The 57,671-nt window shown below is 31.3% G+C and carries 48 protein-coding genes, 1 riboswitch and 3 other annotated features; of the genes, 14 read left to right on the top strand and 34 right to left on the bottom strand.

The annotated features are described in order from the left end of the window. Positions 1-89: 89 nt before the first annotated feature. Complete coding sequence (gene asnS / locus OCU47_RS20075; RefSeq protein ID WP_261830349.1) at positions 90-1,484, top strand: asparagine--tRNA ligase; 1,395 nt, start codon at positions 90-92, stop codon at positions 1,482-1,484. Between the two features lie 103 nt (positions 1,485-1,587). On the opposite strand, the gene OCU47_RS20070 is transcribed toward asnS, so the two are convergent. Beyond that, positions 1,588-1,785: a hypothetical protein gene (locus OCU47_RS20070; RefSeq protein WP_261830348.1), complete on the bottom strand. Its 198-nt coding sequence runs from the start codon at positions 1,783-1,785 to the stop codon at positions 1,588-1,590. 118 nt (positions 1,786-1,903) lie between these two features. Here OCU47_RS20070 and OCU47_RS20065 point away from each other — a divergent pair, with 118 nt between their 5' ends. Next, the gene (locus tag OCU47_RS20065; RefSeq protein WP_261830347.1) at positions 1,904-3,220 is read left to right on the top strand and encodes a helix-turn-helix domain-containing protein; all 1,317 of its coding nucleotides are present in this window, start codon (positions 1,904-1,906) and stop codon (positions 3,218-3,220) included. Between the two features lie 27 nt (positions 3,221-3,247). Continuing rightward, a complete protein-coding gene (locus OCU47_RS20060; RefSeq protein ID WP_261830346.1) occupies positions 3,248-4,123 on the top strand; it encodes an alpha/beta hydrolase in 876 nt (291 codons plus the stop codon). Positions 4,124-4,157: 34 nt separating this feature from the next. Here OCU47_RS20060 and argS read toward each other — a convergent pair whose 3' ends face one another. From argS to OCU47_RS20045, 3 genes are all read right to left on the bottom strand, one after another. Then, positions 4,158-5,921: an arginine--tRNA ligase gene (gene argS / locus OCU47_RS20055; protein ID WP_261830345.1), complete on the bottom strand. Its 1,764-nt coding sequence runs from the start codon at positions 5,919-5,921 to the stop codon at positions 4,158-4,160. 47 nt (positions 5,922-5,968) lie between these two features. Continuing rightward, positions 5,969-6,185, bottom strand: a binding site (T-box leader). A gap of 138 nt (positions 6,186-6,323) precedes the next feature. Next, entirely contained in the window at positions 6,324-6,839 is a 516-nt protein-coding gene (nrdG, locus tag OCU47_RS20050; RefSeq protein ID WP_261830344.1) for an anaerobic ribonucleoside-triphosphate reductase activating protein, read from the bottom strand. A gap of 88 nt (positions 6,840-6,927) precedes the next feature. After that, positions 6,928-9,039: an anaerobic ribonucleoside triphosphate reductase gene (locus OCU47_RS20045; RefSeq protein WP_261830343.1), complete on the bottom strand. Its 2,112-nt coding sequence runs from the start codon at positions 9,037-9,039 to the stop codon at positions 6,928-6,930. A gap of 403 nt (positions 9,040-9,442) precedes the next feature. On the opposite strand from OCU47_RS20045, the gene OCU47_RS20040 reads away from it, so the two are divergent. From OCU47_RS20040 to OCU47_RS20020, 5 genes are all read left to right on the top strand, one after another. Further along, a complete protein-coding gene (locus OCU47_RS20040) occupies positions 9,443-10,306 on the top strand; it encodes a DegV family protein (protein WP_261830342.1) in 864 nt (287 codons plus the stop codon). Continuing rightward, positions 10,293-10,748, top strand: a complete 456-nt coding sequence (locus tag OCU47_RS20035; protein WP_261830341.1) for a PadR family transcriptional regulator — start codon at positions 10,293-10,295, stop codon at positions 10,746-10,748. Before OCU47_RS20040 ends, OCU47_RS20035 begins: the two co-directional genes overlap by 14 nt. Positions 10,749-10,801: 53 nt before the next feature. After that, positions 10,802-11,011: a hypothetical protein gene (locus OCU47_RS20030; RefSeq protein ID WP_261830340.1), complete on the top strand. Its 210-nt coding sequence runs from the start codon at positions 10,802-10,804 to the stop codon at positions 11,009-11,011. A 33-nt stretch (positions 11,012-11,044) separates the two neighbouring features. After that, a riboswitch (TPP riboswitch) is annotated at positions 11,045-11,147 on the top strand. Positions 11,148-11,246: 99 nt separating this feature from the next. Beyond that, positions 11,247-11,984: an energy-coupled thiamine transporter ThiT gene (thiT, locus tag OCU47_RS20025; protein WP_261830339.1), complete on the top strand. Its 738-nt coding sequence runs from the start codon at positions 11,247-11,249 to the stop codon at positions 11,982-11,984. Positions 11,985-12,028: 44 nt separating this feature from the next. Beyond that, positions 12,029-12,319: an MTH1187 family thiamine-binding protein gene (locus OCU47_RS20020; protein ID WP_261830338.1), complete on the top strand. Its 291-nt coding sequence runs from the start codon at positions 12,029-12,031 to the stop codon at positions 12,317-12,319. 73 nt (positions 12,320-12,392) lie between these two features. Here the strand turns inward: OCU47_RS20020 and OCU47_RS20015 are convergent, their stop codons facing one another. The 11 genes from OCU47_RS20015 to OCU47_RS19965 all read right to left on the bottom strand — a co-directional run bounded on the left by OCU47_RS20015 (position 12,393) and on the right by OCU47_RS19965 (position 23,520). After that, positions 12,393-13,484: a glycoside hydrolase family 53 protein gene (locus OCU47_RS20015; RefSeq protein WP_261830337.1), complete on the bottom strand. Its 1,092-nt coding sequence runs from the start codon at positions 13,482-13,484 to the stop codon at positions 12,393-12,395. A gap of 22 nt (positions 13,485-13,506) precedes the next feature. After that, entirely contained in the window at positions 13,507-14,535 is a 1,029-nt protein-coding gene (locus OCU47_RS20010) for a TRM11 family SAM-dependent methyltransferase (RefSeq protein ID WP_261830336.1), read from the bottom strand. A 316-nt stretch (positions 14,536-14,851) separates the two neighbouring features. Continuing rightward, complete coding sequence (locus tag OCU47_RS20005; protein ID WP_261830335.1) at positions 14,852-15,703, bottom strand: Mrp/NBP35 family ATP-binding protein; 852 nt, start codon at positions 15,701-15,703, stop codon at positions 14,852-14,854. 33 nt (positions 15,704-15,736) lie between these two features. After that, a complete protein-coding gene (locus tag OCU47_RS20000) occupies positions 15,737-16,570 on the bottom strand; it encodes a YhfM domain-containing protein (protein WP_261830334.1) in 834 nt (277 codons plus the stop codon). Beyond that, positions 16,554-17,330 carry a prolipoprotein diacylglyceryl transferase gene (locus OCU47_RS19995; RefSeq protein ID WP_261830333.1) on the bottom strand — a complete coding sequence of 259 codons (777 nt, stop codon included), beginning with the start codon at positions 17,328-17,330 and terminating at the stop codon, positions 16,554-16,556. The genes OCU47_RS20000 and OCU47_RS19995 overlap by 17 nt, the downstream gene beginning before the upstream one ends. Before the next feature lie 109 nt (positions 17,331-17,439). Then, positions 17,440-18,015, bottom strand: coding sequence for a hypothetical protein (locus OCU47_RS19990; protein ID WP_261830332.1), 576 nt, complete (start codon positions 18,013-18,015; stop codon positions 17,440-17,442). 161 nt (positions 18,016-18,176) lie between these two features. Then, the gene (locus tag OCU47_RS19985) at positions 18,177-19,682 is read right to left on the bottom strand and encodes a DUF7922 domain-containing protein (protein ID WP_261830331.1); all 1,506 of its coding nucleotides are present in this window, start codon (positions 19,680-19,682) and stop codon (positions 18,177-18,179) included. 105 nt (positions 19,683-19,787) lie between these two features. Next, positions 19,788-20,645: a 16S rRNA (adenine(1518)-N(6)/adenine(1519)-N(6))-dimethyltransferase RsmA gene (gene rsmA / locus OCU47_RS19980; RefSeq protein ID WP_261830330.1), complete on the bottom strand. Its 858-nt coding sequence runs from the start codon at positions 20,643-20,645 to the stop codon at positions 19,788-19,790. 4 nt (positions 20,646-20,649) lie between these two features. Continuing rightward, on the bottom strand, positions 20,650-21,207 hold the full coding sequence (rnmV, locus tag OCU47_RS19975; protein ID WP_261830329.1) for a ribonuclease M5: 558 nt from the start codon (positions 21,205-21,207) through the stop codon (positions 20,650-20,652). 221 nt (positions 21,208-21,428) lie between these two features. Then, positions 21,429-22,442: a ubiquitin-like domain-containing protein gene (locus tag OCU47_RS19970; RefSeq protein ID WP_261830328.1), complete on the bottom strand. Its 1,014-nt coding sequence runs from the start codon at positions 22,440-22,442 to the stop codon at positions 21,429-21,431. A gap of 295 nt (positions 22,443-22,737) precedes the next feature. Then, positions 22,738-23,520: a TatD family hydrolase gene (locus OCU47_RS19965; protein WP_261830327.1), complete on the bottom strand. Its 783-nt coding sequence runs from the start codon at positions 23,518-23,520 to the stop codon at positions 22,738-22,740. A gap of 367 nt (positions 23,521-23,887) precedes the next feature. Here OCU47_RS19965 and OCU47_RS19960 point away from each other — a divergent pair, with 367 nt between their 5' ends. Then, the gene (locus OCU47_RS19960) at positions 23,888-24,571 is read left to right on the top strand and encodes a Crp/Fnr family transcriptional regulator (RefSeq protein ID WP_261830326.1); all 684 of its coding nucleotides are present in this window, start codon (positions 23,888-23,890) and stop codon (positions 24,569-24,571) included. 175 nt (positions 24,572-24,746) lie between these two features. Here OCU47_RS19960 and metG (OCU47_RS19955) read toward each other — a convergent pair whose 3' ends face one another. From metG (OCU47_RS19955) to OCU47_RS19920, 8 genes are all read right to left on the bottom strand, one after another. Continuing rightward, the gene (metG, locus tag OCU47_RS19955; RefSeq protein WP_261830325.1) at positions 24,747-26,378 is read right to left on the bottom strand and encodes a methionine--tRNA ligase; all 1,632 of its coding nucleotides are present in this window, start codon (positions 26,376-26,378) and stop codon (positions 24,747-24,749) included. A gap of 51 nt (positions 26,379-26,429) precedes the next feature. Continuing rightward, positions 26,430-28,364 carry a methionine--tRNA ligase gene (metG, locus tag OCU47_RS19950; protein ID WP_261830324.1) on the bottom strand — a complete coding sequence of 645 codons (1,935 nt, stop codon included), beginning with the start codon at positions 28,362-28,364 and terminating at the stop codon, positions 26,430-26,432. 59 nt (positions 28,365-28,423) lie between these two features. Next, positions 28,424-28,670, bottom strand: a binding site (T-box leader). Positions 28,671-28,719: 49 nt separating this feature from the next. Then, complete coding sequence (locus OCU47_RS19945) at positions 28,720-29,511, bottom strand: DUF1189 domain-containing protein (RefSeq protein ID WP_261830323.1); 792 nt, start codon at positions 29,509-29,511, stop codon at positions 28,720-28,722. 55 nt (positions 29,512-29,566) lie between these two features. Continuing rightward, a complete protein-coding gene (locus OCU47_RS19940) occupies positions 29,567-30,910 on the bottom strand; it encodes an HAD-IIB family hydrolase (RefSeq protein WP_261830322.1) in 1,344 nt (447 codons plus the stop codon). A 31-nt stretch (positions 30,911-30,941) separates the two neighbouring features. After that, complete coding sequence (locus OCU47_RS19935; protein ID WP_261830321.1) at positions 30,942-32,549, bottom strand: ABC1 kinase family protein; 1,608 nt, start codon at positions 32,547-32,549, stop codon at positions 30,942-30,944. 92 nt (positions 32,550-32,641) lie between these two features. Continuing rightward, positions 32,642-32,998 (bottom strand): phasin family protein, encoded by a 357-nt coding sequence (locus OCU47_RS19930; RefSeq protein ID WP_261830320.1) that lies wholly within the window; start codon positions 32,996-32,998, stop codon positions 32,642-32,644. Between the two features lie 83 nt (positions 32,999-33,081). Beyond that, a complete protein-coding gene (locus OCU47_RS19925) occupies positions 33,082-33,495 on the bottom strand; it encodes a hypothetical protein (RefSeq protein WP_261830319.1) in 414 nt (137 codons plus the stop codon). Between the two features lie 77 nt (positions 33,496-33,572). Further along, complete coding sequence (locus tag OCU47_RS19920; RefSeq protein WP_261830318.1) at positions 33,573-34,814, bottom strand: aminopeptidase P family protein; 1,242 nt, start codon at positions 34,812-34,814, stop codon at positions 33,573-33,575. Positions 34,815-35,106: 292 nt separating this feature from the next. Between OCU47_RS19920 and OCU47_RS19915 the strand changes: the two genes are divergently transcribed. Beyond that, entirely contained in the window at positions 35,107-36,636 is a 1,530-nt protein-coding gene (locus OCU47_RS19915) for a glycosyltransferase (RefSeq protein ID WP_261830317.1), read from the top strand. A gap of 5 nt (positions 36,637-36,641) precedes the next feature. After that, complete coding sequence (locus OCU47_RS19910; protein ID WP_261830316.1) at positions 36,642-38,282, top strand: glycosyltransferase; 1,641 nt, start codon at positions 36,642-36,644, stop codon at positions 38,280-38,282. A gap of 152 nt (positions 38,283-38,434) precedes the next feature. On the opposite strand, the gene OCU47_RS21800 is transcribed toward OCU47_RS19910, so the two are convergent. Continuing rightward, positions 38,435-40,849, bottom strand: coding sequence for a beta strand repeat-containing protein (locus OCU47_RS21800; protein ID WP_309297458.1), 2,415 nt, complete (start codon positions 40,847-40,849; stop codon positions 38,435-38,437). 93 nt (positions 40,850-40,942) lie between these two features. Further along, on the bottom strand, positions 40,943-42,013 hold the full coding sequence (locus OCU47_RS19895; RefSeq protein ID WP_261830315.1) for a glycosyltransferase: 1,071 nt from the start codon (positions 42,011-42,013) through the stop codon (positions 40,943-40,945). A gap of 484 nt (positions 42,014-42,497) precedes the next feature. Here OCU47_RS19895 and OCU47_RS19890 point away from each other — a divergent pair, with 484 nt between their 5' ends. After that, positions 42,498-43,868: an MATE family efflux transporter gene (locus OCU47_RS19890; RefSeq protein ID WP_261830314.1), complete on the top strand. Its 1,371-nt coding sequence runs from the start codon at positions 42,498-42,500 to the stop codon at positions 43,866-43,868. Positions 43,869-44,028: 160 nt separating this feature from the next. Here OCU47_RS19890 and OCU47_RS19885 read toward each other — a convergent pair whose 3' ends face one another. The 4 genes from OCU47_RS19885 to OCU47_RS19870 all read right to left on the bottom strand — a co-directional run bounded on the left by OCU47_RS19885 (position 44,029) and on the right by OCU47_RS19870 (position 47,652). Next, positions 44,029-45,714 carry a putative ABC transporter permease subunit gene (locus OCU47_RS19885; protein WP_261830313.1) on the bottom strand — a complete coding sequence of 562 codons (1,686 nt, stop codon included), beginning with the start codon at positions 45,712-45,714 and terminating at the stop codon, positions 44,029-44,031. Beyond that, the gene (locus OCU47_RS19880; RefSeq protein WP_261830312.1) at positions 45,707-46,432 is read right to left on the bottom strand and encodes an ABC transporter ATP-binding protein; all 726 of its coding nucleotides are present in this window, start codon (positions 46,430-46,432) and stop codon (positions 45,707-45,709) included. The genes OCU47_RS19885 and OCU47_RS19880 overlap by 8 nt, the downstream gene beginning before the upstream one ends. A gap of 102 nt (positions 46,433-46,534) precedes the next feature. Next, on the bottom strand, positions 46,535-47,059 hold the full coding sequence (locus tag OCU47_RS19875; RefSeq protein ID WP_261830311.1) for a spore maturation protein: 525 nt from the start codon (positions 47,057-47,059) through the stop codon (positions 46,535-46,537). A 17-nt stretch (positions 47,060-47,076) separates the two neighbouring features. Next, entirely contained in the window at positions 47,077-47,652 is a 576-nt protein-coding gene (locus OCU47_RS19870) for a nucleoside recognition domain-containing protein (protein ID WP_261830310.1), read from the bottom strand. A gap of 115 nt (positions 47,653-47,767) precedes the next feature. On the opposite strand from OCU47_RS19870, the gene OCU47_RS19865 reads away from it, so the two are divergent. Further along, positions 47,768-47,953, top strand: coding sequence for a hypothetical protein (locus OCU47_RS19865; protein WP_261830309.1), 186 nt, complete (start codon positions 47,768-47,770; stop codon positions 47,951-47,953). Positions 47,954-48,159: 206 nt separating this feature from the next. On the opposite strand, the gene OCU47_RS19860 is transcribed toward OCU47_RS19865, so the two are convergent. The 4 genes from OCU47_RS19860 to ileS form a co-directional block, all read right to left on the bottom strand. Then, positions 48,160-49,542, bottom strand: coding sequence for an MATE family efflux transporter (locus OCU47_RS19860; protein ID WP_261830308.1), 1,383 nt, complete (start codon positions 49,540-49,542; stop codon positions 48,160-48,162). An 8-nt stretch (positions 49,543-49,550) separates the two neighbouring features. Continuing rightward, a complete protein-coding gene (locus OCU47_RS19855) occupies positions 49,551-49,985 on the bottom strand; it encodes a MarR family winged helix-turn-helix transcriptional regulator (protein ID WP_261830307.1) in 435 nt (144 codons plus the stop codon). Positions 49,986-50,100: 115 nt separating this feature from the next. Next, positions 50,101-51,099, bottom strand: coding sequence for a LacI family DNA-binding transcriptional regulator (locus tag OCU47_RS19850; protein ID WP_261830306.1), 999 nt, complete (start codon positions 51,097-51,099; stop codon positions 50,101-50,103). 338 nt (positions 51,100-51,437) lie between these two features. Continuing rightward, positions 51,438-54,551: an isoleucine--tRNA ligase gene (gene ileS, locus OCU47_RS19845; RefSeq protein WP_261830305.1), complete on the bottom strand. Its 3,114-nt coding sequence runs from the start codon at positions 54,549-54,551 to the stop codon at positions 51,438-51,440. 72 nt (positions 54,552-54,623) lie between these two features. Next, positions 54,624-54,885 (bottom strand) — a binding site (T-box leader). A gap of 196 nt (positions 54,886-55,081) precedes the next feature. Here ileS and OCU47_RS19840 point away from each other — a divergent pair. Next, complete coding sequence (locus OCU47_RS19840) at positions 55,082-55,306, top strand: (2Fe-2S)-binding protein (protein WP_261830304.1); 225 nt, start codon at positions 55,082-55,084, stop codon at positions 55,304-55,306. Positions 55,307-55,715: 409 nt separating this feature from the next. On the opposite strand, the gene OCU47_RS19835 is transcribed toward OCU47_RS19840, so the two are convergent. Beyond that, positions 55,716-57,548 (bottom strand): methyl-accepting chemotaxis protein, encoded by a 1,833-nt coding sequence (locus tag OCU47_RS19835; RefSeq protein ID WP_261830303.1) that lies wholly within the window; start codon positions 57,546-57,548, stop codon positions 55,716-55,718. Between the last annotated feature and the right edge of the window lie 123 nt (positions 57,549-57,671).

Below are 57,671 nucleotides of genomic sequence, written 5' to 3'. Positions count from 1 at the left end.
TTTATACCTTTCGTCCCAGTGTGGATGTTAGGTTTTTTGTTTTAATTTCATAAATTCATTACAAATACAAATTAAGGAGAAGTATAAAAATGAATAAATCAATTTTTATCAAAACACTTTATAGAAACGAGCAAGATTACTTAAATAAAGAAGTACAAATTTCAGGCTGGATAAGAACATTAAGAGCCTCTAATGCTTTTGGCTTCATTGAAGTTAATGATGGTACTTTCTTTAAAAACATTCAAGTGGTTTTTGAGCAAAACCTTGAAAACTTCAAAGAAATATCTAAACTTCCAATAAGCTCATCAATAACTGTTGTAGGAAAACTTGTAGCTACTCCTGAAGCAAAACAACCTTTCGAAATTCAAGCAAAACAAATTATATTAGAAGGTATGTCAGATTCAGATTTTCCACTACAAAAGAAAAGACATACATTTGAATATTTAAGAACGATATCTCATTTAAGACCAAGAAGTAATGCATTCTCTGCAGTATTTAGAGTTCGTTCAGTAGCTGCGTATGCTATACATAAGTTCTTCCAAGAAAGAAACTTTGTTTATGTAAATACACCATTAATAACAGGTTCAGATACTGAAGGTGCTGGCGAAATGTTCAGAGTAACAACTTTAGACATGACAAATCCTCCAAAAACTGAAAATGGAAATATAGATTACAGTCAAGATTTCTTTGGTAAAGAATCTAATTTAACAGTTTCAGGCCAATTGAATGGTGAAGCTTTTGCTTTGGCTTTTAGAAATATTTACACATTTGGACCTACTTTCAGAGCTGAAAATTCAAATACCACAAGACATGCTGCTGAATTCTGGATGGTTGAACCAGAACTTGCTTTTGCAGATTTATCAGATTATATGGATTGTGCAGAAGATATGCTTAAATATGTAATTCAATATGTTATGGATGAATGTCCAGAAGAAATGGAATTCTTCAATAGCTTCATAGATAAGGGATTATTAGAAAGATTAAATCATGTTGTAAACTCAGAATTTAAGAGAATCAGCTACACTGAAGCAGTAGAATTACTACAAAAATGTGATAAACCATTTGAATATAAAGTTGAATGGGGTGCCGATTTACAAACAGAACATGAAAGATATTTAACAGAAGAAATCTTTAAAAAGCCTGTTTTTGTAACTGATTATCCAAAGGATATAAAAGCATTCTACATGAGAATGAATGAAGATAATAAAACTGTTGCAGCTGCTGACTGTCTAGTACCTGGAATAGGAGAAATCATTGGTGGAAGTCAAAGAGAAGAAAGACTAGCTAACCTTGAAGCAAGAATAGCTGAACTTGGCTTAAAGAAGGAAGATTACTGGTGGTATCTTGAATTAAGAAAGTACGGAGAAACTAAACATGCAGGATATGGACTTGGTTTTGAAAGACTTATCATGTACATTACTGGAATGTCAAACATAAGAGACGTAATTCCGTTCCCAAGAACTACAGGATTATGTGACTTCTAAATCCTAAAAGGGGCAATATCTACTATAAGATGTTGTCCCTTTTTTTACTTATTTAGCATGATTTATTCTCTTAAATTACGTTTTCATCTGTTATTCTATTAATTCATGACTCATTTGGATATATCTTTATTGCAGGTTTTATTGGAGTTATATCAATTAAAGTTTCCATCCTAGTCATTTCAAATGTTTGTATCGCCTTAGATCTCCCAAATTCAATATTCTTAGCTACATTTTTAAATTCTGGGACAGATAAACTTCCTAACATTAAGATTATTAAAACTATTTTCTTCTTGCTACTCACTCTATCCCTCCCACTTTATTACTTATACCCCTATAATACCCGTATATTCTCAAATTGTAAAACTTTTTTTGTACTTTATTATTGTTTTATATATAATATACCTATGGAGGCGATTACTATGGAAAATTTTAACCTCATTACTCCAGGTGAAAAGATTAAAAACATTAGGAAAACCTATAATTTTAGACAGCATGAAATTTCAGGCAATGATATTACTAGAAATTTAATCTCCATGATTGAAAGAGGAGAATCTAATCTAACAAAGACTACAGCTACTATAATTGCTAATAATATTAATAATCTTTGCATGACAAAAAATATCAATTATTCTGTAACTCCAGAATATCTTCTAGAAAGTGTTGAAGATCAACTTAATTCAGTAATAAATAAATTCATTGATTGCACAAAAAGTGATCCATCAAAAATATATAGTGGAACTTATGATGATATACTTCTGAATATAGAAAAAAACATAAATATCTATTCTTCTGCAAAAGATAAATTCAATTTTTATATGTATTTAGGAAATGTTTTTGATGAAGCTAACAATCCTTCTAAATCTTATTTTTATTATCTTAGAGCTTATGAAAATAGTGGTACAAGTTCTCCTGATGAAATTTCATCAATATGTTCATTAATAGGTTATTCTTGTATTAGACTGCAAAACTATTCTGCTGCTATCAATTATAATAAAATAGCTTTATATGAGAATGAAAAACGAGATCTTGCTTCAATTTTTGCTATTAGATTTAATTCAATAATTGCATTAATTAGTCTTGAAAATTATGATGATGCATTGAATGAAATAACTTATGTTGAAGAAAATCTATCGAATATATTAAAATCCAACCCGCAAAAACACTTTTATTTTTGTTGTCTAAAATCTAATTGCTATAAAGGCATGAAAAAGTATGATCTTGCTAATACTTTAAACAAAAATATGTTAAAAAATAATTCTACTACTCCACTATGTAAAACAATACTATTCACTAACATTATTGAAATCTATATAGAAACAAAAGATATAAAAAACCTTAAAATTTATTTAAATAAGTTTTATAATTATTTAGAATCTATTAAGACGTTGGAATCAAACTCTCATCTTGCCTCTACTTATTATAGTATTGGATTAGGATATTTAACTATTAACGAAAGAGATATCGCAAGAACATTCTTTAATAAATCTTTACAATCTGCTAAAGAATTTAAAAATGAAAAGTATATCCTTCAATCTTTAAATCAGCTAGTTAATCTATCAGATGACTCCGAAAAGGTAATTGCTAGCATAACCAAACAATTTATGGATATGGTACAATTAAAGTTTATCCCTAAATATAATTATGTATTAATGAATATACTAAACTTATATTCTAAAAGAAATGATTGTACTAATATAAGTAAACTCATAAACTTTATTAACAGTATTGAAGCTTAATTTAAGCTAATTCTTGAGGAGTACGCCATGAAAAAAATCAAAACTAAAATTAATAATATCCTTATTATGACCTTAGTATTTTTCAGTTTTATAACTATACTAAGCTATGTAGGTGTAAATATATTCATTACATCTCCAGAAAAATCTTTTAAAAAGCTTGATAATTTAAGCATTGCTTATATAAAAAAAGGAAGTGGAAGTCCACTATTACTTGTTCACGATCTTAATAGTTCCTCAGCTGATTTTAATTCCGTCATTGGTGAACTTTCTAAAAGGTATACAGTAATAGCAATAGATTTACCTGGTTTTGGTGAATCCACTAAACCTGAGAATTTAGATTATTCAATTAATAATTTATCTTATACCTGTAATAAATTCATGAATTCTCTAGGATATAAACAGTATTCAGTAATTGGTCATGGTTTTGGTGCTAATATTTCTCTTGAATTAGCAACTTATGATAATGTAACTAGTTCACTGTTACTTGCACCTCATCAATTAACTAATACTACTACTTCAATACCTTCATCAATTGCAGATATAATTAAAAATAATTACTTTTATTCTCTATATAAATATAAGTTAAATTTCTTTAATTCTTCCAATATTGATTATAATATATTTGAAGAGAATTTGAAGGTTAACAACACTACTTCTACAGTTATCTTGAACAAGTTATATTTAGATAATAAATCCTATGATCCCGTAAAGAATGTTAAAAAAACAAAAGCAAAGCTTCTTATTATATATGGTACAGACAATAAATCAGATGTAACTACCTACAACTATAATCTGTTTACCCTTTATCCAAACTCTTCTTTTATTAAAATAAATAACTGTAAGCAAAATCCTCACATAGAGGCTAAATCCATATTTTTAAAGGAAGCATTCAGCTTTATCTAAAAACTGAATACTTCCTTTATTTTTTTTAAATGTCTTACATCTTATCTGGTGCTTCAATACCTAATAAATCTAATCCTAATTCAAGTACCTTTTGAACCAATGATATTAACGCAACCCATGAAGTTTTCTTATTTATATCTTCTTCAGCAACAATTTTTGTGCTACTGTAGAATCTACTAAATGTATTTGATAAATCATAAATGTACTCACATATCTTATGAGGAGCTTTATCTTTAAAACTTACATTTATATATTCGTTAAACTTAACCAATTGCAGCATAAGATCTCTTTCAGCATCACTATATGGTCCAGTAATTGAAATACCTTCTTTAGAACTTATCTCTACACACTTAGATAGTATAGATTTTATTCTAACTACAGTATATAAAATATATGGACCTGTGTTTCCTTCAAAAGAAGAGAATCTCTCTATATCAAAAATATAGTCTTTAGTTGCTTGATTTGATAAGTCACCATATTTAAGCGCAGCTGCACCTATCTTTCTAGCTGTTTCTTCTACTTGATCTTCAGAAACTGAATCACTTTGAACAACCTTTTCTCTTACAGCAGATTTAATTATTTCAATTAAATCCTGAAGTCTCATAACACCGCCCTCACGAGTCTTAAATGGCTTTCCATCCTTACCATTCATTGTCCCAAAACCTATAAAGTCTAGCTCTGTATTCTCTGGTAATATATTTGATTTCTTTGCACATCTAAACAACTGTTCAAAGTGTAGAGATTGCCTTTTATCTGCTAAATAGATTATTTCATTTGGAGAAAAATCTTGAGTTCTTTGGATTATAGTGGCTAAGTCTGTAGTTCCATATAATGAAGAACCATCAGATTTTAATACTAAGAATGGTGGCACTTCAAATTTATCATCTTCCTTAGATACATCAACCACTAATGCTCCTTCACTCTCGTAAGCATAGTTGTTGTCTTTAAGATACTTAACCATATCAGGAATATATGGTTGAGCATCACTTTCACCCTTCCATAAATCGAAATCTACATTTAAAGCTGCATAATTTCTCTTTAAGTCAGTAACAGAAACATTTAAAATATGCTTCCATAATGCTACATAACCTCTTCTTCCATTTTGAAGCTCTAGAGTTGCTTGCTTTGCTTCTTCCATTATGGCTTCATCACTCTTAGCTAACTTACTTGCATGAGGATAAATTTGTTCAAGAGCATCTATTGTAAATGGTGCTTCTTTAGGGTATTCTCCTGTAAAATTGTCATCAAAGTAAGGTAACTCTGGGTTACGTCTCTTTACCTCAGTTATTACCATACCCATTTGTAAGCCCCAATCTCCAAGATGAACATCACCAATAACATTGTGTCCTAAGAACTTAGCAGTTCTCTTTATACTCTCTCCTATTATTGCAGAACGTAAATGTCCTACATGCAGTGGTTTAGCAACATTAGCTCCACCATAATCTACAACTATGGTTTTAGGTGCTTCTTCTGTTGACCCTCCACATTTTTCATCTTCCTTCATGCTGTTGATATATTGAACTAAGAAACTATCCTTAACAGTAATGTTTATAAATCCAGGTCCTGCTATTGATAAGCTTTCAAATATATCTACAGACTTAAGGCTCTCTACAATTTCTGTAGCAATAGCAACTGGAGCCTTTTTATATTTCTTTGCAGCCGCTAAAGCACCATTACATTGAAACTGGCACAAATCCGGTCTGTTAGATACATTAACTTTTCCATATTCACTATCATAGCCATTTTCTTCAAACTTTTCAGATATTGTTTTAGTTATTTTGTTAATAAACATATCCATATCTTTTACCTCCATTTTTTAATAATAAAAAAACACCTGTCTCAAATATAAGAGACGGATGTTTCCGCGGTACCACTCAAATTAACTAACTTTTATATTAGTTCACTCAAAGTTATAACGTCACTACCGGCCTATCCTCACAAAAAATGCTTAGATTGCTTCTCCGAGGCTCTCTTCCTTATATTACATTCCTGCAAGACTTCCACTCTGTTCTTGCTCGCTGTAAGAACTTAAAATAAGTACTCTTCTCATCTTAGAATTTTACACTAATTATTCTTTAATCATATATAATTATCTTTTTTCTGTCAACATGTTTTCCATACATTTCACAGATGCATTTGCTTCACTTGGCATTTTTACTAAAGGCATCTTCAAAAAATAAATAAGCCCCTATGCTTCAAATTATATTTCATAACCTTCCTGTAGTACCACTTCACCTGTTCTCAAACTTTCAGGCACGTTAATTATGCGTTGATTTGTTGAACCTCTGAACTTTAACGCATCTTGCATTTTATCTATGTCAAATCTTCCATCAACCAATACATCTATATTTTGCAATAAATCCAACCATTCTTTCTTTGAATTTACATTGCTCATTATCTCTTCGAAAGTATATCCTGTATAACACCATATGTTTAAGCCTAATTCTTTAATTTTAGTTGCCATATATGCAAACTTATCAGCTTGCTCAAATGGATCTCCTCCACTAAAGGTTACACCTCTTACTATAGGATTATCTTTTAAGTCAGCAATCAATTCGTTTATATCCATGATTTCTCCACCTTTAAAATCATGACTATCTTGATTATGGCAACCCTTACAATTATGCTTACATCCTTGAGAAAAATATACTCTTCTCATCCCTGGACCATTTACTAAGCTCTCGTAGATTATCCCTGCTAATCTTATTTTCTTCATATTACGATACCTCCTTCTATCATCTATAGATTGTGAAAAGAGAAGAGCTACTTTTTTTAACTCTTCCCTTTTAATTAATTACTATTTATTATTTATAAGTATTTCTATGAGTTTCTGTATGCGTTTTTCTATCAGCTCTTTCTTCAGCTTTTCCAGGACCAAATCTTTCATCTAATGATAGATATCCTGTTACTCTTGAAACCCCTTGTATATTAGTACTTCCGCAATAAGTACATTTTGCTTCTGCATTATGAAGGTAAGTTCCGCATTCTCTGCAGTATCTTATATGGAAGTTGATACCTAGGTAACTTATGTTAGTATTCTTATACGCATATTGAAGAATATCCATTATAGCTTCACTATTAGGTACATCATCCACTTCTAAGTAAGTTATATGACCTGCATTACATAACTTATGGTAAGGAGCTTCAATGTCTATCTTTCTCTTTATTGATATTGAATAATATACTGGCACATGATATGAATTTGTATAATAATCCTTATCTGTTACTCCTTTTATTATGCCAAATACCTTTTTATCTTGTTTTATGAACTTTCCTGAAAGTCCTTCTGCTGGAGTCGCATAACATGACCAGTTCAATTGAGTTTCATCTGTTATCTTATCTGTATATTCTCTAATATAAGTTATGATCTTTAATCCTAATTCCCTTGCAGTATCATCTTCTCCATGATGTTTTCCTGTTAGGGCAATTAAAGTTTCTGCCAGACCTATAAATCCTATTCCCCAAGTTCCTTGCTTTAAGATAGGTTCTATAGAATCATCTGGGCTTAACCCCTCAGAGCCTTTCATAAGTCCTTGACCAGCAACAAATGGTAAATCCTTTACTCTAAGCTGCTTTAATACAGAGTATCTATGTAACAGAGATTCTTTTGCTAAATCTAATCTTTCCTGCAATAAACTGAAGAACTTATTTATATCACCTTTAGCTAATATACCTATTCTAGGCAAGTTTATAGTTGCTGGAGCTATATTACCTCTACCCTTACAACCTGGTTCTCCATTTACATTCTTCATCAAATAAGTTCTGCAGCCCATTGTAGCTGGAACATATCCCTTATCATAATATTCTTTATTAAAATCAGCATCAATATTCATAAATGTTGGGTTCATTCTCTTAGCTGCTACCTTACAAGCAAGCTCAAATAAATAATAATAAGGATCATTCTTTTCCCTGTTTACGCCTTCCTTAACTCTAAATATGATGTTAGGGAATATTGGTTGCTCGCCTTTTCCTAAACCATTCTCATATTCTAAAAGAAATATCTCACAAATAAGTGCAGCATCTCTTGAAGTAGGTAATCCTATATTAACTGAACTAAATGGAACCTGAGAACCAGCTCTTGAATGCATAGTATTTAAATTATACACTACACCTTGCATAGCTTGATGAATTCTCTTCTTCAATCTAGTTTCTACTAATTGCTCTAATTTATCTCCTTCTACACCAAGCTCTACTAACTCAGCTCTAACTTCTTGTCTTGTTGGGTCAACAAATATCCCCATATCATTATCAAAATCAGGATGTGATTGGCCACCAAACATATCATTTTGAGTTGATTGCAACAATATACATGACAATTCTGCTGCAGATTCAATTCTTCTTGGTGGATTTATAGTTCCATATCCTGTATTAAATCCATTTTCCAACATCTCTCTTGTTGGTATATGAAGACAATTGGTTGTTAAATTATAACTATCCAAATCATGATAATATATATCTCCATTTTCATGAGCTTTGGCTAACTTCTTTGGCATGTTATATAGGTTATGCCATTTATTGGATTCTGATGCTATTCTCAATAGCTTTGATGAAAAGTTATTGCCTACATTTGCATTATCTCTATCCGTTTCAACTCCAATTTTGCTTATAGCTTCCATTAAATCAGACTTAATCTCTCTGATTCTTGTTCTCTCTTTTCTATAACTTGAATATGCACTAGCCACATTACCTAGATTACAATCCTTTAATGATTGTTCAACAAAATTTTGTATTTCTTCTACTGTAACCTCATTTTTTTCTGAAGCTTCAACATAATTTATTGTCTTTTTGACTGTATCAAGTAATTGACTTTCTTTTAAGTCATATCCTAATTCCTCGGCTGATTTTCTAACAGCCACAGATATTTTTTCTGAATTGAAATTTACTTTACGGCCATCTCTTTTTACAACATGTAGCATTGACTTTTCCTCCCAAACACAATATATAGTACTCATACATTATACTTCACTAAATTTTTATTTACAATTTAAAATTCACCTTTTAAGGAATACTATTATATCTTATGTCTATATTTCTCATGTTTTTATTGTTTTTTAATCTTATCGTCGTATTGACATTAATATTTTTGCTTTAATGAAAATTTTACATTTCATCTTAATAGTAATATTTATCCTTTCGAAACTTTATAAGCAAAACTGAAGTTATTAATAAAAAAATACTTGTTAAATGTTACTTGTATATATTTATTTATATTGCTTAAAAATATATATTGATATCACTGTTGATAACTATATCAGTATTGATATAGTTATCAATTATGATATAATAGGTAATAAAGATATTATTTAGGAGGAATTTATTTTGGAAAAAATCGCATTAATTACTGATAGTGCCTGCGACTTAAGTATAGAAAAATTGAAAGAATATAATATATTTTTACTTCCATTTAGAATTATATATAAGGATAGAGAATTTAACGATAGAATTGATATAGAGCCTGATTATGTTTATAGTAGATTACCTGGAGAAATACCTACAACTTCATTACCAGATGTTTCTCTAATAGATGAAACATTTTCAAAAATAGAAGCTGAAGGCTATACTCATGCAATTTGTGTATCTGTTTCAAGTGCCATGTCTGGAACTTATAACAGTGTAAGACTTGTTGCTGAAAATCATCCAAACTTAAAGTGTACTCTATTTGATTCCAAAACTGTATGTGCGCCTGTTGGAGCTATAACACTAGCTGTTGCTAGAATGCTTGAGTTTGGTCATTCTTTTGATGAAATAACAAACGCTCTACCTTTAATAAGAAAAAATGTAACTGGTTTTTATACTATAGAAACACTTGAATATCTACAAAGAGGTGGTAGAATAGGTCGAGTTGCTGGTACCCTAGGCGAATTTTTTGATATCAAACCTATAATATCAGTGTCTGATGACGGAGTTTATTACTCATACTCTAAAGCTAGAGGCAAAAAACAAGCTGTAAGAAAACTAAAGAAATTATTATTGGATTTCCTTGAAAAGGACAAATATAGAATTATTATCATGCAGACAGGAGATCTTGCAGAAGCAACTGAATTTTTAAACGAAATAAAAGATAATAAAAATGTTATAGATATTTGTATCTCTCCTCTTAGTCCAGCTTTAGGAGTGCACGTTGGTCCAGGATTGCTTGGTTTTACAGTACTAAAGGAGCACCCATTATATGAAAAACTATGATCCTAATGATATTGAGGATATAAAAACTGAACAAAAGCGACTTTATGATGAATATAAACGTAAATTGGCTGAACTAAAAAAAGTTCAAAAAGAAAAAGAAGCTGTGGGCCAAGTTTTTACCAAAGGATTACTTCCAATATATGTCCTACATATATTGAGCAAGTACTCCACCAATGGTAACGATATTTCACATAAAATAAGTGAACGAACTAATGGATTATGGATTCCAAGTACAGGTGGAATTTATCCTCTATTGAAAAAGTTCGAAAAAGAGGGGTTAATCGTAGGAGAATGGGATAACCCTCAGAAAAAGTTTCAAAAAATTTATAAGATAACTGACTTAGGTATAAAGGAGTTAGACAATAAAAAAGAACTACTAAAGGTGAAGATGGAAGAAGCCTTAACCGTATTCACTATAGTTCATAATGACTTATATGAATAAACATCTTACTATTTGATAAGACTAAAATTATAACAAATAGTGAGGTGTTTTTTTTGCGTGGTAAAATCATAGATATTAATAACTTAGAGGCTTTCATTGCTTTAGAGGACGGTAATACTCTTCAGATTCCCTTATCTAGACTGCCTATACATCATCATGTAGGCGAGACTGTAGAAATAGATTCTGATTTTTATTCTTCTTTTAGCAGTACTTCCTTGGCCCATGATACAATTCACAAAGATAATTTAATTGACTTCTTTTAACTTAGGAAGTAAAATATACTTGTTAATTTAATATTATCGTGCTAGGGGTGCCTTTGGCTGAGAGATGAATTTAATTTCATTAACCCTCATACCTGATCTGGATAGTGCCAGCGTAGGGAAGCGAATAAGTACTGTTTTAATTTGTATGTACAAAGTCGCACCTATTTGGTGCGGCTTTTTTTGTTTCCTAGCTAATATTAAGTTTAAAAAATATATTTTATAGGGGTGATTTATCATGATGAGCATAAGCGATATGCTTGCAAAATTTATTAAGAACCTACAAGAATTCTTATCAATTCCAGAAAAATTTTCTAAAATCATTGTAAGCCCAATTAGTATAATAACTATGATCGGCTTATTGGTATTATTTATAGTTTTATTCAAGGCTAGAAAAATTAAATTTGATTCTAAAACAATTGCTAGAGTTGGACTAGCTTTAGCCTTAGCTTCTATACTTCAATGTTTTAAAATCTATAAATTTCCTCAAGGAGGAAGTGTTACCCTTGGTAGCTTTATTCCAATATTATTAATAGGTTTTATGTATGGCCCTGAACTTGGACTTTTCACTGGGTTTATATATGGAATAATTAATCTTTTATTAGATCCATATATCCTAACTCCTGTTCAAGTATTATTTGATTATCCATTACCATTTATGTGTCTTGGATTAACTGGATTCTTCAGAATGAAAAATGGAAACGGAAAAATTTCAGGTTTCCTTAACAAATATAGAAACAGATTTTTCGATGCAAATATCCTTATAGGTGCATTTGTTGCTATATTCTTCAAATACCTATGCCATTTTATTTCAGGCGTAGCTTTCTTTGCAGAATATGCTGGAGATATGAATCCTTGGCTATACTCTTTTATAGTAAACGGATCAATAGGTGGCGCTGAATGCTTAATCTGCCTAGTTATATTATCTATACTTCCTGTTCAACGCTTAATGAAGGAGATAAATCGTTATAACTAGCTAGATTTTACTTTACTTATAAATTCGCCAAAGGAGGTTAAAAGATGATTATTGCTGATATAGCTGTTATGCCATTAATACCTTGCCGTACAGAAGAAGATATGTACTCTGTTGTTGATGAAGTCATAAAAATCATTCAGGAAAGCGGCTTAAAATATGAAGTTGGTGCCATGAGTACAACTGTTGAAGGTGAATTTGATGAAGTTATGGATATTGTAAAAACATGTCACAAGCTTCCTTTTGAACTTGGCATAGATAGAGTAATTACAGTAGTTAGAATTGATGAAAAAAGAAATGGACTAACTATAGATGATAAGTTAAGTCATTATAGATAAATTCATGACTAATTAAAAATCAAGAGCATAGAATTTTTAAAATTCTATGCTCTTGATTTTTTTATTGCAAAATTTACTTACTAGCTTTAAAATTCTTTATTGTTTCTAATGCTGGTAAGGCATTACCTTCAAAATCAAATAACGCTTGATTTGCCCATGCATTTCCCCCTAAAGAATTATCTCCAATATACTTTCTTCCAGCTTCAGTAGCCCAAGTACTACCTTCTACAGGAATCCAAGCTGGTTCCCAATAAAAAAATCCAATTCCTTTATTATTCTTAACTTTAGATATTACTTCTAACAAATCATGTAGAAATTGTGCTTGCCCTTCCTTATTAGGTTGATATGGGGTTTGCTTTGCTAATTCCTCAGTAAAAATCATTCCTTCATTTCCAAAATTATTTGTAGTAAAGCCATATGAAGTCTCAACAACTAACACTTCTTTATTAAACCTTGTACTTATATCATTTAAGTTATAATCTAATTCCTGTAAAGTTCCATGCCAAACTGGATAATATGATAAACCAATAATATCATATGGAACATTGTAACTATCCATTTCACTAAACCAATTTACAAACTGAAGGTTATTCCCACCATTATCCAGGTGCAAAATAATCTTAGGCTCATTATTAACTAATACATCCTTTATAGCCTTAACTCCAGACTTAAGCAGCTTGGATAACATTTCATAATTAGGTAACTTCCCATCACCCCACAACATACCGTTAGTTATCTCATTCCCAACTTGAACCATAGTAGGAATTAGCTTTTCCTCTTTTAATCTACTGATAACTTCAAAAGTATATGTATATACTTTATCTATTAAAGCTTCTCCAAATATAGACGCCCATTCTCTAGGCTTTATTTGTTTTCCTGGATCAGTCCAAAAATCACTATAATGTATATCTAAAACAAATGACATATTGCTTTCTTTAATTAGCTTTGCTAACTCAATAGTTGTTTCTAAATCATTCGTTCCTCCTCCATAAGGATTTCCTTCCTCATCATATGGATTCACCCACAGTCTTAATCTTATTGAATTAATATCATAATATTTTAAAATTTTTAATAACGGTTCTTCTTTACCTCTATTATAAAACTTTCCTCCCAAATGATCTAATTCCTTGAATATAGAAATATCCATCCCTTTGATAAAGTTCATCTTCCCACCATCCTTAATCTTATTAAGGTTTTTGAACTACAATTAAGTTACGATTAATAGCTTGATCTACACGGTGCAAATATCCATTATACGGTTCATCCTCAAGAACAATAAAGCCATTATCTTGAAAAACCTTTGCAGCATCCTTATATTTAAGAGTAAATTCATTAAAAGAAAGCACTATAGCCCCTTTGGATTTCATTATATACTTCCAAGCAATACAGCATTCATTTAACAGCTGTAACGGACTTCTGCTAAGTTTGCTATCTGCATCAGATTTACTTGCATGTTGAACTCCGTATGGCAAATCTGATACTAATATATCACACGAATTCTGTTTTATTAGCATTTTTGCATTTCGTGCATCAGAAGTAAATATCTCTAGACTTTGAACATTTCCTAAGTTGTATTCAGATTTTTCTGCAGCTGTATTTAAAACAAATAGATCTGCAATTTTTTTACCATTTGCAGTACGTTTCTCATTTCTAGTATTATATTTAAATTTTCCTTCTTGAAGATATTTAACTACAAATGTTTTAGTTTCCTGTATCCATTTAGCATTCATATCTATCCCAACCACATCAAATCCACGAATTAATCCTTCATACAGTGTTGTACCTTTTCCACACATAGGATCTATAAGTTTAATCTTACTACTTGATGTTTTGCAAGCACTTACTGCAAGATTAACCATTAGTCGAGTAAATTGCTCATTTGTCTTTCCACTATATCGTAAAATTTGATTCATACTCTCTGGAAACACATGAAAATCTTTGACTAACACTGGACGCAATAATCCATCTTGTACAATTTCAAAAAGTGCATAATACATGGAGAATGTTCCAAGTCGCTGCATTTCTGCTTCTGATAATGGAGTTTCTGTTGAAAAATAAATACTCGCTGGTAGCTCACTTTCCTTATCTTCTATTATTTCTAATCGTAACTGCATTGATTCAGCTATAGCTAACAATTCATTTTTTGCTATTTTTATTGCTGAATTAAAGTAAATACGATTATGACTTGGATTTGGTAGAATTACATAATGAAACATTTTACACCTCTTACTTTCTTAACATCACCTTTATGGAATTTCTTTAGGTCTTGTCCTCTTTTTTCTTATAAATATACAAATTAAATTTATTTTTTACATATAGTATAATTTTTTTCTTCTATTATTTCAATTATTTCTTTCACTCTATAGATATGATACTTTTTAAAACTTTCAACAATGCCTAAAATATCAAATATATGAAAAATGCTAGAAGTCAATTCATTCTTCTAGCATTTTTGATATTAACTTAAGCATCTGAAAGCACATAGGCTTCGATGCCTTATATTCAATTTTCTAAATATACACTATGGTTCTATTAATATAATCCGCCAAAATGTAATTCATATAATGAGCTTTCTAATACATATTGTTCTGCTTTGCCAGCTTCTAATGCTTCTGTAAAATCTAAATTAATAGGAAGTTCACAGATTAATGGTAACCCAAGATATTCTGCACATTCCTCCGAAGATTTCTTTGAAAATACTTTCATCTTCTTGCCACAACCATCACAGTCAATATAAGCCATGTTTTCAACTACACCTCTTACATTAACTCCAACCTTTTGTGCCATAGTTACAAGTTTTTTAACTATCATAGAAACCATTGCTTGTGGAGTTGAAACCACTATTAATTCTTTTATAGGGAAGCTTTGCATTATTGTTAATGCAATATCACCTGTTCCTGGAGGCATATCTATTAAAAGATAATCAAGTTCTCCCCAGTTTGTATCTGTATACATTTGGTTCAATACTCCTGTAATTACAGGACCTCTCCAAATTACAGGTTCATCTTCAACTTGAGTTAATAAATTCATAGATATAACTCTTATTCCAGCTGAAGTTTCCACTGGTTCAAACATAAAGTTATTCTCATCAATTGGCATCATCTTAGCTCTTTTTTCATTTATACCAAAAAATCTAGGCATAGATGGTCCTGTAATATCTGCATCTAGCACTCCAACCTTATAACCTTTTTTAGCTAATTGTGTAGCTAATATTCCTGTTATTGTTGACTTACCTACTCCACCTTTTCCACTTACTACACCAATTATATTCTTTATGTTGCCGTACTTTGGCAGTACTTTTATATTAACATTAGTAGAATTACAATTTTCTTTATCATGAGTTGTGCATTTATCTTTACTTGCACATTGTGAACAGTTACCCATTTTTCTCCTCCTTAGATATCATCAATTTGACTTTTACCAATTTGATGGTTTTTTAGATAATAAATTAATCTGCCATGTATTGGACTCATTTAAACAATCCACATAAGTAACAATTTGACTTTTATCTGTCTTGTTTTCTATAGTTATTATAGATTTATATTTGGTTGTTTTAAATCCATAAGTCCTTACACTTACAATTATATCATATTTCTCTCTATCTTTATTGATCTTATTAGCCTTAGGTACCATCTCAGTAACATTGTTCATAAAATCTGCTATGTCTATAGAATACTGATATTGTGTAACATCTACATCACCACTTATATCTATACCTACACTTTTGCCGCCTTTATTTAAATAATCCTTATTTTTTTCTATGACCTTTTGTATTGATTCATAATAAACATTTTTAAAATTCATAGGCTTTCTATTACTGATTTCAAGATTTTGAATGATATCATTATCTAATCTTTTTGATACTATATACTGCTTATTTTCATCATAAAAATTTCCTTTATCTGAATCATAAGCTCCTACTATATAATTGAACTTTTTAACTTTGTCACCAATATAAACTTCGAATATATAATCTGAATCGTAATCTGCTTTTCCAGACACAACCTTTGCTGAAGATAGTAAATCATATACCTGTTTTATTGTATTCTTATCAGTAACCATAAATCTAAAGCTAGTATCTCTTGCACTTTGAATAACTACTTTATCCACCTTGTTCTGATTAAAATACTCAAAGTCTAAGTTCTTCATATTAAGTTTTATCTTCGCCTTATCTACTATTGAACAGCCTGAAAGACTCAACAACATAGTTACAAGAACGATTATGACTGCAATTCTATTTTTCTTCTTCACGTTTTATCCTACTTCCCTTTAAAATTTGTACTACAAGAACTATTATACCTAAAATTAAAGTGAATATTGCAATAAATTGAGATGTACTTAATGCTCCTACTGTTCCCCTATCATCAGCTCTAAAAAACTCTATAATAAACCTACCAATACTATAGATTATTAGATACAATGAAAAAATCACTCCATTTATCTTCTTTCTATTTAAGTACCATAGTAAAAATATAGCCAAAGCTATATCAAAAATAGCTGAATATATTTGTGTAGGGTATAGATGAACACCTGCAGGTGCTAAAGATTGCTCTGGAAAAACTACAGACAATTTTGATTTAGTTTCTGCCCCATAGCAACAACCAGCCAAAAAGCAGCCTATTCTTCCAAAACCTTGAGCCAAAACTACCCCTGGTGCCACTAAGTCTAACACTGCTAGAACATCCCATTTCTTTCGTCTACAATATATGTACACTGAAAGTGCCCCAAATATTATAGCTCCATAAACAACAAATCCACTTCCTAAATCTTTGTATGCTATTGATGGATCTTTAATTAAGGTTTTAGATATAGTTAGCAGATAAAAAACCTTTCCTCCAAGTATGCCCATAATCACAGTAATTATTGTCATATTGAAAATATGATCATCATTATAATTGAACTTTCTAGCATTTCTGTCTAAAATCAAATATGCCGCTATTATGCCTATAGCTATCATTAATCCGTAGCTATATAAATGTAAATTTCCTATGCTAAATAAAATTGGTCTCATAAATTCCCCTCCCCGGATTATATCGAATAAGGGAAGCATCTGCTCCCCCACTTAATCTCAATTATAATACTATATTCATATAAACGCAAACATATTAGGCAAATGAATTTTACATATATTTCCCACTTTCCATAATCATTTCATATACAGAGTCAAGACTTTCATTATACTTATCTGAATTAATATTGAAAACTCCCTTAAAAACAATTCCTTCTTCCAAGGTTACATAATATACTTTCTTTGTATAGTACTTTCCGTTCTGCAACTTTTCAATATAACTAATTTTCTTAGCATCTTTCCCATTTAGTTTGATATTCTTCATACTATATGCATTTATATCTTTGCTTTTTAGATTATTCTTATCATTATCTATTAACTTATCTCTTCCATCTTTCGTACTAATTATTTGGATGTAGCCATTAATATCCATTTCATCATTCTTAAAAGAATTATGATGTAGTATTACATTCCCAGGAAACTTTTCTTCTTCCACATTCCAATTTTGGGGTAAATAATACACGTACTTATCTGCAACTACTTTATACTCCTTTAACTGACTTATATTATTATTTATTAACGCTATCCCAACCATTTTCTTTTCAAAAATGAACTTGAATCCACACAATATAATGCTCAAAGACAACAACAGAATTACTATAATATAATGCTTTTTATCCCATTTCATAAGCCATACCTCCACCTTAATATATTTAGGCATCTAAAAGTACATAGGTTTATATGCTAGTCTATTTTCACATGCCTTATTAAAATATATTATTTGAGTATTTATATTATGATAAAAGACACCTCAAAACTTGAAGTGCCTTTTTACTATATTATATATTATTACTTCATTGGAACAGCTATAATTTGATTTTTATAATCATAAAATAACAACCAATATCCTAAATCAGAGTTTTTATCAGGCCCTGGAACCCAAGTTACAAATCCTGACTTTCCTCCATATGGCTGATCCTTCTCATCTTTAGTACCAGGAACTGCATAAACTAAATATTTAGCCTTGCCTTCTTTGTCACCTTTAATTCCAAAAAGAAAATGACCATGCTTTATTATATATGGATAATTATTCATCATGAGATTATATACAATTTTTTGTTTATCCACACTATTCTTGTTATGCATTTGTTGCATTGAGGTTACAGGTACCTTATACCACTTACAATACTTTATATCCCTGATATATCCACGCGCTTCATCATATTCTGATAAAACGTCCTCAAAATAATCAGCAACGTTACCCCTTAATTGATAACTATCTAGCAATTGTTGTTCTGATAGATATTTATTTTCTTCAATTTGTCTCTCATATTGATCGAAAATACTCATACTTCTGTTTTGAGAATTGTTTTCATCCTTTTTATTACTAAATGGCTTTGCAACAACATCAGCAACATTTCCAAGTTGAGCTAGGCAAGTCTCCTTGAACTTATTTAATTCATTTAAGATAGTTTCTTCATTTTTCTTGTTTATTGCAAATATCCTGTCTTTAAATTCTTCGATTTCTTGTGTAATAGCCTTAACTTTCAAATTACGCAATAAATCATCATCTAGTCTACTTTCTATGCTGAAATCCTCATCAACCCCTCTAGGACTTCCATTCATATATGAAGATGCCTCTGTTTGTTGAGGTTCAGTTCTTATATATTCTTGATAGTTGTCTGCATAAGTTGGCTGCATATTATCAAAAGTTGCTGCCATGGTTCCAGCTTCAGGAGTTGCAGTCTCTGGTTGCTCTTGACTTCCCTGATTTTCACCTGTTGGTTGTGCTTCTGCTGTTGGCTGTGACCCTTGTGCTCCTGTAACACCTTGCTCCATCTCATTATGCATTTCCTCTTCTGTTTTTTCTGTCTCTGCAACATTATTTGCCTTTGGAGTACTAGTATCTAATTTACTCTTTTCCATAGCAATTAAATCAAATTGTTTCCATTCTTCTTTTGGTATTTGCCCATTCATAAAACCATACATTAAGTACACCGGTTTACCCATAGTTTCCTTATATACAGCTGCTCCAATAATTTTGTCTGCACTCACACCTAAGCCTGCTATATCATCAATAGGAAACTCTACACTATTATCACACTTTCCATGAGCGCCTATGTTCAATTCTCCTATACATATTATCTTTTTATCATCTTTCTTATAGCAGATTAAGGTCATAAAGCATTTATTATTATCTTTCTTCACATTTTGAGCATAAAATGATATTTTGCATTTGTCACCCTTTGCTTCAATCTTAGCATATCCGGATAATGGCTTTTCTTTAGACATTGATTGATTCTTCTCATCCTCTTGTAGAATTATGAAATTTCTAATCATCTTAGAATGTGCCAAACTACTTCCCTCCATATATATTTATTCCATATAGTATATTGGCAAAAATACATAAATATGTTATCCAAAATAATAAATAGAGGGATTTTTTCCTATAGTCTTCTTTTATATTTTATTCTGATTTTTTATTTTTTCTATTTCATTAGCAAGTGCAGCAAATTCTTCTACACTGAGAGTTTCACCTCTTCTTTTCATATCTATATTAGCATTATTGAATGCCATTTCTAAGTTTTCTTTAGATAACCCTATTCCTTTTAAACCATTCCATAAAGTTTTTCTTCTCATATTAAAAGAACTTCTTACAACTTCAAAAAATAGTTTCTTATTTAATAAGTCTACCCTAGGATTTTCTAATCTGTCTAATCTTATTACTATAGAATCAACTTTAGGTCTAGGTATAAATGATTCTGGTGGTACTCTCCTAACAATTTTGGTATTACAATAATATTGAACCATAATTGATAATGCACCATATTCTTTACAATTAGGTTCTGCATCTATTCTCTCTGCAACTTCTTTTTGTATCATTATTGTAAGTGATTTAAAATTATAACCTTCACTTAATAGTCTAGCAATTATCGGTGTAGTTACGTAATAAGGTAAGTTTGCAACAAGCTTAACACTTTTTTCTTCCCCTATTATTTCATTAAAATCAACCTTTAGAGCATCCTTATGTATTAATTGAAAGTTTGGATTGTCTCCTAACTCTTCTGTTAATATAGGAATTAGTTCTTCATCAAGCTCTATAGCTACAACTCTTTTAGCCTTTTTAAGTAATTGAGCTGTTAAAGTACCTACTCCTGGGCCTATTTCTATTACTAAGTCTTCATCACAAACCTCAGCACCATCAACTATACTATCTAGCACTGAACCATCTGTAAGAAAGTTTTGGCCTAGACTCTTTGAAAACTTAAAATTATACTTCTTTACAAGTTCCTGAGTTTTTACATCCTTTATATCCATGTATTTAAAAAGCTCCTTCTTCTAATTTTTTTTCTACTTCTTTCATAGCATTAACAAATTCCTCTTTAGTTATTTCATAATTATTTAACCTTGATAATAACTGATTTGCATTGCCATAACCAACCCTTAATTCTTTACCTAGAAGTTCTCTTCTAACTTTCGAATCCTTATCTCCTGTAAGTTTAAAAAACATCAAATCTGCTAGATTGAATTCTTCTCTCTTTTCTTTACTTAACGCTTTTGCTCCTTCTAAAGCCTTTATTATAGCTTCTGGACTTGCATTTTCTACACCTATGTCATCACCTTTTGTTCCCTCAGCTCTTGATATGTATGCATGCTTAATACCTGAAACCCTTTTCGATATTATTCTTCTTATCTTTTCTCCTGCAAAATCTGGATCAGTAAGAACAATAACCCCTTGTCGCTTTTGAGCTTCTTTTATTCTGTTAATAACTTTATAGTTTATACCAAAACCACCTACAGCTATAATTTCAGCATCTACTGCTGCCTTCACTGCTGTAACATCATCACGCCCCTCAACTACTATAACTTCCTTTATCATAAAATAAAACACCTCTTATTTTCTTTACTCATTTAGTATGTTTTACACATCTGAAAAACATCTCATTAATTTTATCATTCACCACTATTTTTATCAATGGAGAGAAAGTTTAAAAAATTAATACTTTATTCAAGTTTGTAACCATTTCTTCATTTTTTATGCTTCGTTTTGGTGTAAAAATAAAATAGAGATAACATACTGTCATCTCTATTTAAAAATTATTATTGTCCCGGATATGCAATTATATATAATTCTACAGATCTTAATCCCCAATTACAGGCATCACTGTATGAACTCATAAATAGGTCTATTTTATTATTCTTAATTGCAGTTCCAGTATCAGCTGCTATTGCCAATCCATAACCTGGTATATATACCTTTGTACCTAAAGGAATTACGTTTGGATCAACGGCTATAGTACTCCATCCTGAAGGATTTCTTGAAGTTCTAGCTCCACTAGCAGTAAAATTACCAATTGAATAAGCTGTAGCAGTCATATCTAACTTCTTCTTGTAAATAACACTATCACCTCTTGATAGCGCTACACTCTCTCCGCTACCTTTAACCACTATTTTATTTACTGGCTTATTTGTAACTTTTTCAGCTACTAATTTTCTACTGACTTCTTTGCCATCTTCATAAACTACTTTATAAGTAAGTTCTTTATCTCCGTTCTTTCCTTCTTGAACTGTTTTCGAAACACTCTTATCTAAATTTTCATCATTTCTAATAACTGTTTCATAATCTAAAGTCTTAACTTCTGTAACTTCTTTAGAACTTACTCTAATAACAGTTATATTCATATCATTTGTCAATTGCATATCTTCAGATGGTTGTACCTTATCAACCGTATCAACAGATATGCCTTCTGCTTTAAACATATCTGCCACTGTTTTTTCAGCAGATTGTAAAGTCAACTTTTTTCCATCTAAAGCCACGTTAACCTTTACGGCTCTATGAATGGCAATCCTCTCATTGTTCGACAATTCACTATTCACAGAAGGTTGTACTTTATCTTTAGGCCCAATTTCAATATCATTGTCGTGTAAAGCCCCTTCAACAGTCCCTTTATAGGTGATTATTTTTTGTTCTTTACCGTCTATACTAACTATTACTGTCTTTCTCATTGAAAAAACTGTAGTTGCTAATCCTATGATTACCAACCCACCCACTAAGATCTTTGCCTTAGGACTGCTTTTTACCCTGTGTAGGTAATTTTTTAGTTTATCTACCATTTGTATTCCTCCTTTGGCAAGAGTGTCTATTGAATTATAACGAAATAAGCTATGCTTGTCAAATTTATCCCTTGCTTTCTAAATTTTTCACTGTTCTAAATGCATAATATGCATAAATAATATATTATATTATTATAATATCTTGTGAAACAATGTTTTGAAATAATGTAATTTTTTTGATAGAGGGGCTACTCTTAAATGTAAATGGCCTATGTTTATCTCTATACTATATGATTGTTATTTACGTTTTAGAATAACTTCTCAAGAAAACGTATACTTAGCCACCGAAGACTTATTATATTTCAAATAAGCTTCTAGTATTTTTAATAAAAGTTTGACTTATGTCGTTTATATCCATCCCTTTTATTTCAGCCAATTTGTCTATTATTGATAGGATGTAATTTGATTGGTTTCTTTTACCCCTATTAGGAACAGGAGCCATATACGGAGCATCAGTCTCCACTAACATTCTTTCTAGTGGTACTTCTTTTGCAACATCTAAAATCTTTTTAGCATTTTTAAATGTAACAACGCCCGTAAAACCTATGTAATAACCAAGATCTAAGCATTCCTTAGCAAATTCTACACTCCCTGAAAAGCAGTGAACTACACCTCTAACATTAGGGAATTCTTTCATTATTTCTAAGGTATCTTTATGTGCATCTCTATCATGTATTATAACTGGTAAACTTAAATCCTCAGCTAATTTCATCTGTTTTCTAAATACTTCTTTTTGTAATTCCCTTGGTGGATTCTCTTCCCAGTAATAATCTAAACCAATTTCACCTATTGCTCTTATTTTTCCATTACTTGAAGTTAAGTTTTTAAATTCTTTTTCAACTTCTAAATTATATTCTCCAGCATTTTCTGGATGTATCCCTACTGCACTATATATAAAATCATGTTGATTAGAAAGCTCAACAGACATTCTAGCTCCTTCTAAAGAAGCGCCACAATTTATAACTCCAATTACTCCTAATTGTTGTATCTCTGCCAAGACCTCGTCCCTATCTGCATCAAAGGCTGAATCATCATAATGTGCATGAGAATCAAATATATTTATTATTTTGTTTTCCATCAAAGTCACCTCATGTCGTTTGATTTGTTTCAATTATCTCACAATTCAGAAAAACTGTCAAACTTCCAAAAACTAGAATTACTTACATAAATATTAACTATGCTTATCCTATTTATTCATAACTGGATTTTTGCCAAATTTTTAGGATATTATGCCCATAGTCATATTTTTATTGTATTTTTCCCAACATCTTAAGTATAGTATTCTCAATATACATAATTTAAAAATATTGTTCATCATAGTTCAAGTTATGAAATCATTTCATTGCAAATTGAATTACTATTAATTAATATATACATAAGAAGCTAAACTTAAGATTTATACTAACAATTGAATTTGACATATATACTAGGAGGAATTTTTCTAAATGGATAATATAAATAAAGTAACATCTACATTACTAAACTACCAGCTATTTTCTCACTTTGAGCAAAAACAACTAGAATCTTTGTTGTCTTCTCCTCAAATTTCATTAAAAACTCATAATGAAAATGATCTACTTTTCATGGAGGGCGAAACATGCAAGAATTTAAGCGTAGTTTTAGATGGCATAATTCAAATTCAAAAACTGGACTCCTGTGGAAACATTTTAGTGGTATCTACTCTTAAAGATGGTAATGTTTTTGGAGAGAACTTATTGTTTGGAGATAAAAATAGCTATCCCATGTCTGTTGTTTGCAAAAAAAAATCCTTAGTTCTGAATATTCCTAAGGATTTAGTTTATAAATTATGTCAAACAAATGAATATTTTTTAAAACAATTGCTTCGTATTTTATCAAACAAAGCTATAACATTAAATTCAAAAATCAAACAAATTAGCATGACCTCTTTAAGACAAATGATTTGTGACTTTTTAATCATGAAATATAGAAAAACGAATACAACTATAATTAATCTTGATATGACAAAAAAGGAATGGGCTGAAAAGCTAGGCGTTCAACGTCCTTCACTATCTAGAGAATTAATAAAGATGAAAGATGATGGCTTAATTGACTATGACCGTTCTTCAATAACAATTCTAGATGTTGAACAATTAGAAAGCGAACTTTAGTTTATTAATAATTTCTTTTCTTTTTTGACACATGGCTGACATAAAACTTCTGTAATATAATACTTGTAAAGTAGCTAAAGCACTAAACAAATTTTACCCCTTAAAAACCTTATAAAATATATAAGGCCCTAGAATTGCAGTCCCCCTTGACAAGCAATTCTAGGGCTCCCCTTTTTTATGTCCTACCTTCTTTTAGTCGTTTTACCTCTTCAGATATTTTTTTCTTATCTATTCTTTCAAATAGTAGTTGTATATCTTTTATTCTAACCTCTTTTAATTCAACATATTGCCACTTAGGCTCACTAATTCCTAAAAATAATCTTGTCTTTTCGCAGGATTTAGGTACAAACGGTTCTAGTACATTTGTTAAATTAGCAATTATCTGAACACAGTTATATAGTATATTCTTGCATTCTTGTACATTTTCTTTTACTACTATCCAAGGTTTCTCATCATCAAAATATTTATTAGCTGCCTTTATATTCGAAAACACATATTCGAGAGCAGACTTAAATTCACATTTCTCAATTTTACTTCCTACTACCTTATACATTTCTTTTAATTCTTCCTCTATTTTAGGATTTAATCCACAGTTAACTAACTCATCATCAAAATTGTTGTGGATAAAAGTTAATGTTCTGTTGATAAAATTCCCGAAAGTACCTAACAAATCTCCATTATGTGAATTAATAAATTGCCTCCAAGTAAATTCAGAGTCACGTTTCTCTGGTCCATTACTTATTAGAAAGTATCTAACTGAATCAGAATCATAATTCGCTAATATATATGGGACCCATACAGCCCAATTTCTACTTGTTGAAAATTTCTTACCTTCAAGATTAAGATATTCTGATGAAACCATCTGTATATGAGATTTTCCTATATCCAGGCCATATAATATTGAAGGTAAAATAACTGTATGGAAAGGAATATTGTCCTTTCCATGAACAAAGTATATTCTACTTTGCTCATTATCCCAATATTCCTTATAATCTTCTCCTCTTGCCTCTGCTACTTGCATAGAAGCTGAGATATACCCCATAATTGCTTCAATCCATACATATATCTTTTTATCTTCATATCCTTGGAATGGTACATCTATACCCCACTCTAAACTTCTAGTTATTGCTCTATCCCTAAGACCTTCTTTTAAATATCTCTTAGTTAAGTTAATTGAATTTGCTCTCCAGCTTGCTCCATCTGTTTTAACTAGTTTTTTAATATCATCTTCAAATTCTGATAACTTAAAAAATAAATGTTTAGTTGTCTTTAACACTGGCTCACAGTGGCAAATCTTGCATCTCTTATCTATCAAATCTTCAGGATCTAACAATTCTGAACATTCCTCACATTGATCTCCTCTTGCACTTCCCCCACAATGAGGACATGTTCCTTCTATATACCTATCAGCTAGATATTCATTACAATTTTCACAGTAATTTTGTTCTAAGGTTTTTTCATATATATATCCATTATCATAAAGTTTAATTACAAGCTCCTTTACCACCTTATGATGATATTCAGAATCAGTTTTCGTATAAAGATCATAAGAAATATTTGCCTTTTCAAAACATCTTTTAAACTCTTCATGAAAGTGATTGGATATTTCTCTAGGAGTCTTGTTTTCTTCCTTTGCTGTTATTGATATTGGAGTTCCATGACAGTCACTACCTGAAACAAAAATAACTTCATCGCCTTTTTCCCTAAAATATCTAGCTAGTATATCTCCAGGAATAAGTGCAGATAATCTTCCTAAATGTAACGAACCACTAGAATATGGCCATGCGTTTCCTATAAGTACTTTCATAAATAACCCCCTTATTTATATAAATCTGTGATTTAATATTCTTAAGCTAATTTATCTTACTATGCTTCCTGTTGGTACGTTACCTGGATCCACAGCGAATAATTGACTGTCATCATCTGTAGCTGCACAAAGTATCATTCCTTGTGATAACTCTCCTCTTAATTTTACTGGCTTTAAGTTAGCTACTAAAACTACATTTTTTCCTACTAATTCTTCTGGCTTGTAGAACTTAGAGATTCCTGATATAACCTGTCTTTCTTCTCCTCCTAGATCTACCTTTAATTTAAGTAATTTTTTTGCGCCCTTTACAGGTTCACACTCTTTTACCTTAACTACTCTTAAATCAAGCTTTTCAAAATCCTCTATAGTTATTTCTTCTTTAATTGGTTGGATTTCAACTTTTGCAGTTTCTTGCTGTTGCTGCGCCTTTAGTTCTTCTAATTCCTTGATTTTAGCATCTACATCTATTCTAGGGAAAATTGCTTCTCCTTTGTTAACTTTTGTACCTGCACTTGTTCCATCAAAAGCAGATAGACTGTTCCAGCTTAAAACTTCTGCATTAATTTGTTCATTAATCTTTTTACTTGTTGTTGGTAAAAATGCTTGAAGTAAAACAGAAGTAAATCTTAAACTCTCAATTAAGTTATATAAAACAGTACCTAATCTTTCTTTTTTATCTTCATCCTTAGCTAATATCCAAGGTGTTGTTTCATCTATATATTTATTTGCTCTGCTAATTAAAGTCCAAATATCTTCTAAAGCTTCTGGAATCTTTAAAGCATTTATGTTATCTTCAACCTTCTTAGGTGTAGCTAGAGCTAAGCTGATAAGTTCATCATCGATATCTTCCTTCGCTGTTGGTGCTGGAATAACTCCTCCAAAGTATTTTTCAACCATGGCCACACTTCTGGAAAGTAGATTTCCTAAGTCATTGCATAAATCTGAATTTATCTTCTTTATGAATATTTCATTATTGAATAGTCCATCTGAACCAAATGGTATCTCTCTTAATAAATAGTATCTTACAGCATCTACACCAAAGCTATTTACTAAAACTACTGGGTCTACAACATTTCCTTTTGATTTTGACATCTTACCACCATCTACAAGTAGCCAACCATGACCAAATACTTGCTTAGGAAGTGGCAAATCTAAAGCCATTAACATTATTGGCCAGTATATTGTGTGGAATCTTAATATATCTTTACCAATTAAATGTACATCTGCAGGCCAGTATTTCTTGTATAATTCATCATTTCCACTGCCATAACCTAAAGCAGTTATATAGTTTGAAAGTGCATCTATCCAAACATAAATAACATGTTCTTCGTCAAAAGTTACTGGAATTCCCCAAGAGAAACTAGTTCTTGACACACAAAGATCTTGTAACCCTGGTTTTAAGAAGTTATTTAGCATTTCATTTTTTCTTGATTCTGGTTGAATGAAATGAGGATTTTCTTCTATATACTTTATAAGTCTATCTGCATATTTGCTCATCTTAAAGAAATAAGCTTCTTCTTTAGCCTTTTCAACTGGTCTTCCACAATCAGGACAACATCCATTTACTAATTGAGTCTCAGTCCAGAAAGATTCACATGGTGTACAATATAATCCTTCATAAGAACTCTTATAAATATCTCCTTGATCATATAATCTCTTAAATATATCTTGTACTGCCTTTATATGATAATCATCTGTAGTTCTTATAAACTTATCATAGCTTATATCCATCATTGACCATAAATCTTGGATTCCTGCTACTATTTCATCTACAAATTCCTTTGGTGTTACACCCTTTTCTTCTGCTTTTCTTTGAATCTTTTGTCCATGTTCATCTGTTCCTGTTAAGAACATAACATCATAGCCTGTTAATCTCTTAAATCTTGCTATAGCATCAGCTGCTACTGTAGTATATGTATTTCCTATATGAAGATTTGCTGATGGATAATAAATTGGTGTTGTAATATAATATGGTTTTTTACACATTTAAAATGCCTCCTAAATACTTTTTATAAATAAAAAAGCCTCTATATAAGATTTCCTTATATAGAGGCGTTATATACGCTGTACCACTCTACTTTATATTTACCTTATGGTAAATACCTTGTAATAGATAACTCCGTCCAAGACTTTCATCATCCTGCAATATAACGGTTGCTCCCGTACTTTCCTAAATTACTTCAAAAAATAAACTCCAAGACCATCTTCATGAAAATTCTTGTCATTGGCTTGCACCTACCCCAACTCTCTGCATACATTCCTTTTCACTACTCTTCTTTTCACAGTTTGTATAAATTTTAACATCATTATAGTACACTCTTAATTTTCTGTCAATGACACATTACTTCTTCTTTTTTACCTTCTTTGTCTTAGCTTCCTCTTCAGCCATCATACAATTAATAGCTTTTCTAACATATAGCACTGGAATAATAATTAATATCCATGCTGCAAATTGAAAATTTATAGCTATTATGCATAGAATTGAATATATTATTATTGGAATTGTAGTAGCGTAAATACTTAACTTAAACAATTCTCCAAATTTCAACTTTTTTCCACCCATTTTTGTAAACTGTAATGAAATCAATGCAGTAATAAAAGCCATCACTAATCCTACCATTATACTTTTTACAATATTTATGAATATTTGTATGAACAATTGTAACCCTAATGAGCTAGAATAATCTGAAAGGTATTTCTTATTGAATTTCACATTTGTTATTTCAGAATACTTCTTTTCTGAAAATGACCCATTAGGTTGCATAAAATGTAATGCTTTTTTCCCAAAAAAGATAGCACCTTTTACATCTTTAATTCCCTTAACATCATCAGTATCAGGGTCAAATCTTAACATCATTTCCCCTTCTTTTAGAATTTTAGGCATATTTCCTTCAATCTTAAGTTCATTATCTTTAACTTCAAAATCAGGTACTTGTGACAAATGGTTATCAATTAGTTGTTTTAATTGTTTAGAATTGTTTATATCCGGTATACTCCCAACTGTTGATAAAGCTCCAAAAATTCCTGTCACCAATAAAAAATAAACTGTAACTTTTAAAACTGAATGAGATAAAAACTTAGCATAATTTTTGAAATCATATAAACTTTTAATAAAACTTTGAAATAAACTCATTTTTTTCTCCTTGTACTTCTAGATTTAGCCCCATTCCATTATAAACTAAATTTTACTAGGAATCTCTAGTTTTTCTTTTTTTATAAAATGTTTTAGAGTAAAATAACTTTTCAATAATCTTTACTACAGAATCATTATCATTTGAACCTATTATATTCGGAGATACTTCTTTTACTTCATCAACTGCATTTTCAACAGCATAGCCATAGTCTGCTAGCTGAATCATATCTATATCCTTAACATCATTTCCAAAAGTTATGATAGTATCTGCAGAGACACGCTTTTTAAGTTCATTTATAGCATTTTTTTGAGATGCCTTTTCGCTAAAAATCTCTAAATAATAGTACCCTTCATTATTTGTATCTTTATAATACATAGCTCCGATTTTATTGCTGCATTCTAAGCTCATAATATCCTTATATAATTTTTCAATAATATCTAGCTTATCTATAGCTGTAAAATAAATTACTTCCTGATTCTGTGGCAATGGACTATAAATATAATTTTTTAATGGCAGTAACTTTTTTGATTCATATAATTTCTTTTCCGCTGGATTAGTAAAATCACCATAATATATATGCAATATATCATTCACTATTGTATGAGTGAAACAATTTAATCCATACTTATCAAAAACACTTAATATATTCTTTGAAGTATCATATTCAATAGTCTTACAATATAAATAAGATTTTTCTTTTAAATCATATAATGCTGCTCCATTCATTGTTATAATAGGCAACTTAAAATCTACACCTTCTAGTATTGGCAGCACAGTTACTGAAGTTCTTGCTGTTGATACTGTAATAAGAGCATCTTTCTTTAACATCTGATTTAACTTCACCTTAGAATATGTACTAATTTCACCCTTAGAATTTAGTAAAGTTCCATCTAAATTACTTACAAACAACATTGTAGCATTTTTTCTTTTTGGCAAATGGAACATATTAACACACAAAGATACTGCAATACCTATTAAGGTATCAAGAATTCTATTAAGAGCAAATGCATATGGACTAACATCTAATCCATGTGACACAGTTACACTTAAGAAAACCACACAACTAATATATGATGCTGTAGTTTTCTTTACCAGTATTGTTATATATATAACCACTACTATACTAGCTGAAATCAATAGATACTGCAACATTGGCATAGATTTAGGTATAAAATGTTTTTCTATAATCAATACAATCATCCCACAAAAACCACCTATAAATGTTCCTATAGTACGGTTTTTGGCAACTTTAACACTATTAGATACATATGGCTGCATACATAAAATTGCAGCTATAGCTGAGTAAAATGGTATACCATCTCCTCTAATTAAATATATTAAGAAACATATAAACACTGCTATAGCAGACTTTAAATTTCTCATACCTATCTTTGGCATAAAATCCCCCCAACTTATCTTATGATAATATCTACTTCAAATTTCCAGACCTAATTATGGATATAAGAAGATATAAGCTAAAAAGAGCTGATATTATATATCCAGTAACCCCTATTAGAGATACACCCTTTACTTTAGGTCCTGCATTAGAATTTAGGATCAAGGAAGATCCTATAATCATCCCAGCAACAACAACTCCAAATACTATTCTATTAACCATTTTGTTAAGTTCACTTGTAGTTTTATCAACATCTTTTATTTCAAACTGTATCTTTGCTCTTCCTTGAGTAATACTTTCTGATAACTCAACGAGCTTCGAAGGTATTTCACTAGTACTTTTCACAAAGCTATAAAGTCCAAGCAATAATTTATCTGCATCCAATTCTTCTTTAAAATAGTACTTATTTTTAGATTTCACAAAAGGTATTATAATATCTAAGATATCTAGTTCTGGGGCAATTTCTGCAATTACACCTTCAATTATTAATAAACTCTTAGCTAACATTACAAAATCCTTTGGTAATTGAATGTTATTTCTAGTAGCAATCTCTATAACTTCCTCAAGTAATTGAGCTATTTTAATATTTTTAATAGAAGTTGATAGATACATGTCTAGCATATACTGGATATCCATATATAGTGTGTTTCTATCAATTTTGCCTCTTTTTATTCCCACAGATATTATGAAGTTAACTAACTTATTTATATCTCTTGAAGCCACTGCAATTATTGCATCATTTAATGACTTTTTTAGGGCATCTGAAAGTACACCTACTGCTCCAAAATCTATGTAGCATATCTTCCCCTCTCTTATTAAAATATTGCCAGGGTGAGGATCTCCATGAAAAAATCCATCATCAAAAATTTGCTTACAAAAAGATAGTGCTAGCTTCCTTCCTATATCATACCTATCATATCCGTACTTTTCTATTTTATCTATATCAGTAATTTTAAATCCTTTGATATTCTCCATGGTAATAACCTTATGCCCTGAATATTTCTCAATTACTTCTGGAGCATATATGCAAGCAACATCCTTATTATATTCTCTAAACTCTTTAATACTTTGTTGCTCAATTACAAAGTTTAACTCTTTATTAGTTTGTTCTTCAATTTGCTCTATTGCTTCCATAGGATCAACTAACATTTTATCTGCATCAAATTTTGTTAACTTTAAAAGCTTTTTTAAAATATGTATGTCCATGTTTATTTTCTCGTCAATGCCAGGTCGTTGTATTTTTACTACTACTTCTCTACCATCTTTTAATATTGCTTCATAAACTTGAGCTATGGATGCTGCTGCTATTGGGTTAGGATTTATATACTGAAATGCTTCTTCTATATCCATATTAAATTCTTCTTTGAAAACCCTTTTAATGTTATGAAAACCTTCTTCATTATTAATAGAATCCTGAAGCTTTGACAATTCTTTCACATATTCTTCCGGAATTATATCAGGCCTCGTACTTAACACTTGACCTATTTTTATAAAAGTTGAACCAAGTTCCTCAAAAGCTTTTCTTAAGTTTTCAGGTGAATTTCCATGCTTATTAAACTTTGAATCAATAATATATCCAAAGCCGTAGAATGTAAATATTCGTACAATCTCTTTAAATCGCATCAATGATTTTTTGTGCATGATAACCTCACCTCTAAAAATTTATTTCAAGCAAAAGGGAATCTTAACGTGAAAACGCTAAAAATTCCCTTTAGACATCTGAAAATAAAGAATTATTGCCTGTCACTTAGCTTCTTTTCTAATTCCTCAACTTTACTCTCTAATGTTACAATTCTTTCTTTTAAAATATCATACTCACCTTTATAAGCAAATGAATACCCTTCTACTATTTCTCTTACCTCATCCTTAGTTATAGGTTTTATTTCATCAATTTTAGAATTTAATTTATTAATAGTTTTATTAGTATTACTATCAAAATCTCTCTTTAATTCTTCTGATAATTCTTTACCTTCTTCAACTGTAAGTTTACCCTTTTCTACAAATTGCCCTACAAGTTCTTCTGCCTTATCATAGGTGGTTGCTACTGCGCCAACGCCTGCTAATAAAGCCTTTTTTATTTCATTAATCATAAATCTCACCTACCAATTATTATTTTTATATAATATTAACTATATTATATACCAAAATTTCGAAATTTATTTTCTCAAAATGCCTAACTTTTAGCCTTAAATTCATAACCGCATTTTCTGCAAGTAATTATTATTTTTCCTTTTCCCCTAGGAACCCTAAGCTTCTGATTACATCTAGAGCATTGAACTATTTTATAATTCTTCTTCTCTGAAAACCAGTCATTAACTCTTTGATTGAATGGTTTTTGTGTTTTATACCCCATAGCCTTACTCCCAAATTTAAAGGCCATATCTTTAAGGAAATTATCAAATCTAATTTTTTCCTGTTGCCTTTTAAAAATATCTCTTGATAAGATTCTATAAAAAGCAACTCCTATAAATAATAATCCTAATAATCTAGTATAACGGAACAGACAAAACATTAATGCTACTAAAATAATTACTTTAGACAATATATCCACACCGTATCTACCATTCATAAAATTTTTAAAGTTCATATATTTATCACCTGCTTTATAAGGCATCTAAAAATAAATATCACATGGAGCTACTTATTTTCTGAATATGCCTAAAGTTATTTTTTCATAAACTTTTCTATTTCCTCAACAGTTTTAATCATATCCTTTGTTAAAACTTCATAACCATCCTCAGTTACTAAAACGTCATCTTCTATTCTTACACCAATACTTTCTTCTTCAATATAGATGCCTGGCTCTACTGTATATACCATACCTGGCTTGAATTCTACATCTCTTTTGCCTACATCATGAGTATCTAATCCTAGACTATGTCCTATACTATGCCAATAATATTTTCTAACTTCTGATTTATCCTTTATAAGTCCAAGATTAATACATTCTTCTGCTATCAACTCTGTAGCTTGATTGTTCCATTCCAATATGTTAACTCCTGGCTTTATGCTCTTTGTTACTTTTTCATTCACTCTTAACACAGCTTCGTATACTTCCTTCTGTCTATCTGTAAACTTTCCGTTAGCTGGAATTGTTCTTGTAATATCTGCATTGTAGTAATTAATTTGTGCTCCTAAATCAAATAATACTAAATCATTATCCTTAATTTCAGAATTATTATCAACATAATGAAGTATTGTAGCATTCTTTCCTGCTGCTGCTATTGTTTTAAATGCATAATCCTTTGCACCATTAGTTTTACATACAAAGTCAAAATATGCTTCTAACTCGTATTCTTTCATGCCAGGCTTTGAGTTCTTCATCAAAGACTCTACTCCTTCAATGGTTATCTTTATTGCTTTTCTCATCTCTTCTATTTCTTCTTCTGATTTTATAAGTCTTAATTCACTTATCTTATTATAAATATCCTTTATTTTCACTTGAGGATATGTTGAAGTTATCTTACTAGCAAATACTTCAGCCACACTCTTCTCATCATCTATACTTCTTCTCTCTAAGTCAAAATATATATTTTCAATGCTTTCAGTTACTATCAATCTATTTATTACAGCTTCAAAAGTATCTAGATACTGAACATCCTCTATACCAGAAACTTCTGTTGCTTCATTAGGTCTTATAGATTTTCCTACCCACTTTTCCTTTTCTAAATCTGGTCTCAATACAAATAAAGTATCTTTATTTGTACCATTAATCTTAGTTAACACTAAGATATGAGTTGGTTCATCTACACCTGTTAAGTAATAAAAATTTCTATTTGGTGTAAAAGCATAGTCTTCATCTGCTGACTTTACTGGTGCCTTACCTGCAAAAAGTATAATGGCTGAATTATCTTCAACTTTTTCTAATAAATTTTTTCTGTTGTTTATAAATACGTCTTTTATCATTTATATCGCCCCTTTTTTATATAGCCAATCTTTTCAAATTATATACTTATATTGTAACACAATTAATTATAAATTAAGCTATGTTAGACTTTAATTAATCGTGAATTTTTTATAATTTATCTAAAATAGAAAAATTGAATTCTTAGTATAACTACTGCCAGAATAAATAGCTAAAATCTCTAATTATTTTATATAAAAACTTTATAGAATAACATCTAATACTGCTACTTCATATATTAAATATACAAGCCTAACTTAAATTTATATAGCATCATAAGGAGAGTTGTTAGTTATGATAATTGATATACTATTATTTTACTGTGAAGGTAGAGGTGGAGTTGAAGATGTAACAACAAAAATATCCAATGGTCTTATTGCTAAAGGACATCGAGTTAGAATCTTTCAATCTTATTCACCTCAATATGAGGAATGGGGGAAAAACTTAGTTGAATTCTATTTTTTTGGTGCAGGTCTTCCTTGGAACTCATCTATAGGAGATTATGCAGCTAACTATAACAAAATTATTTCAAAAATAGGAAAACCAGATGTTATGCTCGTAACACACGAGCCTTTCTGCAATCAATTATGTTATCTCGCTTTAAATGAAGATAAGAAAGAGCATACACCTCTAATATCATGGATACATGCTCAAGTATCTTCCTATGCTAGAACACCATTAATAAACTATAGCGATATCCACCTCGCTATAAGCAAAGGTGTGCAACAAGGATTAAGTAAATTCATTAATCCAGCAAATATATACCTTGTTGGTAATCCTATCACTACAAAAGGACTAACTGTATGTCCAAGACCATCAACAGGCTTATCTTTACTATTTGTAGGCAGGCTTGAAAATGGAGGTAAGAGATTAGATGTATTATTTAATGCACTTGCAAAAGTTAACGGTCCTTGGAACTTAAAGATAATTGGTAATGGACCTGATTATAATATGTTAAATCAAATGGCTAAAGATTTAAATATATCAGATAATATTGAATGGCTTGGTTGGAAAACAAAACCTTGGGAAGAAGTAAAAGAAGCCTCTCTGTTACTGATGACATCTGATTATGAAGGCTTTGCCTTAGTTATAGCTGAAGCTTTGTCAAGAGGTATCCCTGTTATTTCAACAAAAACAGAAGGTCCAAGCGAAATAATAACTGATGGAGAGAACGGATGGCTTATTGATAGAGGAAATTCAAATCAACTTGCTGACTTATTAAATAAAATTCAAGAAAAATCTATTATGCTGCCTACTGCCGAGAAATGCATAGCGTCTGTAAAAAAATATGATGAAACTGCAGTTACAAACAAAATTGAAAAAGTATTGCTAGATGCATACAAACGAAATCAAAATAGAAAAGTAATCGACTTTTTATTACTGGATGAAAGTTATACAAAAGAAATACAATCTATTATTTTAGGTGTATACAATCAATTAATTGAACGTGGATATAGAGTTAGATTGTTTCAACCAACCTACTCTACGATATTTGTGGACACAGATAGAATTGTTGAGAGATACATTTATGGCTTAGATCTTAACATTCACGCTCCTATTGATCAATACAGCATAATGTATATGAAATTAATTAGTAGAATCGGAAACCCAGATGCAATTCTTTTGCTTAATAGACATGAATTTAACAATACAGAAAATAATACCTTAAGAGATATTAAAAGAAAAACTCCTGTTATATCATTAATAAAATTGATGCAAAAAACTAATATATTCATGGAAACAAATCAAGACTTAGATGTTATTGATGTAGTAGATAACATGGAAAGCTTATTTAAAAAAATATTTAAGAGAAGGGAGATCTAATTTAAATGATAATAGATATAGTTTTGTACTATCTTTCAGGAAGAGGAGGAACAGAAGAAGCAATAATAAAATTGCAAAAAGGCTTAATAAAACGTGGACACAGAGTAAGAGTGTTTTTAGCATACGAGTCTGAACACAAGGAATGGCTCAACTTTATAGATGAATTTTATTATTTTGGACAATCTCTTCCTTGGAACTCACCTCATACAGAGTATGCAAAAAAATACAAAGAACTTCTAGAAACTATGGAAAAGCCACAGGTTGTACTTCCTACCCTACATCCTTTCTTAAATTATGTGTGCTATAAAGTATTAAACGAAAATAGCACTGAGCATACTCCTATAGTCTCTTGGTGTCACTTGCCAATTGATCGCCTTGGCGATAGACAACTATTATGTTATGCAGATTACCATTTGGCTATAAGCAAAAGCATTATGTTAGATTTGGAAAGACTTATAGCTCCTCATATGATTGAACTCGTTGGTAATCCTGTAACTATAAACAAATCTAGCATATGTAATAGGCCTGAAGGAAAATTGAAATTATTATTCTTAGGGCGATTAGTTAATTTTCAAAAAAGATTAGATGTATTATTTAAGGGCTTGGCTAAAGTACAAGGAGATTGGAGTCTACAAATTATAGGTTCTGGCATTGATACTGAAATGTTAAAGCAATTAGCAATAAGCCTTGATATAGATAAGAATATAGAATGGCTTGGTTGGCAAGACAAACCATGGGATATTATCAAAGAGACTTCAATATTGATGCTAACTTCTGACTTTGAAGGTTTTTCAATAGCTGTCTTAGAAGCTCTTGCAAGAGGGATTCCCGTATTAGCTACAAAATGTGAAGGTACCATGGAGTTAATTGAGAATAATAAAAATGGATGGTTAATAAATAAAGAGGATTCAAATCAACTTGCTAATATTTTAAATCAAATTCAAGAAAGCAAGCTTAATTTGCCTAGCCAAGAAGATTGTATTTCATCAGTTAGAAAATTTGATGATGACTTTATAATAGATAGAATAGAAAATGTTTTGTTAGATCAATACACTAAGAATACAAATACAAAGACTATAGACATAGTTTTATTCTCTATAGATGGAACTAAACCAGAAGAAAAACTTCTACTGAATATTTACAAAGGATTAATTAGGCGAAATCATAGAGTCAGAGTTTTCCAACTTTGGGCTCCTGTAAATAAAGAATGGGAGAAGGAAGTACAAGAAAGATACTACTATGGACTAAATAATGTTGAATTCGCTGATTTAGAGGTCTATGCCATCTCATACAAAAAACTTCTAAATGATATAGGTTTGCCTGATATAATCATCTCTCCTCTTAGCCCTCATCTAAGTTATCTATGTAAATATGCAGTAAGAGATTCAAAGGAGAAAATTTCTGTAGTATCATTGATAACATCTTCTGTTGATTCTTGTAATGGTAAATGGTCTTTAGGTTATGCAGACGCTCACTTAGCTCTAAACGAAGCTTTTGAAAAAGATATTAAAAAATCGCTTGATACAGAAAAAATATATGCTCTTGGTGAGATCGATATTGATAATATTGAATCTATGAATCAGGCTGATAATGATTTATTAGTTAAAAATATTGAAACAGCTTTACTTCAAGAATGTAAACAATAAAATTATATAACCAAGAATCTGCTAATAATATAATTTAATTTTTATATTTAGCAGATTCCTTTTATTATTAATAACATAAAAGATAGATTGCTGCACAAGTTAATTTTGCAACAACCTATCTCTTTTTTTGTGATATAAAACTTTACTTAATTTTAAACTTCAAGAATCTGTAAAGATGCTCCTATCACTAGTACATTACTACAATTTTGAGCTTTACAAATCAATGAAAGGGTATTGTTAAGAGCCTCAGCTTCAATTATTGCTGATCCGGTTAGTGTTAAAATTTCACAACCCTCTGCAACTCTTGCAACTCTTGCTATGCTTTCTTTTACAAATCTATCATTCAATAATAGTGCTGCTATAACATTAATGAAATTATCCCTTGATTTAAGGATAACACTCCAAGTAACTAAATAATTCTTATTTCTTCTTAATGGAATGTCTGTTACGCAGTCTCTACGATGATCATCTGATTCTAGTTTTAATGGTATTTTTGTATCTGCTGGAACTTCTCTACATAATACATAACTTGCAAAATCTCTATGACATTTACCACAATCTCCTGTAGGGCCTTTGGCTCCAGTCACTCCAGTTGCTCCTGACACTCCAGTTACTCCTGTTGCTCCAGTTTTTCCTGTTGCTCCTGATACCCCAGTTACTCCTGATACTCCAGTTACTCCTGATACCCCGGTTACTCCTGATACCCCGGTTACTCCTGATACTCCAGTTACCCCTGATACTCCAGTTACCCCTGTTGCTCCTGATACTCCTGTTGCTCCTGATACTCCTGTTGCTCCGGATACTCCTGTTGCTCCGGATACTCCTGATACTCCAGTCACTCCTGATACTCCAGTCACTCCTGATACTCCAGTTACTCCTGATACTCCAGTCACTCCTGATACCCCAGTTACTCCTGTTGCTCCGGATACTCCTGTTGCTCCGGATACTCCTGTTGCTCCTGATACTCCTGATACTCCTGTTACTCCGGATACTCCTGTTACTCCGGATACTCCTGTCACTCCTGATACTCCGGTTACACCTGTTGCTCCGGATACTCCTGATACTCCAGTTACTCCTGTTGCTCCTGATACTCCGGATACTCCTGATACTCCTGTTACTCCTGTTGCTCCTGATACTCCTGATACTCCTGATACCCCAGTTACTCCTGTTGCTCCGGATACTCCAGTTACTCCAGATACTCCTGATACCCCAGTTACTCCTGTTGCTCCTGATACTCCTGTTGCTCCAGATACTCCTGATACTCCAGTTACTCCTGATACTCCAGTTACTCCTGTTGCTCCAGATACTCCAGTTACTCCTGATACTCCAGATACTCCAGTCACTCCTGTTGCTCCTGATACTCCTGATACCCCAGTTACTCCTGTTGCTCCAGATACTCCAGTTACTCCTGATACTCCAGATACTCCAGTCACTCCTGTTGCTCCAGATACTCCTGATACCCCAGTTACTCCTGTTGCTCCGGATACTCCTGTTGCTCCAGATACTCCAGATACTCCAGTTACTCCTGTTGCTCCGGATACTCCAGTTACTCCTGTTGCTCCGGATACTCCTGTTACTCCAGATACTCCAGTTACTCCTGATACTCCTGTTACTCCTGTTGCTCCAGATACTCCTGTTACTCCTGATACCCCAGTTACTCCTGTTGCTCCAGATACTCCTGATACTCCTGATACCCCAGTTACTCCTGTTGCTCCTGATACTCCAGATACTCCAGATACTCCTGTTACTCCAGTTGCTCCTGATACTCCAGTCTCACCGGTTGCTCCTGATACTCCAGTTACTCCTGTTGCTCCTGATACCCCAGTTACTCCTGTTGCTCCTGATACTCCTGTTACTCCAGTTGCTCCTGATACTCCAGTTACTCCGGTTGCTCCTGTTGCTCCTGATACTCCAGTTACTCCGGTTGCTCCTGATACTCCAGTTACTCCGGTTGCTCCTGATACTCCAGTTACTCCGGTTGCTCCTGATACTCCAGTTACCCCTGTTGCTCCTGATACCCCAGTTACTCCAGTTGCTCCTGATACTCCAGTTACTCCTGTTGCTCCTGATACTCCTGTTACTCCGGTTGCTCCAGTTCCACCTTCATCTCCGTTTGTACCATTCGCTCCTGATACTCCGGTTGGGCCCTGTGCTCCTGTCGCCCCAGACACACCTGTAACTCCAGTAACTCCAGTTACTCCTGCTGACCACTCATCAGGACTTCCGTCTACAAATATAACAGTGTCTCCTCCTGTTAATACATAAGTTGGCTGATTTGCTGACAAAGAAATTAATCCTGGTGGATCCGCAGGTGTAACTGTTCCTACTGGACCTGGTGGATTAAAGTTAACTGAAGACAAAGTAGGGGTAGGTGTATATCCATAAGCCTCAGTTATCCTAAAGGTTGCTGAAGCTGATATACTAACTATACCTGTTCCAGTTGAATCTGTTATTAAAGCAACTCCATCACCAGTTGCTGGATCTTGTATAACAACTGGTATACCAACTATAGGAGTACTTGTACCGTCTTTATGCAATTCAAATACCTTAATATATAGATTTGCCATTAATTTATCTCCTTCCGTATTATTTAAAATACATCCATTATTACATAGTATGACATTATCTTTACTTTAGTTCCGTATTTTCACTTATACTACTTAAATCTTATCTTTGAAAAACTCCCTATTATGCAATACACTGGAGTGACTTGGCACATATTCTGCTGCTTTTTCATTATACATATTTGCTACCTCATATTGTCCTAAATTGCTATAGCATACGCACATTTGCAAATATGGTATCCAGGTATAAGTAGATGGATCCCATATTGCCATGTTGTCTGCATCTGGTTTGCTTTCTATAGCAGCCTTATACCAAAATATTGCTGCTAGAAAATTATTTTCCTGCATAAACTTATAAGCAATTCTACAGCAGATATCAGGTCTTGGAATGTCATATTCGAGTGACTTTAACATATATATAAATTCATTTTTCTCATCACCCTTATAAGAGTAACAATCTGCTATCCTTGTACAAGCTCCTTTAACATCTTCCACCCATCCTTGATTTGTATCTATAAATTGTTTATACATCTTTATAGCTTCGTCAAGTCTACCATTATCTTTTAATTCATTTGCATAATAGTACATATCTCTTGGAGTAAAGACCACATTTTCTTCCTTCATTTTTTCAAAAATTTCAAGATTTCTTGAACCATGAGGTTTGTTTCTAAAATGACTTACTGTAATGTCTGAATTCATGACTTTCCCTCTAACATCAATATACTCATGAATTCTACCAAACCACTGATAATTTTTTTCACGTTTTACTAATCTATTTCTCCTTAATGAGACAGTAGGATTGCCTTGAGCATCTCTCGCATAAATATAGGTCATTGTTACCGAATCTATGCTTGAATCTAAATTTGATTTTAGCTGTATCAGCTTATCCTTATCTTCTGGGAATAAAATATCATCTGCATCAAGCCATAAAATATAGTCCTTTGTAGCCTTACTAAAAGAATAATTTCTGGCTTTCGCAAAGTCGTCCACCCATTTAAAGTCATAAACTTTAACTATATCGTACTGTCTAACCTTTTCAACTGTTTTATCAGTTGAGCCAGTATCTACTATAATTATTTCATCTACTGCCTCTTTAACTGAGTTTATACATCTCTCTATTACGTCCTCTTCATTTTTTGTAATCATACACAAACTTATTGTGATCATTCACCCACCTCTAAAGATACTTAGTATTTCCTATATATTTTATTAATGCTTGCTTTTATTTGTGAGTTATAAATTCAACAAATTTTCAACACTTAGAACTATAAATCTTTTAGTATCCTATTAAAATTAGTCTTCTTCTTTGGTATAATGGAAATGTTGCATACTTGAATTTATCCGATAGCTAGCATCCGTAACACTCCAATCTTATATGAAACTCCTCTTCCTAAAGTCAGATGAGTACTCACAGAGTAAGCGACCATCATCAAATCATAGATTTGAGATGTCTGCTTAACCGATTCACACTAAATCATAGATTTAGGTTCTCTGCTTAAGTTGGAGATAACGGCTGCACGCTCCTGGATAAGTTCAACTAAGATTCAGATGGGGATACACCCCACCTGAATCAAGTTTCACTTGATATTTAGGCATGTGAAAATAAATAACAAGTCCAAATGGACTAACCTATAAACCTTTATACTTTTAGATGCATTATTGGAGGAAACATATGAAATTAAATTTACATAAAGACACTGTTAAAGATGTGCTGAAACTTTCTTTGCCAGCTGTTGGAGAAATGATTCTTTATACTATCATATGGGTAGTTGATACCATGATGGTTGGACATTATGGTGGAAATATAGCTGTAAGTAGCGTAGGTCTATCTACAGAATTCTTATCTACCTATTCTAATGTTCTTGTTGGTAGTGGAATTTCCGTAGGTATAACTTCCATTGTTGCAAGATATGTAGGGGCAAATAAAATAGAAAAGGCTGAAGAATACGCTACTATTGGTTTTTTTGTGGCTATTATATTAGCTATATTAGGTGGTTTATTCTTTGCTTCGTTGTCATATCCATTATTAGTAGCTGTAGGTGCTGATAATACTGTTGCTCACATAGGGGCTTCATATATGCATATAGCTTCTATTGCCATCTTCTTTACTATGCTTATTAATTCTCTTTCTGCCACATTAAGAGCTTATGGCAATACTAAAACACCATTGTTTACAGCCATAGTAGTAAACATAATAAACATTGTTTTAGACTATGGACTAATATTCGGTAAACTTGGATTGCCACAGCTAGGAGCTGTTGGTTCCGCTATAGCAACCTCTACTGCTCAATTTTTAGGTTTCATATTTATAGCATTCTACTTCATGAAACATTCTAAGATAAAGCTACACTTTAAATACATCAAAAACCTTCGTTTAGATAGATTAAAGTCTCTTTTACACCTATCAATTCCTGCAATGCTTCAAGAGGGTTCCTATAGTATTAGTAGATTAATATGTAATATCTTCATTGTTGCTCTTGGTACAATAGCCTTTTCAGCAAATCAAATTACTACAACTATCGAATCTATATCTTTCATGCCTGGTTGGGGATTCGCAGTAGCTGCTACCACTTTAGTTGGACAAAAGGTAGGAGAAAAAAACTATAAAAAAGCCAAAGAATATGCTAAGACTTCATTATTCCTTGGTACTATTACAATGGTGATATTTTCTGTTTTATTCCTATTTATTCCTGGTCCTATATTTAAACTTTTTATATCATCTAATGAAACTGAAGTAATCAAGTTAGGCACTTACTGCTTAATGGTTGCAGCTATAGAACAACCTTTCCTAGCATTATCCATGATTTCCGGGGGAATACTTAAAGGAAGTGGAGATACTAAAACTCCATTTAAGGTTACACTTTTCACTTCATGGGTAATAAGATTTCCATTAATGTTTGTTGCTATATTTACATTTAAACTTTCTGTAGTATATGTTTGGATAATTACAGCAATTCAATGGGCTATAGATGGTTCTTTGCTTTGTTTCTTGTATAAAAAGAAATTTTCAAAGTTAAACTAACACAAGTCAATAGACAAATTCATGGAGAATTAAACTCAATATAGAGACTATTTGAATTGATTCTATTGGTTATAAAGTACAATCTTTCCTAAATATAAAAGCTCAAAAATCTCAGCTAAGATTTTTGAGCTTTTAATATATCTATCTGATTTTTTCTTATTTATTCTATTGCCTTAAATCTACTTACTCCATAGGTACTAACTATAAAATATCCTATTAAGTTAAGAACTACTAGTATTCCTATAATAGCTCCAGCTGTTAGCCACATAGAGTCTAAACAGAACATAACTACTGGTATAGCACATATTCCTAAAAGTACACAACTTATAATAAATCCAATAAATGAATTTAAATTTTGTTTAACAGCTTGCTCTTCTCCATTCCAGACAAGTTTAGGTCTTATTAAGTCTACTAAAATTCCTAAAAATGCTGTGAAACTTGAGATTAACAATCCAATTAAAAGTGCAATTAAACATATATCCACACTTATGTGAAGAAGTATTGTTACTCCAACAGCCATAATTAATGTTCCAAGAAAATTAATTGCTATTGAAGGTATAAGCTTCGCCCAAATTTGTTTCATATAATCGACAGGAATATATTTTGATACAAAGAAGATAGAACCTTCTCTTGAAATCGCTGTTGATGCTGTAGGACTAATTCCTGCAAAGAGAGTTATAGCACCATATACAACCAACAAAGCTATACTTTGCTTTACATTATTATTTTGCATACTTGCACCAACACTGCTAAAATTAATTCCACCTTTATTTACAAATAGCATAGGCACAAAGCATATTGGCATAATTATTATTGTTCCTACACAGTTTAATAAATATACTGGTGTCCTCATTAATATCTTCATTTCTCTTTTTACTAAAGTAGAAATTTGACCATTCATGTTTGTTGATTTATCAAATTCTTCATTTGAAATTTTTGTTTTCTTGGATGCAGAATCAGATATACTCATTGCACCTTTTAAATATAATGCATCTGACAACACAACAAATAGCATTACTGCTAAAGCCACAATTAGTAAAAGTAATAATACATTTATAACTTGATTTGCTGTATTTCCTGTTAACGCTTCTGCCCCTAATCTAGCATTTATAAAAAGTCCAGATATACTACTTAACATACCATTCTTAGTTTGTAATATCTGCTGAGCCATCGCCATCTTATTTCCATGAAGCATAGAACCAGTTCTATTCATAAAAACATTTATACCTAAGCCTACTACTATTGCCATTAATGAACTTATAACAGTAAATGCATCTTTATGCTTAGATAAACTTGAAAACCTCATAATTGGCATAATAATTATTGAAGCCACTAAAATAGGGAATACTGGTGTAAGTAAAAATACCAATATAGCATTTATAATGAATAACGGAGTTACTCCATTGTTCACTACCCACACTGCATAAGTTGGTATAACAATTAATGCTTCGATTAAATATTCACCAATTAAAATATATAGAAACTTTGCTAAAGTTATTTCTCTTGGTTTAAAAGGTAAAGGTAATAAATACCCAATATCCTTTGAGTAAAACAACACTGCTGCAATTGAAAAAATTGAGAAGAAGAAAATTATAAAACTCACCATTACAAAACTTAATCCAATTACATATCCACCTTGATTTACTGCATTTAATGATTGATACATACCATCAAGCATTTCAAAAACAGCAAAACCTAGTGGTACGAAACAAAGTGCTAATAGTAAATATAGGAATACTCCTCCTACATTTGATAGCTTACTTGACTTCTTAGAGTTTTTACCTCCCAAGCCCATATTTCCCCCTGATTTAAAAAGGACCTTTGTTAATAATAATATATTACGCATTTTCTGTAAGCTCCAAAAACATATTCTCTAGAGATTCATTTTCTTTAAAGTGTTCTTTCATTTCCTTCAGGGTTCCACAGAATAAAATCTTACCTTTGTTTATTATAGCTACTCTATCACAAATCTTTTCAGCTACCTCTAACACATGGGTAGAAAATAAAACAATTTTACCACTATTAGCATGCTCTCTCATCATGTTCTTAAGCTCAAAAGCAGCCTTTGGATCTAATCCTGTCATAGGCTCATCCAAAATCCAAATATCTGGATTATGCATTAATGCTCCCATAACAACTATCTTTTGTCTCATACCATGAGAATAACTTTGTATTCTATCTCCTAATGCAGCTTCAATTTCAAATCTCTTTGCTAAAGATTCAATTCTTGCCTTTCTAGTTTCCTTTGGTACTTCATAGATATCCGCCATGAAATTTAAGTACTCTATTCCCTTAAGTCTTAAAAACATATCTGGACTATCTGGAACAAAACCAAAGCTCTTTTTAGCTGCTAAGGTATCATTCTTTATATCTTTCCCATTTAATCTTATTTCTCCTTCACTAGCTTCAATTATACCTGTAAGCATTTTGATAGTAGTTGTTTTGCCCGCTCCATTTGGTCCTAAAAAACCAAAGATCTCTCCGTCCTTAACAGTTAAGTTTAGGCTATCAACTGCTTTATGGGTATTGTTATAAACCTTTGTAACATTTGATATTTCTATCATGGAATCTCTTCCCCCTTAATTGAATAATTCTTAAGTTATATATTACCATATGATTTTAACAATTCCTCTATTTTATAAAAAACTTAATGAATTCTTAAGATTTTAAAATAAGATTAGCTTAACAAGAATTATTGCTGAAAGTATAGCAGCTACATCCGCACAAACAGCAGCTAATAAAGTATGTCGTATCTTTTTAATCCCTACAGCACCAAAATAAACACTTATTGTATAAAAAATTGTTTCTGTTGTTCCCATAATTACTGATGCTAACGCACCTATATAACTGTCTGGACCATGCTGTTTAAGTATATCTGTCAATACACCCAATGCCCCACTTCCTGATAACGGCTTTATTATTATTAATGGTACAAGTTCCTGCGGTAACCCAATAAGACTAGAGATAGGTTTTAGACAATAATTGATTATATCTAAAAGCTTCACGTCTCTAAAAATTCTTATAACTACTATCATAGCTAAGAGATAAGGAAAAATTCTTAGACAAACCATTAATCCTTCCTTAGCACCCTCAATAAACCATTCATAAACCTTTCTGCCTTTAAACATTCCATAAGTAACTACTATTGCAAATATTATTGGGATTATGCTTTTTAAAAGGTAATTAAACATGTATTAACTTCCTCCCTCTAAAAATATTTTTCAATTGTTTTACATACAGTAATTCCAACAATAGCTGCTACTGTAGTAGATAATATAGCTGGTAAAATTATTGCTGCAGGATTGCTTGACCCTACAGAAGCTCTTATAGAAATAATAGTTGAAGGTAGTAATTGTATACTTGCTGCATTTATCACCAAAAATAAAGCCATATCATTTGATGCTATACCTTTCTTTCGATTCATTCTATCCATTTCCTCCATGGCTTTTATTCCAAAAGGTGTGGCAGCATTTGAAAGACCTAACATATTAGCTGTGATGTTCATAACAATTGCACCTAATGCTTTGTCATCCTTTCCCGCACCTTTGAATAATTTCCTTAGTATAGGTCTTAATATTTTCGCTAAAATGTCAGTAAGCCCACTTTTTTCAGCAACCTTCATAATTCCACACCAAAAGCACATTATTCCTAAAAGCCCTATTATTAAATTAGTTGTAGACAGAGCAGACTCAGTAATCCCCTTTGACATTACTTCTCCCTGCCCTGTAAATAATCCATAAGCTACTCCAAAAAATATCATCACAAACCATATGTAGTTGATCATAGCCTCGTCCCTCCAAAAAACGTTTTTTCTATAATTTATATGCCTTGAAATGCTCAGTTAGTCGTGATAGGATAAATATATGTAAATCTATAAACTTGCAAAGAGGAGAAAAGCAATGAAAGACGTAAATCTTAAAATAGCTCAACAAGATATTGAAGACGCACTACAAGCTGTAGAGGATATGGAAAAGGTTATTGATTCTAGCGAAGTACATAATGAAGTATTAAAAGAAAAATTTATGTGTCTAACAGAAAAAGTACAAAAACTTGAAAATATTCTTAAGTCAGAAGGAATACTTTAATACCTATATTTCTTATCTCTGTATAATAGTTTTTAGGCATCTAAAAATAAATATCAAGTACAAATGGATTAGACTATAAAACTATGTACTTTCAGATGCCATATAATATATTTGAGCTTACGTAAACTTTAGCTTAAATAAAAAAGTCCTTAAAGCAGCCTGTTTTCTCAGACTCTTTAAGGACTTTTCCTTATATTCTTATTAGACTAAACAATAGATTTTGATTGTAAATTTTCTTGAGCTTTTTGCACTGCTTCCAAGCGGTGCATATCTTTTCTAAACATAATTGTAGTAATAACAAATGATAAGAAGTCACTTGTTGGTCCTGCAATCCATACTCCAGTTAACCCCCAAATTTGAGGTAAAATTATTAATAATGGGATTAGCAGAATTACTTGTCTTAATAAACTTAAAAACATAGATATTTTAACTTTCCCAATACACTGAAAATAGTTAGTTCTAATTACCTGCAATCCTATAAAAGGCAACATACATAAATATATTCTCATTCCTGTTGATGTTATATTTAGCAGTTCAGGATCATTATTAAATGCCTTTACTATAAGCCAAGGACATAATTCTATTAATACAAACCCTATTAAAGCAATAGTTGTTGCCACTATTTGAGGATACTTAATTGTTAACTTTACTCTATCATATTTCTTAGCACCATAATTGTATCCAACTATAGGCTGTGATCCTTGATTTAATCCAAAAATAGGCATCAAGAAAATTGTTGATACACTTGTTATAATTGTCATTGCTCCTATGGCCATATCTCCACCATGCACTTTTAAAGCATTATTTGATATAACCTGAACAACACTTGCTGCAATTTGCATACTAAAAGGAGATACTCCTATGGCTAGAATACTAAGTACTATATTTCTCTTCAACTTGCAGTTTTGTAACTTAATCTTTAGAGAACTCTTACCTTTAGTAAAATACCAAAGTCCCCATGCAGCTGAACAAGTTTGAGCAATAACGGTAGCTGTAGCTCCACCCTTTACTCCCATTCCTAAACCGAAAATAAATATTGGTTCTAATATAGTATTGGTCCCTGCTCCTATAAGCATTGAAATCATTGCTGTCTTTGGACTTCCATCTGCTCTAATTGAGTGATTTAATCCAAAACCAAGCATATTAACAATAGTTCCATAAAAAATAATTGTCATAAAGTCCTTAGCATAAGGCAAAGTCTCATCACTAGCACCAAATGCTCTTAATATATGCTCTCCAAAAATCGTACCTAATACAGAAATAATTATGCTTGTTATAATTATTAATGTAACAGCATTTCCAAGGATTTGTTCTGCTTCTTTTCTTTTTCCTTGTCCTAATCTTATAGATATTGTTGTAGCACATCCAATACCAATTAACATACCAAAACCTAAAATTATAGTCATTATAGGCAATGTAATACCAACACCAGTTATAGCTACATTACCTACCTTTGGTATATGACCAATAAATATTCTATCTACAATATTGTACATAGCATTTACTAACATACCAATTATAGCTGGCACTGAAAACTTAATTAGTAATGATGTTACCTTTTCTGTTCCTAATACATCTTGTTTATTCATACTTCCTCCTAACTTATATTACTTGATGCAATCTTCTCTAATAAATGAAGCAAACTCTTTTTTTCTTCCACACTTAAATTTCGCATAACTTCATTTTCCCATTCATCAAGTATTTCAAAAAATTCTTTTTTTATAGAAAGACTCTTTTCTGTAATCATTATTTTATAAGCTCTTTTATCTTCTTCTAAAACAGACCTTGATACATATCCTTCTTCTTCTAACTTTTTAATAGCTCTCGCTGTAGTAGCTTTATCTACCATAAGCTTACTACTAAGTTCCTCTTGAGTTATTCCATCCTGTAAATATAAATTTAATAGAAATCTATATTGACCACAGCCAATATTAAATTTATTGAACCTTTTTAAAAAAAAGCTATTTCTCTGCCAATAAACTGCTGATATAAATTTACCAAAGGTAGCCTTACTCTCTTGGCTTAAATCCATAAAAATCACTCCTTAATTAGTTGCGGCAACAACTATTATAGCATCAATTAGTTGCACCCGCAACTAATTAAGCAATTTAATTTATAATAAAAAATAAGAATGCATTTCTGCATTCTTATTTACAACTATCTCTTTCAACAAGTTTATGATCCAAAACATAATGCCCTTGCTCTAACTGTCTATTGTTAACTAATTTAATTAACATTCTCATAGCAATAGAACCCATATCATAAAGTGGTTCTGAAACAGTTGTTATCTTTGGATAAAAAACTTCCGTAGTAGAAATGTTTGAAAAACCTATAACACTTACATCCTCTGGAACCCTTTTTCCATTCTCTCTTAAAGCATTTATAGCTCCCATGGCAATTTCATCTGATGAACAAACTATAGCGTCAAATTTCTTACCACTTTCTAAAAGCTTATTTACACCTTCAATTCCTGTCTTCACTCCAAAGCCTTCAAAGTATGCCAATTCTTTGTGTAAATCCAATTTGCTGTCTAAAATAGCTTTTTCGTAGCCTAGATATCTTTTACTAAAAGCATTTACTTGCTCCTGCTTCGCTCCTATAAAAGCAACATCTTTAGCCCCTCTGCCTATTACATACTTAGTTGCATCATATACAGCTTTTACGTTGTCAATACTTACACTTGGGAATGAACCTTCATCATCCTTAGTTTCAACTAACACTGTTTTTAAATCCAACTCATTAACAATGTCTATAGTCTCTTTTTCTAAGGATACACTCATATAAAGAAGTCCATCAACCATCTTCTCTTTTAATACTCTTAAGTACTCTTTTTCCTTTTCCCCATCATAATCAGAGTTACATAAAATTACATTATAATCATATATATTTGCAACGTCCTCTGCTCCTCTTACAATCTCAGGATAAATCTTACTTGAGATATCTGGCACTAATATACCTATAGTTTTTGTTCTTTGAGTTTTAAGACTTCTTGCTACTATGTTAGGTCTGTATCCAAGTTTCTTTATTGCATCTAGAACTTTTTGTTTTGTCTCTTCATTTACTACGTCTATGTCATTTAAAACTCTTGATACTGTTGCGATTGAAACTCCAGCTTCTCTTGCAACGTCTTTAATTGAAACAGCCATTCATTTATCAACTCCTATAACTGTGAAATTGTTTCAATAATTAATAATTATATACATTAATCTTTATTAACACAAGATTTTAAACCATATTATCGAAATTTATATTTTTTTGTAAAAAAGAATTTCAAGCCTGTATTTCAATAAAACGTTTTCTTAATATTAAGTATAATGAAATGATGTTTTTTTTTCAATCGCTAAAGTTTAAACTCTTAATCTTTGAAGCATTTTACATATATTATTAGTATTTTTAGTTTTTTTATACAAGGTCAAACATTAAAAGGATCACCTCAATTTACATACTTGAGATGATCCTTTTTCTTGTCTGAAATTGGCTAAAATTAGCTATTCTTCACCACTGCTATATTAAGATTTTCACCATTAATACTGAATTCAAAGTAAGTTGCTTCTTCTCCATAGAATATATTATCAGTTAATGTTTCCTTCTTTATTGTATCTTCATTTCTCTTAATTACATCTAATAACATATCATTATTAGCTACATATAAGTTTATTTTATCTAATACTTCAAAACCACTTTCTTTTCTTAGATTTTGAACCTTTGATAATATTTCTCTTACATAGCCTTCCTCTTTTAACTCATCTGTAATATGAGTATCAAGAACAACTCCTACTTCACCTTCACCAGCAAAAGCATATCCTTCAATTCCTTGCATTGTTACAAGAACACTTTCTTTATCTAAGTTGATTTCTGTGCCCTCAACAGTTATTGTAACTACTTTTCCACCGTTAATATCTTGTGCCAAAGTCATTTGATTCATTTCAGAAATTGCTTTTCTTATACCTGGTATCATTTTACCATAGTTCTTACCTAGTACAGGTAAGTTTGGTTTTATCTCAAAGTTAACATGCTCTGAAAGATCCGCACCAAATTCTATAGTCTTGATGTTTAACTCATCCTTTATGATATCACCATAGTATTCTGGTAATGTCGCTATAGATACAGACATCTTGCCAAGTGGCTGTCTATTCTTAATATTAGCTCCATTTCTTGCACTTCTTCCTAGCTTACATATATTGTATGCTAAGTCCATTTGCTTTTCTAATTCTGGATTTACTAAAGCTTCATTGAATTCTGGCCACTTGCATAAATGAATACTTTCTGGAGCATTAGCATCTAAAGATGTTACAAGACTTTGATAAATATTTTCTGTCATGAATGGTATAAATGGTGCTGCAACCTTTGATAAGGTTACAAGAGTTGTATACAATGTTGTATAAGCTCCTATCTTATCATCAGTTAATTCTGTTACCCAAAATCTAGCTCTGTTTCTTCTTACATACCAATTTGATAATTCATCCACAAAATCTTCAATAGCTAATGCTGCTTGAGTAATCTTGTATTCTTCTAAATTATTTTCCACTGTCTTTATTAATGTATTAAGCTTTGATAATATCCACTTATCCATTACATTCGCTGACTTGAAGCCTGCATATTTAGTTGCATCAAATTTATCTAAATCAGCATATAAAACGTAGAATGAATATACATTCCATAGAGTGCTTAGGAATCTTCTTTGTGTATCTTCAACATCTTCTCTTGAGAATCTTGTTGGAAGCCATGGTGCACTTGAAGTGTAGAAATGCCATCTAGTAGCATCTGCCCCTACTGTATCTAAAACATCATTTGGCGCAACAACATTTCCCTTAGATTTTGACATCTTTAAGCCTTTTTTATCTAATACGTGACCTAAAACTACACAGTTTTCAAATGGATTCTTTTCAAATAATGCAGTTGATACTGCTAATAATGTATAGAACCATCCTCTTGTTTGGTCAACAGCTTCAGATATAAATTGTGCTGGGAAGTTAGCTTCAAAAGTCTCCTTGTTTTCAAATGGATAGTGATGTTGTGCAAATGGCATTGAACCTGAATCAAACCAACAATCTATAACTTCATGAGTTCTAGTCATTTCCTTGCCACAATGAGGACAATTTAAATGAACATTATCAATATAAGGTTTGTGTAATTCTATATCCTCTGGAACATTGATACCCTTTTGCTTTAATTCGTCTATACTACCAATACATTCTCTGTGACCACATTCACATTCCCAGATTGGTAATGGTGTACCCCAGTATCTATCTCTTGAAATTCCCCAGTCAATAACATTTTCAAGGAACTTTCCAAATCTACCAGTTCTAATGTTATCTGGTAACCAATTTATCTTATTATTATTTTCAAGTAGTTTATCTCTTAAAGCAGTTGTTTTTACAAACCAACTATCTCTTGGATAATATAAAAGTGGTGTGTCACATCTCCAGCAATGTGGATATGAGTGAGTATGCTTCTCAGCTTTAAATAGCTTATTTTGTTCTTTTAGATACTCAACTATTGACTCATCACACTTCTTAACTAATTTTCCTGCCCATGGTGTAACCTCATCAACGAACTTTCCTTCAAGGTCTACTAAGTTTATAAATGGTAGATCATATTTTTTACCGATTAAATTATCATCTTCACCATATGCTGGTGCAATATGAACTATACCAGTACCATCTGATAAAGTTACATAGTCTCCATGAACTACATAGAATCCCTTCTTATCTGTCGGTGTATAGAATGGAAGTAGTTGTTCATATTCTAAGCCTAAAAGTTCTTCACCTTTAAATTCTTTTACTATTTCATACTCTTCACCAAGTACCTTACCTGCAAGGTCTTTTGCTAAGATATAAACTTCATCATCTTTCTTTGCTTCAACATATGTGTAACTCTTGTTTATACATAAAGCTACATTTGATGGTAATGTCCATGGAGTTGTTGTCCATGCTAATATATACTTATTTTCTTCATTCTTTACTTTAAATTTAGCTATAGCTGTTAGGTCCTTAACATCCTTATAGCCTTGAGAAACTTCATGAGAAGATAATCCTGTTCCACATCTTGGACAGTAAGGCATAACCTTATGACCTTTATATAAAAGTCCTTTATCCCACATAGTCTTTAAAGCCCACCATACTGATTCAATATATGAATTATGGTAAGTAACATAAGGATCCTCCATGTCTACCCAATAACCAATTTTGTCTGACATCTCTTCCCACATGCTAACATATGTAAACACACTGTCCTTACATTCCTTAACAAATTTCTCAACACCATATTCTTCTATTTGTTCTTTTCCTGATATCTTTAATTTCTTTTCGATTTCAAGTTCAACTGGAAGTCCATGAGTATCCCAACCTGCTTTTCTAATAACCTTGTATCCTTGCATAACCTTGTATCTAGGAATTAGGTCTTTCATAACTCTTGTTAAAATATGACCTACGTGAGGCTTTCCATTTGCAGTTGGAGGTCCATCATAAAATGTAAAATACTCTCCATCTGGGTTTGCATTTAAGCTCTTTTTTATTACATTGTCATCTTTCCATTGATTTAAAATGTCTTTTTCTAATTCTACAAAAGTTTTTGAAGAATCAACTTTTTTGTACATCTTGATATTTCCCCTTTCTTTATTTATAGCACTTTGGCATTATATATTTAATGAAATAAAAAAAACTCCATCCTAAAGGACGAAGTTGTATTCGTTATACCACCTATAAGCTTTTACCCTAAAACATATTTTTACACATCAAAATCAGGGTAATTAAATTCAAGCACATTCATGCTCTAACCTTTAACGCAGGTGAACGAGATAAGCTTAATTGATATTCTTTCAGCCTCCAACTCATAGGTGATTTTCCTTAAAAAATAGTTGTGATTTTACACCTTCCAATCACTCTCTAAAAACTACATATCTAAGTACTTTTCCTAATCATAGTATTTCATTAATACTGATTATATATTAATAAACTTTTATTGTCAATTACATATACTTACCATATTTTATAAAAAATATTCTCTTTCTAATTAATAATTTTTATTAATTAATATTGACTATTAAATATGAATATGTTTTAATATATTTATACAATAACTTATCTTTATGACATAGAGATAAATGATTTGTTTTAGGAGGCTACTATGGACAATAATATTAACCCACTTATTCTTGATAAACTTACAAAAGTTTGTCTATGTAAATCTATCACTAGAGCAACTATTAAAGATAAAATCAGAAATGGCGCTTTAACAGTAGAAAAAGTTGCACAATCTACTGGAGCCACTACTGGTTCATGTCATGGTTGTAGATGCTCACAAAAAATTAGTGATTTAATTGATGGTTATGTTAATAATGAATGGTCCTAACCCCCCAAATTCCCCCATTTCTATCCCTATTACTTTATTCAAAAAGAGGTTGTCCTAAAGACAACCTCTTTTAAATTTATCCGATAGCTAGCATCCGTAACACTCCAACTTTATATGAAACTCCTCTTCCTAAAGTCAGATGAGTACTCACAGAGTAAGCGACCATCATCAAATCATAGATTTGAGATGTCTGCTTAAGCGATTCACACTAAATCAATTTTAATGAAGTTAACTAATTCATTAGTTAACTAAGTTCAAGTAACCAAATCATAGATTTGGACTTTCACTTATTTGCTTAAGTTGGAGATAACGGCTGCACACTCCTGGACGAGGTACCCCTTGAGGGTGTAAGTTCAACTAAGATTCAGATGGGGATCAACCCCCACCTGAATCAAGTTTCACTTGATACTTAAATCTTAAACTGACTTATAGCTTCTCCTAAGTTTTCTGTTAAAGCTTTTTGCAATTCAGAGTTTTCTACTATTCTGTTCATTACAACCTTAGCATAATCTATATTTTCAAGAATTTTAGTTGATTGCTCTGCTGTTAACTGAGTATTCTCAGCCATATTTTGTATTGCTTCAGCAATTTGAGTAATAGTAGCACTTACTTCTTCAGACATAGATGCCATATCCTCAGACATAGTACTTACATACTCTGCATCTTTGTTATATTGAGCTCCAGTTTCAACAAGCTTATCATAATCATTTAATACAATTGTGTCTATAAACTTAAGTATTTCCTTAGAGTGATTTGACATGTTTTCAAATACATGTTGTACTTTATTTGTTGTATCCTTTATCTTTGAAACTGCTGAAGAAGATTCCTCTGCAAGCTTTCTAATTTCTGCTGCTACTACAGCAAATCCCTTACCTTGTTCACCAACTCTAGCTGCTTCAATTGCTGCATTAAGCGCTAATAGGTTAGTTTGATCTGCTATAGATGATATAGAATCTGCCATTACTTTTATTTCTGTAACAACCTTGGCTTCTTCAATTGCTTTTATTATCTCCACTTGCTTTTCTTCATAAAGAGTTTTACCTCTCTCACTAGACTTTTTAGATTCTGATGCAACAGTTTGAGCTCTTTCACTTATTATATCTGATTTTTGGCTTCCATCTGTTGCCTTCAAGGATAATTCACTCACACTTGAATCTATTTCTTGTATAGATGCACCAATTTCTTCAGATACTGCACTGACATCATTATTTCCACTATTTATCCTCTCAGTTGCTTCACTGATATACAGCATCTTTTCATTCATATCCACAGTAGATTGAGCTAATTCTTTTGACTCTTGTACCAACTTATCCGAATCTTCCTTAATCTTTCCAACTAATTCTCTTACTGTCTTCTGAGCTGAATTAAGATTAACTATTGCTTCTCCAATTTCATCATTATATACAACTTGTGCTTCCTCAGAGAAATCATATTGAGCCAATCTCTTTGATAAAGCTGTAATATTTTTTAACGATTTACTTATGCTCTTTATAAGGGCAGCAGACATAATTGTGCTTAATACAATTCCTACAAGGACTAATACCGCTACTACTATCATCATTGTAGTTTCAGCATAGTTTAGCCTATTATATGCTTTTTCCATAGAAGTATTGATTTTTGCTGTCCCTTCATTTATATTTTCATCAAGTCTTTGTAATGTTGAATCAATATTCATTATATCGCTTTCATAACTTCTAACTATGTTGGCATCTGCTAACGAGTTATACAAAGAAGTTAAGTTATCAAAAATAAAACCATTACTAGTAACCATATCTTTAATTACTTTCTCATTTTCACTACCTTTAGCCATAGCACTTAAGTCGTTTGTATATTTTTGCATATCCTTTATATACGCTTCATACTTTGTCTTACTTTTATCCTTTGATTCTGTATCTGTGCTTATCATCATTATGTTTTTTAATTGATCAGCACTTAATATAGTACTGCTCTCTACTTTTTGTAACAAAACAATCTGCTTTACATTTACATTTATTATAGAATTTAATGAAGTTTGAACTCGCTTCATAACAATTAATGTTGAAATAGATATAATGACTAATAATGCGATTACAAAAGTCACTGTAAGCTTTAACCTAGCTTTAATATTCATATTCTTGAAGTTCAAGTTTATTTTTTTAGGATTAAGATTTACCTTTTTAAAATGTAATTTCTTAGGATTAATTTTTATATTTTTTAATATACTTGTACGATTTTTTTTGATTTTAGCCCCATTTTTTTTCATAAGTAATCCCCCTTATTATTATTGCCTATGTTATAGGTTAATACTACATTAAATGGTACATTCGGTCAATATTTGACAACGTTATCAAGTTTTAAATTTTTGATATTTTCCAACAATTTTTTA

This window comes from Clostridium sp. TW13, assembly GCF_024345225.1.
GTDB lineage: Bacteria > Bacillota > Clostridia > Clostridiales > Clostridiaceae > Inconstantimicrobium > Inconstantimicrobium mannanitabidum.
This window is presented reverse-complemented; position numbering and strand designations above follow the sequence as displayed.

Excerpts from the sequence above, each read along its gene's own strand:
- asnS (WP_261830349.1), top strand. The coding sequence starts at position 90 with ATGAATAAATCAATTTTTATCAAAACACTTTATAGAAACGAGCAAGAT.
- OCU47_RS20065 (WP_261830347.1), top strand. The coding sequence starts at position 1,904 with ATGGAAAATTTTAACCTCATTACTCCAGGTGAAAAGATTAAAAACATT.
- OCU47_RS20060 (WP_261830346.1), top strand. The coding sequence starts at position 3,248 with ATGAAAAAAATCAAAACTAAAATTAATAATATCCTTATTATGACCTTA.
- argS (WP_261830345.1), bottom strand. The coding sequence starts at position 5,921 with ATGGATATGTTTATTAACAAAATAACTAAAACAATATCTGAAAAGTTT.
- nrdG (WP_261830344.1), bottom strand. The coding sequence starts at position 6,839 with ATGAAGAAAATAAGATTAGCAGGGATAATCTACGAGAGCTTAGTAAAT.
- OCU47_RS20045 (WP_261830343.1), bottom strand. The coding sequence starts at position 9,039 with ATGCTACATGTTGTAAAAAGAGATGGCCGTAAAGTAAATTTCAATTCA.
- OCU47_RS20035 (WP_261830341.1), top strand. The coding sequence starts at position 10,293 with ATGAAAAACTATGATCCTAATGATATTGAGGATATAAAAACTGAACAA.
- thiT (WP_261830339.1), top strand. The coding sequence starts at position 11,247 with ATGATGAGCATAAGCGATATGCTTGCAAAATTTATTAAGAACCTACAA.
- OCU47_RS20020 (WP_261830338.1), top strand. The coding sequence starts at position 12,029 with ATGATTATTGCTGATATAGCTGTTATGCCATTAATACCTTGCCGTACA.
- OCU47_RS20015 (WP_261830337.1), bottom strand. The coding sequence starts at position 13,484 with ATGAACTTTATCAAAGGGATGGATATTTCTATATTCAAGGAATTAGAT.
- OCU47_RS20010 (WP_261830336.1), bottom strand. The coding sequence starts at position 14,535 with ATGTTTCATTATGTAATTCTACCAAATCCAAGTCATAATCGTATTTAC.
- OCU47_RS20005 (WP_261830335.1), bottom strand. The coding sequence starts at position 15,703 with ATGGGTAACTGTTCACAATGTGCAAGTAAAGATAAATGCACAACTCAT.
- OCU47_RS19995 (WP_261830333.1), bottom strand. The coding sequence starts at position 17,330 with ATGAGACCAATTTTATTTAGCATAGGAAATTTACATTTATATAGCTAC.
- OCU47_RS19990 (WP_261830332.1), bottom strand. The coding sequence starts at position 18,015 with ATGAAATGGGATAAAAAGCATTATATTATAGTAATTCTGTTGTTGTCT.
- rsmA (WP_261830330.1), bottom strand. The coding sequence starts at position 20,645 with ATGGATATAAAGGATGTAAAAACTCAGGAACTTGTAAAGAAGTATAAT.
- rnmV (WP_261830329.1), bottom strand. The coding sequence starts at position 21,207 with ATGATAAAGGAAGTTATAGTAGTTGAGGGGCGTGATGATGTTACAGCA.
- OCU47_RS19970 (WP_261830328.1), bottom strand. The coding sequence starts at position 22,442 with ATGGTAGATAAACTAAAAAATTACCTACACAGGGTAAAAAGCAGTCCT.
- OCU47_RS19965 (WP_261830327.1), bottom strand. The coding sequence starts at position 23,520 with ATGGAAAACAAAATAATAAATATATTTGATTCTCATGCACATTATGAT.
- OCU47_RS19960 (WP_261830326.1), top strand. The coding sequence starts at position 23,888 with ATGGATAATATAAATAAAGTAACATCTACATTACTAAACTACCAGCTA.
- metG (WP_261830325.1), bottom strand. The coding sequence starts at position 26,378 with ATGAAAGTACTTATAGGAAACGCATGGCCATATTCTAGTGGTTCGTTA.
- metG (WP_261830324.1), bottom strand. The coding sequence starts at position 28,364 with ATGTGTAAAAAACCATATTATATTACAACACCAATTTATTATCCATCA.
- OCU47_RS19945 (WP_261830323.1), bottom strand. The coding sequence starts at position 29,511 with ATGAGTTTATTTCAAAGTTTTATTAAAAGTTTATATGATTTCAAAAAT.
- OCU47_RS19940 (WP_261830322.1), bottom strand. The coding sequence starts at position 30,910 with ATGCCAAAGATAGGTATGAGAAATTTAAAGTCTGCTATAGCAGTGTTT.
- OCU47_RS19935 (WP_261830321.1), bottom strand. The coding sequence starts at position 32,549 with ATGCACAAAAAATCATTGATGCGATTTAAAGAGATTGTACGAATATTT.
- OCU47_RS19930 (WP_261830320.1), bottom strand. The coding sequence starts at position 32,998 with ATGATTAATGAAATAAAAAAGGCTTTATTAGCAGGCGTTGGCGCAGTA.
- OCU47_RS19925 (WP_261830319.1), bottom strand. The coding sequence starts at position 33,495 with ATGAACTTTAAAAATTTTATGAATGGTAGATACGGTGTGGATATATTG.
- OCU47_RS19920 (WP_261830318.1), bottom strand. The coding sequence starts at position 34,814 with ATGATAAAAGACGTATTTATAAACAACAGAAAAAATTTATTAGAAAAA.
- OCU47_RS19915 (WP_261830317.1), top strand. The coding sequence starts at position 35,107 with ATGATAATTGATATACTATTATTTTACTGTGAAGGTAGAGGTGGAGTT.
- OCU47_RS19910 (WP_261830316.1), top strand. The coding sequence starts at position 36,642 with ATGATAATAGATATAGTTTTGTACTATCTTTCAGGAAGAGGAGGAACA.
- OCU47_RS21800 (WP_309297458.1), bottom strand. The coding sequence starts at position 40,849 with ATGGCAAATCTATATATTAAGGTATTTGAATTGCATAAAGACGGTACA.
- OCU47_RS19895 (WP_261830315.1), bottom strand. The coding sequence starts at position 42,013 with ATGATCACAATAAGTTTGTGTATGATTACAAAAAATGAAGAGGACGTA.
- OCU47_RS19890 (WP_261830314.1), top strand. The coding sequence starts at position 42,498 with ATGCATTATTGGAGGAAACATATGAAATTAAATTTACATAAAGACACT.
- OCU47_RS19885 (WP_261830313.1), bottom strand. The coding sequence starts at position 45,714 with ATGCGTAATATATTATTATTAACAAAGGTCCTTTTTAAATCAGGGGGA.
- OCU47_RS19880 (WP_261830312.1), bottom strand. The coding sequence starts at position 46,432 with ATGATAGAAATATCAAATGTTACAAAGGTTTATAACAATACCCATAAA.
- OCU47_RS19875 (WP_261830311.1), bottom strand. The coding sequence starts at position 47,059 with ATGTTTAATTACCTTTTAAAAAGCATAATCCCAATAATATTTGCAATA.
- OCU47_RS19870 (WP_261830310.1), bottom strand. The coding sequence starts at position 47,652 with ATGATCAACTACATATGGTTTGTGATGATATTTTTTGGAGTAGCTTAT.
- OCU47_RS19865 (WP_261830309.1), top strand. The coding sequence starts at position 47,768 with ATGAAAGACGTAAATCTTAAAATAGCTCAACAAGATATTGAAGACGCA.
- OCU47_RS19860 (WP_261830308.1), bottom strand. The coding sequence starts at position 49,542 with ATGAATAAACAAGATGTATTAGGAACAGAAAAGGTAACATCATTACTA.
- OCU47_RS19855 (WP_261830307.1), bottom strand. The coding sequence starts at position 49,985 with ATGGATTTAAGCCAAGAGAGTAAGGCTACCTTTGGTAAATTTATATCA.
- OCU47_RS19850 (WP_261830306.1), bottom strand. The coding sequence starts at position 51,099 with ATGGCTGTTTCAATTAAAGACGTTGCAAGAGAAGCTGGAGTTTCAATC.
- ileS (WP_261830305.1), bottom strand. The coding sequence starts at position 54,551 with ATGTACAAAAAAGTTGATTCTTCAAAAACTTTTGTAGAATTAGAAAAA.
- OCU47_RS19840 (WP_261830304.1), top strand. The coding sequence starts at position 55,082 with ATGGACAATAATATTAACCCACTTATTCTTGATAAACTTACAAAAGTT.
- OCU47_RS19835 (WP_261830303.1), bottom strand. The coding sequence starts at position 57,548 with ATGAAAAAAAATGGGGCTAAAATCAAAAAAAATCGTACAAGTATATTA.